The organism is Butyricimonas sp. BSD2780061689_150309_C8 (assembly GCF_015560935.1).
GTDB classification, from domain to species: Bacteria; Bacteroidota; Bacteroidia; order Bacteroidales; family Marinifilaceae; genus Butyricimonas; species Butyricimonas paravirosa.
This window is the reverse complement of the sequence record NZ_JADMSV010000017.1, coordinates 1-55,351: the sequence shown is the minus strand read 5'-3', so window position 1 is coordinate 55,351 and position 55,351 is coordinate 1. Positions and strand designations below refer to the sequence as shown.

Below are 55,351 nucleotides of genomic sequence, written 5' to 3'. Positions count from 1 at the left end.
CCGGGGCTTATCGTCTTCCGCCCACGAGGAAATTGGGATATAATTTCCAGTCATAACTTTTTCTTTATAACTGGCAATGTAGCTATTTTTTTGCAATAAAAAAATCTCGAGAAGTAATTTCTCAAGATCAACCGACACATAGAAATAAAGGTAACAAACAAATTGTTTGTTACCTCAATATCTTAAGATAGTAAAATTACAGTTTATTCACATGTAAAGCCAAGCTAGACTTCAAGTTAGCTGCTTTGTTCTTGTGGATAATATGTTTTTTTGCTAATTTATCCAACATAGCCGACACTTTCGGCAACAAGTCTGCTGCAGTCTCCTTTTCGGTCATTGCACGTAGCTTTCTAACGGCATTTCTAGCAGTCTTTGCGTAATAACGATTGTGTAATCTTCTTTTTTCAGTCTGCCTTATTCTTTTTTCTGATGATTGATGATTTGCCATCTCTACAAATTAATTTAATTCAACTTTGTAGTCCGTACGAGAATCGAACTCGTGTTACAAGAATGAAAATCTTGCGTCCTAACCCCTAGACGAACGGACCATAAAACCCACTAAAATCTCGGTAGTCCGTACGAGAATCGAACTCGTGTTACAAGAATGAAAATCTTGCGTCCTAACCCCTAGACGAACGGACCATCGTTAAATGTTTTGCTTTTTGCCCTAGTAGTCCGTACGGGAATCGAACCCGTGTTACAAGAATGAGAATCTTGCGTCCTAGCCCCTAGACGAACGGACCATCTTTTGCTTTAGCGGTTGCAAATATACGGCAAATTTCATTCCTACCAAAGAAAACGTGTGTTTTTTTTCACATTACTGATTATTTAACTACAAATACGTCTTCAAAGCATTGAAAATTAATAACATGAAAAACGATACTATATTAACAAAATAACCACCCATTCCCCCATACAGGCAAACACACGTAGCATAAAACCCCAAAAAACATACATTACAATGAAATTAATTCCCTACCTTTGCCTGCATTAACCGTTGAAAATAGAAATTCATTTTCAATTTTCAATTTTCAATTTTCAATCATTATGGCTAAATTATATCTGATCCCAACTCCTGTTGGCAATCTTGAAGACATCACGCTGAGAGCGCTTCGTATACTAAAAGAAGTACCTCTTGTACTTGCCGAAGACACCCGTACCTCTGCGAAACTATTAAAACATTACGAGATCAACACCCCCCTGCTCTCACATCATAAATTCAACGAACACCAGCAAGTGAGTCGTATTGCCGAGCGTATTGCACGAGGCGAAGACATAGCCTTAATCAGTGATGCCGGGACACCAGGAATCTCCGACCCGGGATTTCTACTTGTACGTACCTGTATCGAACAAGGAATAGAAACTGAATGTCTGCCTGGAGCCACGGCATTTGTTCCCGCTCTCGTCAATTCCGGTCTACCCTGCGACCGTTTTTGTTTTGAAGGATTCCTGCCACAAAAGAAAGGTCGTCAAAAAAAACTTATAGCTCTTGCTGAAGAGGAACGTACAATGATATTCTACGAATCACCATTCCGTCTGGTAAAGGCCCTCGAACAGATGGCTGAATTCTTCGGCGAAAACCGACATGCTTGTGTAGCCCGCGAGATCAGTAAACTTTTCGAAGATTTCCAGCGAGGTACGTTGAAAGAACTAATTGATCATTTTACCGAAAACGGGGTAAAAGGAGAAATCGTCATGATCGTGGAAGGTAAACCCAAAAAAGAAGAGGAAGAATCAGAATAAAAATGGGGACTCCACCAAGTCCCCATCTTCATATTTATTTACATTTCTGACATTCGAAATATTTCCAGACTCCGGCAGCAAGGATAGCACCTAAAAATGGAGCGATAATGAACAACCATAACTGACTTAAAGCATTACCACCTTCAAAAATAGCAGGAGCAATACTTCGAGCCGGATTAACAGAAGTTCCTGTCACAGGGATACATACAATATGGATCAAAACCAAAGATAGACCAATTGCTAATCCCGCAAATCCGGCAGGAGCGTTAGCACTCGTGGACCCCAGAACAACAAGGATAAAGATAAAGGTAAACACCAACTCCGCCACAAAAGCCGGAACCATATTTCCTTCCCCGTACATATTTGCACCCGTTCCTTCCAACCCCATCCCGGAAGAAATCACGTAAAGAATCGCCGAACCGATAAAAGCACCGATGACCTGAAATAACATATACATCCCAGCATCCTTTCCGCTCATTCGCCCCGTCAAGAAAACACCTAATGTAATAGCCGGATTAATATGACATCCGGAAATACCACCAATAGCATATGCCATTGCTACCACAGACAAACCAAAAGCGAAAGCAATCCCCAAAAAACCGATTTCTGCTCCGGCAATAACAGCACTACCGCATCCCATAAGCACGAGTACCATAGTACCAATCATTTCAGCTACATACTTTTTCATAAATTTGTTTTTAAGATTTTAGGATTACAAATATACTATAAAATTAGGATATGTTATCCTGCTCAAAAAAAGAAAAGACTCCTATAACAATTGTCATAAGAGTCTTTTCCCCTATAAAATAAATTTCAATTACTTGCTGAATTTCCGTCCATAGAACTGAGCACTATCACCTAATTCTTCCTCGATCCGAAGTAATTGATTGTATTTTGCCATACGATCAGAACGACTTAATGATCCCGTCTTAATTTGTCCGGAATTGGTTGCCACCGCAATATCCGCAATAGTCGCATCCTCCGTCTCCCCGGAACGATGAGAAGTGACCGACGTGTAGCCGGCACGGTGAGCCATATCAATCGCATCCAATGTTTCGGTTAATGTACCAATCTGGTTTACCTTGATCAAAATGGAATTAGCACATCCCATTTCAATGCCTTTCTTCAAATATTGCACGTTTGTCACGAACAAATCATCCCCCACTAACTGGCAACGGTCCCCGATACACTCTGTCAGTAATTTCCAGCCTTCCCAATCGTTCTCACTCATACCATCCTCGATAGAATCGATCGGGTAACGGGATATTAATTCCTCCAGATAAGCTACCTGCTCGGCTGAAGAACGCTTTGCGCCCGTTGCTCCTTCAAATTTAGAATAATCGTAAACTCCATCCTTATAGAATTCAGAAGAGGCACAATCCAACCCGATCATCACATCCTCACCCGCCTTATACCCGGCAGCCTCAATAGCTTTAATAATAGATTCCAAGGCATCTTCTGTTCCTTTCAATGCGGGAGCAAAACCACCCTCGTCACCCACGGCCGTACTCAACCCGCGATCGTGAAGAACTTTCTTCAAACTATGAAAAACCTCCGCACCCATGCGCAAAGCCTCACGGAAAGATTCAGCCCCAACCGGACGAATCATAAACTCCTGGAACGCAATAGGGGCATCAGAATGAGATCCTCCGTTAATAATATTCATCATCGGCACCGGTAACACTTTTGCGTTTACACCACCGATGTAACGATATAACGGCATTTCCAATGCGTTAGCAGCAGCTTTCGCACAAGCCAAAGACACTCCTAATAATGCATTGGCACCTAAATTACTTTTGGTCGGCGTACCGTCCAATTCCAATAAAACACGGTCAATCCCTACCTGATCGGTCACATTCATTCCTAATAAGGCATCAGCAATCACCGTATTTACATTATTCACGGCTTTGGTTACCCCTTTACCGCCATATCTTTTCTTGTCTCCATCACGCAATTCCAATGCTTCATGTTCTCCCGTGGACGCTCCGGACGGAACCGCAGCACGGCCCATCGCCCCACATTCCAGAATAACATCTACTTCTACGGTCGGATTTCCTCTTGAATCCAACACTTCTCTTCCAATAACTTCTGTAATATACATTCCTCTTAACTTTAAAAGTTCGTAAATAAATTGTTGTGACTAAGATACGTAAAACAATTGAAAAAGTCACATGATTTGGTTCATAAAGTTTATAAAGTTCCTTGTCATAAACTTTAGCCCCGCAATAAACTTTCCTCGGAAAGATTTGTCTTAATAGTGCGAAGATTTGGTTTGTAATTAAAAACACTCCATTCTTCGACGGAATGTTCAATTGTGTATAAAGTGTATATGAGTAAAGTAAAAGAAGCTGTTTTAGCTATCTTCTTCACGTTGTTTGCCCTATCTACCTTTGCCCAAACGGGAAGTGTCAGAGGACGAATTATAGATGCTAAAACGAAGAAACCCTTAGAGTTTGTCAACGTGAGTATCCGGGCCACGGGAACTCAAACCCCGTTAACCGGAACAGTCAGTGATTCAACCGGAGTTTTCCGTATCAACCGAGTGAAGAACGGGGCTTACACGCTCACCGCCTCGTTTATCGGTTACAAATCCGTGGAAAAAGAATTCACGATCTCACCGACCGCAAGAAATGTAAACGTGAAAAACATCCTTTTGGAAGAAGACAGTCAAGTGATTGACGAGATAAAGGTTGTCGGCCAACGAGCACAAATGAGATTCGAAATCGACAAAAAAGTCTTCGACGTGGAATCCAATATTTCTCAAGCCGGAGGATCAGCCAGCGAGCTACTTGAAAATATTCCCTCGGTGGAGGTAGACAACGAGGGTGAAATCTCTTTACGGGGAAACTCAAGTGTTACGATCTGGATCAATGGCAAGGCATCAGGCCTGTCCGCAGATAATCAAGCCCAAATACTGGAACAAATTCCTGCTGAAAGCATTGAGCGCATAGAATTGATCACGAACCCCTCGGCCAAATTCAGCCCGGAAGGGACTTCCGGAATCATCAACATTATTTTGAAGAAAAACCGGAAAGCCGGATATTACGGTAGTTTCCAAGTCGGGGCCGATATTTTAGGCGGGTATAATGCCAGCGGTAGTATCAATTACAGTAGTGGTAAGATTGAATCTTACCTTAACGTCGGGTACCGCCAAAGGAAATCGGAAGGTAAGGATAATACAGATCGTATTAATCTGGATGACCAAGGTAATCCGGTTTCCTACTTGAACCAGAAAGGCTGGAACGATCGGGATGGCGGTTCACTCTTCACTCGGGCAGGTCTAACACTACACCTCTCCCAGACCGACCATATCGGAATTGAAGGATTCGGACATTTCGGGAACAGGAATTCCAACAACACCATTCGTTACGAAAGCGATGTCCCCGGCTCGTTCACCAGTAGCGAACGTATCAGCGATTCTGACAACTCCTCCAAAGGGGGCAACATCAACCTCGACTACAAGCATGAATTCAGCGAAAGCAGTAATCTCGTGGCTCGTGCTTCGTGGGATTTATGGGTTTCTGACGGGACCAGTACATACAAACAACATTCCCTCTACCCAGAAAATAAAGAAACCTCTTCCTGGCAAAAACAGGAAAGTGACAACCGTTCACAAAGCTGGGAATTTCAAGCAGACTACGTGAACCAATTCACGGAAGAAAGTAAGTTGGAGGCAGGTTATAAAGGTACGCTCAGCAGCCAAAAAAGTCCCGTGGAAACCTATTCCGGTGAAACGGAAACGACAGCCGATTTTGACGAGTTATTATATAACAAATACTCTTACGACCGAAATATCCAAGCCTTATACGCCACGTTCTCCACGAAAGTGAATAACTTCGGGTTGCAACTAGGCTTACGGGGAGAATACACGGACACGGAGACCAAATCACTGGGGTACGGAGAAACCGAGGCCACGGCCATTCCTTATAAAGACGACTATTTCAGTTTATTCCCCAGCCTGTTCCTCTCGTACAGTCTTCCGAAAAATCATGAAATACAGGTCAACTACACCCGACGAATTTCACGTCCCAGAGGCTGGCAATTGAACCCGTTTATGAACATGACCGATTCACTCAATATCTCGTTCGGAAATCCTTACCTTTCTCCGGAATATTCCAATTCCTTCGAGTTGAATTACATCAAGACTTGGGAAAAACACACGCTATCCGTCTCCACCTACTACCGGAACACGGACGACGTGATCCAACGTATTCGTTACCGGGAAGGAGATGTCATGAAAAGCACATCGGCTAACATTACACAATCTTCTTCTGCCGGAGCCGAAATTGTGGCAAAAAACAAACTACTGAAATTCCTAGACTTTACAACAACCCTGAATTTCTATTATAACGAACTGGAAGGCTTTTCTTACCTCCCGGCAGGTGCAGACACCCCGGTTACGGGAGAACGGGACGATAACTTCTCCTGGACAGGTAAAATCATTGCCAATGCCATGCTACCGTACGCCATCTCGTTACAGGCTACCGGAAGCTACAACTCCAAACAGATTATTGCTCAAGGGCACCGGGAGGCAAGTTACCGCTTAGATCTGGGAGCCCGGAAGTTTTTCTTTGACCGGAAAATAAACCTTAGTATAAGCGTGCAGGACATTTTGAATTCCCGTAGTTGGCACAGCATCACTTCCGGTAACGGGTTTAAACAAGATAGTGATAGTTGGAGAAAAGGCGGGGTTTTCCGTTTCACGTTAAGCTATAACTTCGGAAACATGAAAGCTTCCAAGCAAAAGCAACAGCGCCCTTCGGAAGAGATGAACATGATGGAAGAAGAGTTTTAATTTTTAATTATCACTTCCCAACGTCCACCTTTGTCCGGCCCGATTCTGCGGAGTATTCCGTCAGCTTTGAGCCGGGCAAAATGTTTTTCTACCGCTTTCGACGAAATCCCGATCCGTGTCGCAACAGCCGTGGCACTCAACATCGGATATTCCAATAACAAGGAAATAATTTTCTCCCTACCTTTTGGTGTTTTCTCCCTACCTTTTTTTATTTTTCTCCCTACGGCCAAAACAATCGTTCCCCTAAAAAATAACCCCGGACGTATTGCCCGGGGTTATTTTTTATCTGGAATAATACTTTATTCAGCTTTCGGAGCTTCTTCCGTAGCAGGAGCCTCAGCCACCTGAGTTTCCTCGGTAGCGGCAGGAGCAGCCTCTTTCTTAGCAGAAGGTCTTCTACGACGAGTAGTTTTCTTAGCCTCTTCTTTCTTCACTTCAGTATAAGTCGTGTTATAATCCACCAACTCAATCATACACATTTCAGCGTTATCCCCCAAACGGTTACCCAATTTCAAAATACGGGTATATCCTCCCGGACGATTAGCAATTTTCTGTGCAACGTCACCGAACATTTCAGCAACAACTTCTTTGCGACGAAGGTAAGAGAAGACGGTTCTTCTAGAGTGAGTCGTGTCGTTTTTGGCTTTCGTCAAAAGCGGCTCAACATAGACCTTTAGGGCCTTAGCTTTAGCTAGTGTCGTTTGGATTCTCTTGTGAAGAATCAAAGAACAAGCCATATTAGAAAGTAGAGCATGTCTGTGAGAACTAGTTCTACCTAAATGGTTAATTTTCTTATTATGTCTCATTTTACTTATTCTTTGTCTAATTTATACTTGGCAACATCCATACCGAATTCAAGGTTATTGTTCTCCAGAAGGGCTTCCAACTCAGTCAAAGACTTCTTACCGAAATTTCTAAACTTCAACAAGTCGTTCTTATTAAATTGAACAAGCTCACCCAAAGTTTCAACCTCAGCTGACTTCAAACAATTCAATGCACGCACGGAAAGATCCATGTCCACAAGTTTCGTCTTCAACAGCTGACGCATATGCAATACCTCTTCATCAAACTCTTCGTTTCCATATTTATCCTCTGTTTCAAGAGTAATTTTCTCGTCAGAGAACAACATGAAGTGATGGATCAAGATTTTAGCAGCCTCTTTCAACGCATCCGTGGGATTGATAGAACCATCAGTTTCGATGTCGAAAACCAAACGTTCATAGTCAGTTTTTCCTTCTACACGGTAGTTCTCAATCTCGTATTTCACGTTTTTAATCGGCGTGTAAATAGCATCGATAGGAATTACACCAATCTCGGCATCTGCAGGCATATTCTCTGAAGCAGGAACATAACCGCGTCCTTTTTGAATGGTCAACTCCATGTCTAGGCTCGTGGAAGTATCCATGTTGCAGATTACCAATTCCGGGTTCAAAACCTCAAACCCTTTCAGGAATTGATTCATATCACCGGCAGTAAACGTCTCCTGTCCAGAAACGGTAACGGTCAACTTTTCATTCTCCACGTCCTCCACTTTTCTTTTTAACCGAACCTGTTTCAAGTTCAAGATAATCTCGGTTACATCTTCAATGACACCAGGGATTGTCGCAAACTCATGATCTACACCTTGAATTTTAATACCGGTAATCGCAAAGCCTTCCAAAGAAGACAACAAGATTCTGCGTAGTGGATTACCAATAGTGATGCCGTAACCTGGCTCCAACGGGCGGAATTCGAATTTACCGAATCTATCCGTTGATTCAAGCATGATTACTTTGTCCGGTTTCTGGAAAGCTAATATTGCCATATATATTTTTATTTTACTACTTAGAATACAACTCTACGATTAACTGCTCTTTAATGTTCTCTGGAATATCTGCTCTTTCCGGAACATTAAGTAGTTTACCACTCATAGCTGCAGCATCCCACTCTAACCAAGAGTATCTGCTACTTCTATTTCCTCTCAATGATTCGTTAATCACTTCCAGTGCCTTAGATTTCTCTCTTACAGCAACAACATCTCCCGGACGAACGTGACATGAAGGAATGTTACATACGTGACCGTTAATAGTGATGTGTCTGTGAGAAACAAACTGACGGGCAGCCGCACGGGTAGGAGCGATTCCTAAACGATAAACCACGTTATCCAAACGACATTCCAACAATTGAAGTAATACCTCACCGGTTACTCCCTTACTACTTTCAGCTCTCTCGAATAAGATACGGAATTGTCTTTCCAACAAACCGTAAGTATATTTTGCTTTTTGTTTTTCTTTCAACTGAGTACCGTACTCAGAGATTTTCTTTCTACGATGAGCAATACCGTGTTGTCCGGGAGGGTAATTACGATGTTCTAACGCTTTATCCGGTCCAAAAATGGGCTCACCAAATTTTCTTGCTATCTTAGACTTAGGTCCTGTATATCTAGCCATTTTATTATGATTTTAAATTTTAGATTTTAAATTTTAAATTGTCGCGATTCTTCAAATCGTTCGAACCTCAAATTTTACAATTTACAATTTACAATTTAAAATTACATTAGACTCTTCTCCGTTTGGGAGGACGACATCCATTGTGCGGAAGTGGCGTAACATCAATGATCTCGGCAACTTCGATTCCGCAAGCGTGGATAGCACGAATTGCTGATTCTCTACCGTTACCCGGTCCTTTGACATATACCTTAACTTTTCTCATTCCCAAATCGAAAGCAACTTTACCACAATCGGTAGCTGCTGTCTGGGCTGCATAAGGGGTGTTTTTCTTTGATCCTCTAAATCCCATCTTACCTGCTGATGACCAAGAGATGACTTGTCCACTTGAATTAGTCAACGAGATAATGATGTTATTAAAAGAGGAGTGAACGTGTGCTTGTCCCACGGCTTCAACTTTAACTAGCCGTTTCTTGTTTGATGTAGACTTCTTTGCCATAATTCAATCTCTAATCAATTATTTAGTTGCTTTCTTCTTGTTAGCAACAGTTTTCTTTTTACCCTTTCTCGTACGGGCATTGTTCTTCGTACTTTGTCCTCTTACCGGAAGACCGATACGATGTCTGATTCCTCTGTAACAACCGATATCCATCAGTCGTTTGATGTTCATTTGGACTGAAGTTCTCAACTCTCCTTCTACTTTGTACCCACCATTGATGACATTACGTACAGCAGCTAGTTGATCGTCATTCCAATCCTTCACTTTAGTGTCAAAATCGATGCCGGCCTTTTCTAATATGGTCCTGGCACTACTTCTACCTATACCAAAGATATAGGTCAGAGCTATCTCCCCTCTCTTGTTTGAGGGCAAATCTACACCAACGATTCTTGCCATAAATCTCTTTTACTCTTTTTACTAAATTAATAATCAACCCTGACGTTGTTTGAACTTCGGGTTCTTTTTGCAAATGACGTACAAAACGCCTTTTCTTCTTACAATCTTGCAATCAGCACTACGCTTCTTAACAGATGCTCTTACCTTCATTGCTCAACAATTTAATTTTTATATCTAAATGTTATCCTACCTTTCGTGAGATCGTAAGGGGACATATCCACTCTCACTCTATCTCCCGGAAGTATCTTTATATAGTGCATTCGCATCTTTCCCGAAATGTGGGCTGTTATAATATGCCCGTTTTCCAGTTCAACACGAAACATAGCATTTGACAATGCTTCCGTTATTACTCCATCTTGCTCTATCGAAGGCTGTTTCGCCATAATTCAATTTTTACAATTTCCTGTCTCTATATATTCAAATGTTGACAAAATATCAGCTTCACCTTTTCTGATAGCCAACGTATGCTCGAAATGTGCGGCGGGCAGATGATCTCTTGTCTTTATTGTCCATCCGTCTGCCATCTGGAAAACGTTACGGGCTCCCATATTAATCATGGGCTCAATAGCGATCACCATTCCGATCTTCAATTTGCATCCCTGTCCTCTTCGTCCGTAGTTCGGCACCTGAGGCTCTTCATGCAAGTTCTTTCCCACGCCATGACCGACCAGTTCCCTGACAACAGAGAATCCATTCGCTTCGGCATACGACTGCACGGCATAACCAATATCTCCTATCCTCATTCCCGCAACAGCCTGTTCTATCCCTTTGTACAAGCTATCTTTTGTCACTTGTAAAAGCTTTTTCACTTCATCACTAATCTCCCCGACAGCAAAAGTATAGGCGCTATCCCCATAAAAACCATTCTTCACAACCCCGCAATCAACGGATACGACATCACCTTCCTCTAAACGACGAGAGGACGGAATCCCATGAACCACTTCGTCATTCACTGAAATACAAAGCGTGTTTGGGAACCCTCCATACCCGAGAAATCCGGGAATGCCACCATTCGAACGAATAAAATCCTCAGCGATCTTATCCAACTCTAAAGTCGAAATACCCGGGCGAATGTGTTTGGACACCTCACCCAGAGCCTTTCCTACTAATTGGTTGCTTTCCCGCAATAACTCAATCTCCTCCTGTGTCTTTAAAAAAATCATGCCGCAAAAGTACAATTTATTTTCTTAATATGCAGCAGGTCCTCCAGGATTTTTACCTTTAATACGTCCCGATTTCATCAACCCGTCATAGTGACGCATCAACAAGTGTGATTCGATTTGTTGTAATGTATCCAACACTACACCAACCAAAATCAACAAAGACGTACCTCCATAGAACTGAGCAAACTGGTGGTTAACACCCGAGATCTGGGCGAAAGCCGGAAGAATTGCTACAATTCCCAGGAATATAGATCCAGGAAGTGTGATTCTAGACATAATGGTATCGAGAAACTCCATCGTTTTTCTTCCCGGTTTTACTCCCGGAATAAATCCACCGTTCTTCTTCATATCCTCAGACATTTGCATCGGATTCACCGTGATAGCCGTGTAGAAATAAGTAAACGCGACAATCATGATAAAGAACGTGAAGTTATACCAGAATCCAGTGAAGTTTGAAAACGCTGCAGCAAAACCGGATAATGATTCCGAATTTGCATAGTTTATCAAAGAAATAGGCAATAACATGATAGCCTGAGCGAAGATGATAGGCATAACTCCGGCTGCGTTGATCTTCAACGGAATGTATTGACGAACGCCACCGTATTGTTTGTTACCCACGATTCTCTTGGCATACTGTACAGGCACTTTACGTGTTCCCTGTACAAGCAGGATTGATCCGCAGAATACCAGGAATAATATAATCAACTCGATCAAGAACGCTACCAAACCTCCTCCTTGTTGAGAAACTCTGGAAGTTAACTCTGCAATGAAAGCGAATGGTAAACGAGCGATGATACCGATCATGATGATAATGGACACACCGTTACCGATTCCCTTATCAGTAATTCTCTCTCCCAACCACAGGACAAACATTGAACCTGCAGCCATGATCACGATGGAAGGGAGCTGGAATTGCCAAAAACCAGTAGATACAAAAGCCTCTGCCGGTACCTGAGCTTTCAAGTTTGTAAGATACGCCGAACCTTGTAATACCAGGATAACTAATGTGAGGTACCGCGTAATCTGGTTAATCTTACGTCTACCGCTCTCGCCTTCCTTCTGTAAGCGCTGGAAATAAGGAACCGCAATTCCCAATAACTGCACAACGATGGACGCGGAGATGTAGGGCATAATACCTAACGCAAATACCGACGCGTTCGAGAATGCACCTCCTGAGAACATATCCAACAAGCCTAATACTCCGCTGGATGTCTGATCTTTCAGAGCCTGCAAACCATGAGGGTCGATACCCGGCAGTACGATCTCTGTTCCTAACCTGTAAACGAGAATAAGCCCAAGCGTAGTAAGAATCCTAGTCTTGAGCTCTTCTATTTTCCAAATGTTCTTTAATGTATCAAATAACTTCATAAGTTCTTTCTTTTAAGGCATTGATTTGGGATTTTGTTAAAGTTGCTTCAAAAATAGTAATTCTATTTTAAAAACAACTTTAAACTCCCAAATTTTTAATCTTACAATTTAACTACTGTTCCGCCAACAGCCTCGATAGCGGCTACCGCTTTAGCGGAGAAAGCATCAGCTTTCACCTCAAGCTTAGCAGTTAACGCTCCGTCACCTAATACCTTAAGAAGATCGTTCTTAGACATTAACCCGGCTTGAATCAATACATCCCGGTCGATCACGGTAAGATTATCTCTTTCAGCCAGAGCCTGAAGCATCCCTACATTGATAGCTTTATATTCTACTCTGTTTATATTTTTAAAGCCAAATTTCGGTACACGTCTCTGCAAAGGCATCTGCCCACCTTCAAAACCAATCTTAGATTTATAACCTGATCTTGATTTGGCTCCCTTGTGCCCTCTTGTAGAAGTACCTCCTTTTCCGGAACCTTGACCACGACCAATTCTCTTTTCTCTGTGAGTTGATCCGGCAGCCGGTTTTAAGCTACTTAAATCCATTGTATACTCTTTAAAATAGGTTTAACAATTACTTTACTTCCTCCACGCGCACGAGATGTTGCACTTTAGCAACCATTCCCATGATTTGCGGTGAAGTTTCGTGTTCAACACTGCTGTTCACTTTTCCGAGGCCCAGTGCGTTCAAAGTAGCAATTTGACGTTTATCACTACCAATTCTACTTCTTACCAATGTAATTTTAATCTTTGCCATCGTTACTTCCAGTTTATCCGTTAAACACTTTGTCAAGACTAATTCCTCTCTGTTGTGCAATCATACGAGGATCTCTCAATAACTTCAAAGCAGCGAAAGTTGCTTTTACCAAGTTGTGAGGGTTGGATGATCCTTTAGATTTTGCCAACACGTCTTTCACTCCTGCACTTTCCAACACGGCACGCATAGCACCTCCGGCAACCAGCCCGGTACCGGAAGAAGCGGGACGCATGAATACAGTTGCACCACTATATTTAGCCTCTTGCTCGTGAGGAAGAGTTCCTTTCAATACAGGTACTTTAATCAAATTTTTCTTCGCAGCCTCAACGCCTTTTGCAATAGCAGTAGTTACCTCGTTAGCTTTACCTAACCCGTAACCCACGGTACCGTTTTCGTCGCCTACAACCACAATAGCAGAGAAACTGAATGTTCTACCTCCCTTGGTAACTTTCGTTACACGGTTGATAGCCACCAATCTGTCTTTCAATTCCAAGTCTGCACTATTAATCTTCTGTTCCATTCTTGCCTACTTTTAAAAATTAAGACCACCGTTACGAGCAGCATCTGCTAATGCTTTCACTCTTCCGTGATATAAATACCCGTTTCTGTCAAACACAACAGCGGTAATCCCGGCTGCTTTTGCCTTTTCAGCAAGCATAGCCCCCAACAATTGGGCCTGTTCTGTCTTGTTACCTTTCTTTTCAGCGATCTCCTTGCATAAAGAAGATGCTGATACCAGAGTTTTTCCGGCGTTATCATCAATCAACTGAGCAGAAATTTGCGTGTTTGAACGGTATACGGACAAACGGGGTCTCTCAGCTGTTCCGAAGATTACTTTACGTATTCTTCTCTTTATTCTTATTCTTCTTTCTACCTTAGTTAAAGCCATAACATTACTTTTTTACAGGTGATTAAACTTTAGCTGATTTACCAGCCTTACGACGAAGAACTTCACCCACAAATTTAATACCTTTACCTTTATACGGCTCCGGTTTACGGAATGAACGAATCTTAGCCGCTACCTGACCGATCAATTGTTTATCGCAACTTTCCAGCGTGATAATCGGGTTAGCACGTTTTTCATTAAGTACACTTACTTTCACTTCGTTCGGTAACACCATGAAGATCCCGTGTGAATAACCTAATCCCAATTCAAGAACCTGACCTTCAGCATTTGCTCTGTAACCTACTCCGACCAACTCTTGTTTGATCGTGTAACCTTCAGAAACACCTACAACCATGTTGTGAATCAAGGAACGATATAAACCGTGCATGGCTTTATGAGCTTTATCTTCTGACGGACGCTCTACAACAACGTGAGCTCCTTCCACTTTCACGATCATATCTGCGTGTACGTCCTGAGAAAGTTCTCCCTTAGGACCTTTAACTACGACCGTGTTATCAGGATTTACAGTAACTGTAACCCCTTGTGGTATATCTATTGGTAATTTTCCTATTCGTGACATTTTCCGCCCTTTTTATTAATAAACATAACACAATACTTCTCCACCAACATTCTTTTGGCGAGCTTCTTTATCAGACATTACGCCTAATGACGTTGACAAAATCGCGATACCTAATCCGTTTAACACGCGAGGCATATCCTCTACGTTCGTGTAACGTCTCAGACCCGGTTTTGAAACACGTGTCAATGTCCTAATGGCGGGAGCCTTCGTTTCAGGATGATATTTCAAAGCAATTTTAATGTTGCTTCTAACACCATCTTGCTCGAATTTATAATTCAGGATATATCCTTTTTCTTTTAAGATTTTGGTCATTTCCCGTTTCATTTTTGATCCGGGGATATCCACAACTTTATGACCTGCTTTTACTGCGTTCCTAATACGAGTCAGGAAATCTGCTATTGGATCTGTCATCTCTTCAAATTTTAAATATTACCAACTAGCCTTTTTAACTCCAGGTATAAGTCCGGCAGATGCCATTTCGCGGAATTGAATTCTGCTTATACCAAATTGTCTCATGTACCCTCTCGGTCTTCCCGTCAATTTGCATCTATTGTGCAAACGAACGCGACTTGAATTCTTAGGCAGAAGGCTTAATCCAATATAGTCTCCTTCCTCTTTTAATTTAGCTCGTTTCGCGGCGTACTTTTCTACCAATTTTGCACGCTTTACCTCACGGGCCTTCATTGATTCTTTTGCCATTTCGCTTTTTTTTAGTTCTTTTTAAATGGTAATCCAAATTCTCTTAGAAGAGCAAAAGCCTCTTCGTCGGTATTAGCCGAAGTTACAAACGTTACATTCATACCCATGATCTTGTGAACACTGTCCAACACGATTTCCGGGAAAATGATCTGCTCTTCTATTCCTAATGTGTAATTTCCTCTTCCATCAAGCTTATTGTTGATTCCTTTGAAGTCGCGGATACGCGGAAGTGCGGAAACAATAAGTCTTTCTAAAAATTCATACATACGTTCTTTACGCAAGGTTACTCTAACGCCAATCGGCATTCCTTTACGTAATTTAAAGTTAGAAACGTCCTTGGTAGATTTACAAGCAACAGGCTTCTGGCCGGTAATGGTTGCAATCTCGTTCATTGAAAACTCAAGGATTTTCTTATCCTGGATGGATGATCCCACGCCCTGATTGATTACTATCTTCTCCAATCTGGGTGCCTGCATAACTGACTTGTATCCGAACTCCTTCATCAAAGTCGGTACAATTTCTTCGTTATACTTTGTTTTGTAATTTGGTACGTATTTCATTTATAATTATTTAGTTATCATGCCTCACGGCATATTACATTAAATTTGCGGCTGCAAAGCTACAAATTTAAATTAATAATTGCAAGTTGCTCTGGGACAACCTGCAATTATTTATTTTACTATTTCAATTCCTGTCCGGATTTCTTAGCGTATCTTACTAATTTTCCTTCGGCATTCCGTCTACGTCCTACCTTTGTCGGTTTTCCCGTAACCGGATCAACTACGTTCAAGTTGGAAATGTGAATAGGAGCTTCCTTCTTGATAATTCCTCCTTGCGGGTGAGTTGCGTTGGGTTTGGTATGTTTGCTTACCAGGTTGATACCCTCAACAATAGCTCTTTGCTTGTCCGGAATCATTTCAAGTACTTTTCCCTGCTTTCCTCTGTCTTCTCCTGCATTTACCTGAACTAAGTCACCTTTCTTTATATGAAACTTCTTGCTCATCGTATAAATTATTTATGATTTATGATTTACGACTTATGATTCAAGAAATTCGATTATGCAATCTAAAATCCAAAATCATAAATCTAAAATCTTAAAGTACTTCGGGGGCTAATGACACAATCTTGGTATAACCCTCACGAACTTCTCTGGCAACAGGTCCGAAGATACGAGTTCCTCTCATTTCACCCGCGTTGTTCAATAACACGCAAGCATTGTCATCAAAGCGGATATAAGATCCGTCCGGACGTCTGTACTCTTTACTTACACGAACTACCACTGCCTTACTAACTGAACCTTTTTTTACGTCACCGTTCGGGATGGCATTCTTCACGGCAACAACGATTTTATCGCCCACGCGTGCATATCTTTTCTTGGTACCACCAAGAACACGGATACAAAGCACTTCTCTAGCGCCGCTGTTGTCGGCTACGGTCAATCTACTCTCTTGTTGTATCATGATTACTTAGCTCTTTCAATGATTTCAACTAATCTCCATCTCTTGGTTTTACTCAAAGGACGGGTCTCCATAATTCTCACTGTATCCCCGATGTTACATTCGTTTTTCTCATCGTGAGCAGTGAACTTCTTGGTCTTGTTGACGAACTTCCCGTAAATCGGGTGTTTCTCCTTAAAATGAACGGCAACCGTGATAGATTTGTCCATCTTGTTGCTTACCACAAGACCGGTACGCTCTTTTCTAAGATTTCTTTCCATTTTTCTACTACTTATTTAATTCACGTTTGCGTAACTCCGTCATCAATCTAGCGATGTTTCTTCTTGTCGTCCGGATTAACATCGGGTTCTCAAGTGGAGAAACAGCATGGTTCATCTTCATCTTGGTCAAGGCAGCTTTTTCTGTCTCGATCTTTTCTTTTATCTCTTCAGTGGTTAAATCTTTAATCTCTGATGTCTTCATTTCTCTTACAATTTTTCGTTTCGAAATTCAAAATAGTCTCACGACTACTCAGTGTAATCACGTCTAACCACGAACTTAGTAGCGATGGGTAGCTTTTGTGCTGCCAGGCGCAATGCCTCCTTAGCAATTGCATACGGTACTCCATCTGCTTCGAAAAGAATACGACCCGGAGTAACAGGAGCAACGAATCCTTCTGGAGATCCCTTACCCTTACCCATACGAACCTCAGCGGGTTTCTTAGTAATAGGTTTATCTGGAAATATACGAATCCATATCTGACCCTGTCTTTGCATGTAACGGGTTACTGCAACACGGGCTGCCTCAATCTGGCGTTGTTCGATCCACATGTTCTCCAACGCCTTGATCCCGAAAGATCCAAATGCAAGTTCATGTCCTCTTTGGGCATTCCCTCTCATTCTCCCTTTCTGCGATCTTCTGTATTTAGTCCTTTTTGGCTGTAACATAGCTCTTGATCTATTTAAAAGTTAAAAGACTATTTTTTTCTCTTTTTGAAACCGCCTTTTTTGCCGGCATTGTTCGGACGGTTGTTATTCTCTTTCTGAGCGCCAACCAATGCATTCGGAACCAGCTCACGTTTTCCGTAAACTTCTCCCTTGCAAATCCAAACTTTAATACCCAACTGACCATAGGTCGTCAATGCCTCGGCCTGAGCGTAATCAATATCAGCACGGAACGTGTGCAATGGAATTCTACCTTCTTTGTAGATCTCGGCTCTTGCCATTTCAGCACCGTTCAAACGACCGGAAATCAAGATCTTGATACCTTCTGCACCCATTCTCATGGTAGAAGCGATAGCCATCTTGATTGCTCTACGGTAAGCCACACGACCTTCCAGCTGACGAGCTATATTATTACCCACGATCACGGCATCCAATTCAGGACGTTTGATCTCGAAGATATTAATTTGAACTTCCTTATCGGTGATCTTCTTCAGCTCCTCTTTCAACTTATCAACTTCCTGTCCGCCTTTACCGATAATAATACCCGGACGAGCGGTGTTGATCGTGATCGTGATTAGCTTCAGGGTTCTCTCGATAACAATCTTAGCGATTCCTGCTTTAGCGAGACGGGCGTTCAGATACTTTCTGATCTTGTAATCTTCCACCAATTTATCGCCATAGTTCTTACCGCCAAACCAGTTAGAATCCCATCCTCTGATGATTCCTAATCTATTGCTTATTGGATTAACTTTCTGTCCCATGCTAACTATTCTTTTGTAATGTTTTCAACAGCTGTCTTGCTTCCCAACACGATCGTCACGTGATTTGAACGTTTACGAATCCGGTGAGCTCTTCCTTGCGGGGCCGGTCTAAGTCTTTTCAACATACCTGCACCGTCAACGAAAATTTCCTGCACGAACAAGGAGGCTTCGTCAACACGTTTACCCTCGTTCTTTTGTTCCCAGTTAGCAATTGCTGAAAGCAACAACTTTTCAACTCTACGAGCAGCTTCTTTAGGACAAAATTTAAGCATATCCAAAGCTTTCTGTACATCTACTCCGCGGATCAAGTCTGCCACCAATCTCATTTTTTGAGGAGATGTAGGACAATCGCGAAGAATTGCAAAAGCCTTCTCTTTTTTGGCTTCTTTATTCTGATTTGCTCTTAATCTTTTTCTTGCACCCATTTTAATACATCTTCTTTAGTTCAACTTTACCATGCATTATTTTTTCTTTTTATCAGCATGGCCTCTAAATGTACGTGTCGGCGCGAATTCCCCCAATTTATGACCTACCATATTTTCAGTCACGAATACCGGGATAAATTTATTACCGTTGTGTACAGCGATAGTGTGCCCTACGAAGTCCGGAGAGATCATGGAACGACGAGCCCAGGTTTTAACAACCGATTTCTTATTGGACTCATTCATTACCAATACTTTTCTCTCTAACTTGAAATCAATAAAAGGGCCTTTTTTTAACGAACGACTCATAACATCAATAATTAATCAGTTATTTTTTCCTTCTTTCTATGATATACTTGCTAGAGTGTTTCTTAGGAGCTCTAGTCTTGTAACCCTTAGCCAACAAGCCTTTTCTTGAACGAGGATGTCCTCCTGAAGCGCGGCCTTCACCACCACCCATCGGGTGATCAACCGGGTTCATTACGACACCTCTCACGCGAGGTCTGCGGCCTAACCAGCGAGTACGACCTGCTTTACCTGAACGTTCCAGCGCGTGGTCGGAGTTTGACACCGTACCAACAGTTGCACGACAGGTTAACAGCACCATACGGACTTCACCAGAAGGTAACTTGATTGAAGCGTATTTCCCTTCTCTTGCTACTAACTGAGCGTAAGAACCGGCGCTACGAGCCATCACGGCTCCTTGTTGCGGTCTTAACTCGATGTTATGAATGATTGTACCTAATGGGATTTCAGATAAGAACAATGCATTTCCAACTTCCGGAGCAACACCTGCACCACTCATCACGGTTTGACCAACTTCCAAACCGTTCGGTGCCACGATGTAACGTTTTTCTCCATCTGCATACACTAATAGAGCAATTCTCGCCGTACGATTGGGATCGTACTCGATCGTTGCAACACGAGCCGGAACATTATCCTTGTCGCGTTTGAAATCTATTATTCTGTATCTTTGTTTATGACCACCACCTATATATCTCATTGTCATTTTACCGGTGTTGTTACGTCCACCAGTTTTACTCTTTGGTCCTAACAATGATTTCTCAGGTCTATCTGTAGTCAACTGATCAAAGGTAATCGCTACCTTATGTCTCTGACCAGGAGTTACAGGGTTTAATTTTCTTACAGCCATCTTAATTAAATATTGCTAAAAAAATCAATACTATCACCTTCTGCTAAGGTCACAATTGCTTTCTTGAAGGAAGCGGTTCTTCCGGAAATAACACCTGCTTTCGTGTAACGAGATTTAGCATCTCCTTGGTACACCATCGTGTTCACAGATTTCACGGTCACGCTATACATCGTTTCAACTGCTCTCTTAATCTCAAATTTATTCGCTGCTTTGCTAACAACGAATGCTACTCTGTTCTGCTTGTCAGTCAATGCAGTCATTTTCTCTGACAAAATGGGCTTCACAATTACTTGCATGTCTTACTCTTCATTAAGATTGAACATTTCATTTAGGCCCTGCATTGAACTTTCAACGAACACGAGACTCTTAGCTCTCATGATATTGTAAGTTGCAAGATCGCTAACTCTCATCACATCCACATATTGCAAGTTACGAGCTGACAATAAAACATTCTCGTTCATGTCATTTGTAACCAACAGGATGTTACGGTTATCTAATTTCAGGTTGTTAAACAGCTGAATCATCTGTTTTGTTTTCGGTGCCTCAAAGTTGAGATCCTCAACAATAGTTACCGCGTTAGAAGCGGCTTTTACAGATAATGCTGATTTACGGGCCAATCTTTTCAGCTTCTTGTTCAATTTGAAGCTATAATCTCTTGGTACGGGTCCAAACACTCTACCCCCTCCTCTAAACAGAGGGTTCTTGATACCACCTGCACGGGCGCCACCGGTACCTTTTTGCTTTTTCAGCTTGCGGGTACTACCGGAAATTTCATTTCTTTGTTTTGACTTGTGGGTCCCTTGGCGGTTGTTCGCTAAAAACTGCTTTACATCAAGATAAATAGCGTGCTCGTTAGGCTGAATCCCGAAGATAGCGTCGTTTAACTCTACCTTCCTGCCTGTCTCTTGTCCGGCAATGTTTAATACACTTAACTCCATTACTTCTCGATAATTACGTATGAACCTTTAGCTCCGGGGATAGAACCCTTCACCAATAACAAATTATTTTCAGGTATCACTTTCAGCACTTCCAAGTTCTGAACCGTTATTCTGTCACCACCTGTTTGTCCACCCATACGCATTCCTTTGAACACGCGTGACGGTGTAGAACAAGCACCGATAGATCCCGGTTTTCTTTGACGGTTGTGCTGACCGTGAGTAGCCTCTCCTACTCCGGCAAATCCATGGCGTTTCACAACACCTTGGAAACCTTTTCCTTTACTAGTCCCGACTACATCAACGTACTCTGTTCCTTCGAACAAGTTCACGTCAATTACATCACCTAACTTGTACTCGACATCATACCCTGAAAATTCCACGAGTTTTCTTTTCGGAGTTGTGCCTGCCTTTTTAAAGTGTCCACTTAGCGGTTTCGTTGTGTTTTTCTCTTTTTTGTCATCAAAACCCAACTGAATTGCTGTGTAACCATCTTTCTCAATAGTCTTTACTTGGGTTACAACACATGGACCGGCCTCAATCACAGTGCATGGAATACTTTTTCCCTCGGCACTGAATACGGAAGTCATTCCGACTTTTTTTCCAATTAAACCTGGCATCTCTTTTTTTCTCTTTTTAAAAATAGGTTTTCAATCTCTTAATAACGACATAGGTTTTCGCCGTTATCAAACTTTAATCTCTACTTCAACACCACTCGGTAATTCAAGTTTCATCAAGGCGTCAATCGTACCTGCAGTTGAACTGTAGATGTCGATTAATCTTTTGAACGTGCATACCAAGAATTGCTCGCGGCTCTTTTTGTTCACGAACGTAGAGCGGTTTACAGTAAAAATTCCCTTGTGAGTAGGAAGTGGAATCGGACCACTAACCACTGCTCCGGTAGCCTTCACTGTCTTTACAATCTTCTCTGCAGACTTGTCAACCAAGTTGTGATCGTAAGATTTCAACTTAATTCTGATTTTTTGGCTCATGTTTTTAATTATGATTTATGATTTAAGATTTACGATTCTCGATCACTCTCGAATCGTAAATCAGCAATCTAAAATTCTTATAATAGTTCTACTCTACCGTTATTTTTCTCTACCACTTCTTTGGCAATTCCCTTCGGAACTTCAGCGTAGTGAGAGAATTCCATGGATGAACTTGCACGACCGGAAGACAAAGTTCTCAAAACGGTCACGTAACCGAATTGCTCTGCTAGCGGCACTTTAGCCTCGATCACGCGAGCCCCGGCTCTTGATTCCATTCCTTCAACCTGTCCGCGACGACGGTTCAAGTCACCGATAATATCTCCCATGTACTCTTCCGGGGTTACCACCTCAAGTTTCATGATCGGCTCCAACAATACGGGTTTAGCCTTTTGAGCTGCCTCCTTGTAACCGATCTTAGCGGCCATTTCGAAAGACAACGCATCAGAGTCAACCGGGTGGAATGAACCGTCGAGCAAAGTAATCTTCAAGCTAACAAGTTCATAACCGGCCAAAACACCATTAGCCATCGCATCTTTGAATCCTTTCTCTACAGAAGGGATAAACTCCTTCGGAATATTACCACCTTTCACCTCGTTCACGAAAGTCAAACCTTCTTTGCCTTCTTCAGCCGGCTCCATTCTAAAGATGATGTCAGCGAATTTACCACGACCTCCGGTTTGTTTCTTGAACACGTGACGGTGTTCAACGGTTCCGTTGATAGCCTCTTTGTAAGCCACCTGAGGAGCACCTTGGTTACATTCAACCTTGAATTCACGTCTCAGACGGTCAAGGATAATATCCAAGTGAAGCTCACCCATACCGCTAATGACAGTCTGGCCTGAATCTTCATCCGTTTTTACGCGGAAAGTCGGGTCTTCTTCAGCCAATTTAGCCAAAGCCATACCTAACTTATCAGTATCTTTCTGTGTAAGCGGCTCAACAGCGATACCGATCACCGGCTCGGGGAAAGTCATACTCTCCAACACGATCTGGTTTTCCTCGGTACACAGAGTATCTCCGGTACGAATATCTTTAAATCCAACGCAAGCACAAATATCACCAGCCTCGATCACGTCTTTCGGCTGTTGTTTGTTAGAGTGCATTTGGAACAAACGAGAAATACGTTCTTTTTTCTCGGTACGCGGGTTGTACACGTATGAACCGGCCTCGATCTTACCAGAGTAAATACGAGTGTAGCACAAACGTCCCACGAACGGGTCAGTAGCGATCTTGAATGCCAATGCAGAAAGCGGGGCTTCCGGATCAATCTCGAAAGTCACAGCCTCTTCCGTACGCGGTCTTTTACCAGCAGCAGCCGGAATATCCAGCGGGTGCGGCAAGTAAGCGATAACAGCATCCAACAAGTTCTGAACACCTTTGTTCTTGAATGAAGAACCGCACATCACCGGACAGAAGTCCATAGCGATAACGGCCTTACGAACCACTGCTTTCAATTCTTCAACAGTGATTGATTCAGGATCTTCGAAGAAACGCTCCATCAAAGCCTCATCCTGAACGGCAGCGGCCTCAACTAATTTTTCTCTCCATTCCTGAGCTTCTGCCAACAAATTCTCCGGAATTTCCTTGATCGTAGCTTCCAATTCACCATTCTCCCACACGTAAGCTTTCATCTCGATCAAATCGATAACTCCCTGAAATCCATCCTCAGCACCGATCGGTAACTGTAATGGAATAGGATTCGCGTGTAATTTTTCGCGGATCTCACGTACTGCTTTGAAGAAGTCAGCACCTGAACGGTCCATTTTATTCACGAAAGCAATTCTCGGAACACCATATTTATTCGCTTGACGCCAAACCGTTTCCGATTGCGCCTCAACTCCACCCACGGCACAGAACAATGCAACAGCACCGTCCAACACACGCAACGAACGCTCCACCTCAACGGTAAAGTCAACGTGTCCCGGAGTGTCAATAATATTTACTTTATATTGTTGACCTTGATAATTCCAGAAACAGGTAGTAGCGGCAGAAGTAATGGTAATACCTCTCTCCTGCTCTTGTACCATCCAGTCCATGGTAGCCGTACCGTCATGCGTTTCACCGATTTTGTGATTCACTCCGGTGAAATACAGGATACGCTCAGTTGTTGTCGTTTTACCGGCATCAATGTGAGCCATGATACCGATGTTTCTTGTTAAATGTAAATCTCTCTTTGCCATTTATCTTATCCCTTCAATTAAAATCTGAAATGTGCAAAAGCTCTGTTGGCTTCAGCCATACGATGAATATCCTCTTTCTTCTTGAAAGCCGCTCCTTCTTCCTTGTATGCAGCCATGATTTCAGCAGCTAGTTTTTCTGCCATGTTTCTTCCGCTTCTTTTGCGAGAGAACAATATCATATTTTTCACGGAGATAGCTCTTTTTCTCATCGGGTTGATTTCCATCGGTACTTGGAATGTTGCACCACCTACACGACGACTCTTTACCTCTACTTGCGGAGTGATATTCTCCAAAGCTTGCTTCCAGATGTCCAATGCGGGTTTCTCTTCCTTCTTGGCCATTTTCTCGTCTACGATGTCAATTGCATCATAGAAAATTCTAAACGCGATAGACTTCTTTCCGTCTACCATTAAATCATTAACGAACCGGGTAACCAACACGTCGTTGAACTTCGGGTCCGGTAACAGGATTCTTTTTTTTGGTTTACTCTTTCTCATCTCTTCTAGTTTACGAATTTGTTCGTTCGCTGCCCTTACCGGTCTTCAACGGTCTCACGACCATTTACTCAACTTTTCGGGAACAACCCATAAACAACTCCTGTCAATTAATTTTTTTTACTTCTTACCTTTTGCCGGAGCTGCAGCAGCACCTTTTTTCGGTCTCTTAGCACCATACTTGGAACGACTTTGTAAACGACCGTTTACACCAGCAGCATCCAATGTACCGCGAACCAAGTGATAACGAACTCCCGGAAGGTCTTTCACACGACCGCCTCTAATCAACACGATAGAGTGCTCTTGCAAGTTGTGTCCTTCTCCCGGAATGTAGGCATTCACCTCTTTTCCGTTGGTTAATCTAACTCTGGCAACCTTTCTCATCGCTGAGTTCGGTTTCTTCGGGGTTGTCGTGTACACACGAACACAAACCCCGCGTCTTTGCGGGCAAGCATCCAAAGCCGGAGCCTTGCTCTTGTCCTGGATTTTTGTTCTTCCTTTTCTTACTAACTGTTGAATAGTTGGCATACAAGTACTTTTAAATTAGTTACTTTTATTCAATTTGGCTCGCAAAGGTAGTAACTTTATGCATCACCACCAAACATTTCTATCTTTTTTTTCGAAAAAAGCATAAGACTGTGAGAATGTTAGCCGACAATAAACCGATGAAATTCTATGAAAGAACTATTTCTCCTACCCTGCTTTTTCGAATCAAAGACGAATCAAAGACGTTCACGAGTGTCTTTGATTCGTCTTTGATTCGAAATTGATACGTCTTTAATTCCCGTATACATCGAATATACATTAGCTATTCATTGGGTTTCCCCCTATTCCCCCAGAAACAATTCACTTACAAATTAAGAGTAAATCCACGGCAGGATAAAACGTTTATTCCACAATCAAACATATGAAGAAAATACCTATTTTTGCCTTAAATTTTACATCAAAAATAAAATTATGGGGAAGGCTGTTTTGAAATATATTTTTGCTTTTTGCTCCTTGCTTTTAGTTATCTCCTGCGGGAAAATTTCTTCGGATTCCACGAATGACGAGGTGGATTACTCGGATAGCAAGTGTTGGTTCGAGGCCAATCAAGAGGGCATGAACAAGAAGGTCGATATTTTTTACGTGGTACCTACTTGCATTTGGGATTATACCGACAGCCTCGGGCAAATACAACATAACATGGACATATTCAACACGAAACAGCGTCAAATGGTAGACCCGTCTATTCGATTGGCCAAAAATATCTTGTCAGACAGTTGTAATTTTTTCTCTCCCTATTACCGTCAGATTTCGATGGACAGCTGGTTGTCTTTGGACACGGCTCTTATCGAAAAACGTTTTCAATTGGCTTACAAAGACGTGGTAGCCGCCTTTCGTTACTATTGGAACAATTACAATCAAGGACGTCCTTTCATTCTTGCCGGCCACAGCCAAGGTGCAAAAGCCGTGATCGAATTATTGAAGCACGAGATAACACCGGAGATCTACCAGCACTTGGTCGCATCTTACGCCATCGGGTATACAATCACGCAAGAGGAACTAGACAGTTATCCTTATCTACGAATGGCTAAAGACTCCACGGACGTGGGGGTGATCATCGGATTCAATAGCGTGACAAAACCGGAAGCAATTTCTCCATTGTTCAAAAATAACATCGTGTGTATTAATCCCCTGAACTGGAAAACGGATGCTAGCCCCGGAGTTTCTTATCAAGGTTTTACCGCATCTATCGACCCTTCCATCCATACAATCGTGGTAACAGGAATTGATGAAGATAAATATTATATTCCCAGCGTGGAAGTACTTTTACCTAAAGGAAATCTACACGTGGAAGAATTTAATCTTTACAATCAGAATTTGAGAAAAAATGTTTTACAGCGCATACGTGCATTCCATGAACGTTCTTTTCAATCAAATTAACGCCGCGGGATATTCACGCACCAGATGCAAAGCTCCGAGGAATAAAATCTAATCTTCCTTATCCTCATCGTGTGTTTTTATTCGCCTTGTCCCTACCGGGCTCCCGAATATTCTTCGTATCCCTGCCTCCGCAACCTGACCGGGGCGAAACAGGCTATCATACCATCCTGATAGGTGTAACCCTGACGTCCGTACATGATATTCCCGCAATAGGTATCCTTCAGACAAAGAGCATATACACCGTAGTTGATCTTAAAGTGTCGGCCACCGTGTGCCATCGATAATTCATTTGATTTAAACTACATACAGCTCTATTGCAGAATCGAGGATTCGGGTATAAATATCCGTAAATCATATACAAGCCGACTCATTCAATCGCAATAAATTTGCAATCAGAAACTGAACAACGAAAAAAATACAAAGATTATGGATCGCAGAAACTTTTTGAAAACGGCATCGAGTTTTGCACTACTCGCGGCCGGAGCTACAACGGGTGTTTCCCGTGTGTTTGCCGAAACCCCTTCATCTTCTCTATCGGGAAATCTATTGGATGCAAATACACCGAATACGGACAACACGATGGAGTATCGTAAGCTCGGAGAATTGGATGTATCGGCTATCGGTCTGGGCTGCCTGCCGATGGTGGGCTATTACGGCGGGAAGTACGACAAAAAGGATATGATAGCTCTGATTCGCCGAGCATACGATAAAGGCATCACCTTTTTCGATACGGCGGAGGTCTACGGCCCTTATACCAGCGAAGAGTGGGTTGGCGAGGCTCTCGCCCCGTTCAGGGATAAGGTAAAGATCGGAACCAAATTCGGATTTGGTGTTGAGGAAAAACAACCGACCGCAATCAACAGCCGTCCCGACCATATCCGCCGGGCGGTGGAAGGTTCTTTGAAACGCCTGCATACCGATCATATCGACCTGCTGTATCAGCACCGTGTCGATCCGAACGTACCGATGGAAGAGGTGGCCGGAACCGTCAAGGATTTGATGCGGGAGGGCAAAGTACTGCATTGGGGATTGTCGGAAGCAAGTGCCCGTTCCATCCGTCGGGCGCACGCCGTTTGTCCGCTTTCGGCCGTACAGAGCGAGTACGCAATTTGGTGGCGGGAGCCTGAAACCAAGATTTTCCCGACATTGGAAGAACTCGGCATCGGCTTCGTGCCTTATTGTCCGCTAGGGCGAGCGTTCCTCACGGGAACAATCAACGAGAAGAGCCGTTTCTACGAGGGCGACCGTCGTTGGAACCTGCCGCAGTTCACGCCCGAAGCCTTGAAGCACAATATGCCGCTTGTCACCTTGGTACGCAAATGGGCGCAACGCAAGGGTGTGACACCCGCACAATTCGCCCTCGTGTGGATGTTGTCGCGCAAATCGTGGATAGCGCCGATACCGGGAACAACCCATCCGGCGCACTTGGATGACTTGCTCGGTGCGGGAACGATTCGGCTCTCGGCTTGGGAGATGGAGGAGTTCGATAAGGAATATGCCAAAATCGACTTGATGGGGCATCGGGCAGATCCGTTTACCGAAAGCCAAATAGATAAATAAGGAAATAAAACTGACAGGACGCTCCGGAATCGCAGACGAGGTTGCCAATGTCGCCGAACTACTGATGAGCGACAGAGGAGCATTTATCACGGGAACGGATTTTCTGATTGACGGAGATACCACAGTACCTTATTTTTACGACCCGTTGAAATTGTAATATGTTGCATGTAAATTGTAAGAATGCTTTTGTCACGTAACGTCAGGAGTACAAAAACATTCTTCCCATTCTGTAAATTTGAGCCTTACAACAAACATCTCTCGATTGGAATGCGCTATACTTACGAAAATTAAAGACAAACTATATGGAACAATTAGATGTATTCGATTGCTCGAACGTGCTTATAGCGAGCTATTTCACCGATGACCGGGGTTGTGCCCACGAAAACAGGGAACATACGCTTATTTATTTATGTTCTGGCGAACTGGAAATAAAGGAGCGCGGAAAGAAAACCGTGTTGCATCCGGGGGATTGTGCTTTCATGCGGCGTGATAACCGGATGTGGTTACAGAAAAAGGTCGAGGACGGTAAACCCTATCGTTCTGTCGTGTTGAAATTCTCAAGACCGTTTTTGAGAGAATTTTACCAAACACTTAACCGACAACAAATTCCGGCAGACTCTAAACGTGAGAAGGAAAGTTTACATGTATTACCAAGTAACCGACCGGACATCCGTTCGTTGTTCGAATCAGTCATTCCCTATTTCGATGCAGGTGAAAAGCCGTCCGAAGATATACTGAAACTGAAAATGATCGAGGGGGTATATGTACTGCTCAACACTGATATCAACCTTTATGCCTCGTTGTTTGACTTCGTGGAGCCGTGGAAAATCGATATTCTCGACTATTTGAACGAGAACTACATGTGTGATCTCTCTTTGGAGGAAATTGCGAGTTACACGGGACGCAGCCTAGCAACCTTCAAACGGGATTTTGCAAAAGTCAGCAACCTAACTCCGCAAAAGTGGATTATCAAACGCCGTTTGGAAGCCGCGCACGGTCTGATAAAATCAGGCAAGAAGAAAGTGACAGAAGCCTGCTTCGATGTCGGTTTCAAGAATCTGTCGCACTTCTCTAAAATATACAAGGAAGCGTATGGGGTTGCCCCGTCATGGTAAGATGAATTCAGTACAAAAATGAAAGGTATTATCGGGAGCCTACCCGAAGTGATGCGAGAAATCCCGTCAAGTTAATCAGGCGAATATAGATTATACATTTTTCGTGAACCATCACTTTAACAAAGTGAACTTCCCAACAAAGGATATTGAGCCTCGCAGCAAAGTTGTTGCGGGGCTCTCTTCGTAAATTTGCATCAGAACATTAACACAAAAGAATCATGAAAGAGAACAATAAAATGAATGTCAGCCGTCGCCGATTTCTCAAGACGGCAGCATTGGCAGGAGCCGCAATGGCCATGCCTTCGGGATTGAACAAGGTCTTTGCTTCGGAAACGGGGCAAGCAGAAATATCAGGTGTAGATACCGATACAGCCCGCATCAAGGGGCATCGTATATTGGGTACGGGCAAGGCGGCCTTTGAAGTGTCGGCACTCGGTTTCGGCGTAATGGGAATGACTTACAATCGTAGCCAACACCCGGGTAAGAAAGAGTGTATCCGATTGTTGCATGAAGCGGTGGATCGCGGAGTAACGCTCTTCGACACGGCTATCATTTATGGACCGCTGACTAACGAGAATTTGGCAGGAGAAGCACTATCCGAATTCAAGGGACGGATCAACGTGACAACTAAATTTGGACATGAAGTGATCGACGGTAAAGGAACCGGCCGGCAAGACAGCCGCCCGGCAACCATCCGTCGCTATTGCGAGGAGTCGCTTCGCCGATTAAAGCTTGATTCACTGCCGATGTTCTACCAGCATCGTGCTGATCCGAACACTCCGGCCGAAGAAGTGGCGGCTACCATTGCCGACTTGATCAAGGAAGGCAAAGTACAACGCTGGGGTATGTGCGAGGTCAGTACCGAAACAATCCGTAAAGCCCATGCCATCTGCCCGCTAACGGCTATCCAAAGCGAGTACCATCTGATGCACCGCTTGGTGGAAGAAAATGGTGTTCTCGATGTATGCCGGGAGTTGGGTATCGGTTTTGTACCGTACAGCCCAATCAACCGTGGCTTTTTGGGAGGCTGCATCAACGAATATACGATTTTCGATGTAAACAACGACAACCGTCAGACCCTACCGCGCTTCCAGCCGGAAGCGATACGTGCGAATACCCGCATTGTAAATGCACTGCAAGCTTTTGGCCGCACACGGGGCATGACCTCGGCACAAGTGGCTCTTGGCTGGTTACTCCAAAAAGCACCGTGGATCGTACCGATTCCGGGAACAACAAAACTGTCACATCTGGAGGAGAACCTGCGTACACTCAATTTTGATATCCCGAGCGAAGAATGGAAAGAACTGGAGGACGCCGTAGCTGCTATTCCCGTTATGGGAGACCGATATAATGCCGAACAGCAGAAGCAGGTAGGCCGATAAAGACAGTATCTCATGCTTACCATCTTTTTTCCAACCATACGCTGGTATATCTATATAGCGGGCAGTTGTACTTGCGAAATCAGTGCTGCGAGACGCTGAATATCGAAAGAGGTGACAGCGCTTTCATCGGGCGAAACAGTTATTCGCACATCTACGCCGAGCCGGAATTGCACGAGCCTTGTCGGGTTCTGTTCTTCTCTCTTCCGCGAGAATTTTTGTGCGAGTTTTACCAGACACTCTCGTTATCCGACCGCAAATCGTCGACCACGGGACTCTCGGCCTTGCACCGTCTGCCATCCACAACAGAAACGGAAAGCCTTTTTATTTACTCAACAAACCGATGACAAAGGAGATTAAATGGCAGAAATTGCAAATAGAATAAACGGAGTTCAATTACCTTCCCAAGCTGAGAACAAAGGTGGAGAATATGGGCGAGTACGACACGCTGATTGTCGGGACGCTTATCCGGGAAGGACACCTTACACCGGTGATGATATGAACAATCGTCTTGAATTTACATTTGTTAATTAAAAACAACAAATTATGATGACACCATTATTTATTGGCGGTATCGGTATGCAGGAAGTGCTGCTGATCGCATTGGTCGTACTGCTGTTTTTCGGCGGTAAAAAGATTCCCGAATTAATGAAGGGAATCGGCAAAGGCGTTCGTTCTTTCAAAGAGGGAATGAACAACGTGGAAAAGGAGATTGAGGAAATCAAGGAACCTGAACGAAAGGAGTAACCGATGGCGGCCGTGACGAACACACAATCTTTTTGGGAACATTTGGACGTGCTGCGGGCGGCAATCGTGAAAATTGTCGCCGTAGCCGTCGTGTTCGGCATCGCAGCATTCTTTTTCAAGGAAGAGCTGTTCGCCGTAGTACTTGCACCGAAGGATGACGGGTTTATTACTTATCGGCTGCTCGACCGCATGGCGGTATGGGCAGGAGGTGCGGTAGAGCCGTTTTCCGTCCGGCTTATCAATACGGGATTAGCACAACAGTTTATGATTCACATGAAAACAGCGCTGTGTGCCGGAGTATTATGCACTTCACCTTATATTCTTTATCAGTTGTTTCGGTTTGTTTCTCCGGCATTATACGATAATGAACGGCGATATGTCAGACGGATAGTCGGAGGCGGTTACGCAATGTTCGGATTGGGGGTACTGATCAGCTACTTCTTGATTTTTCCGCTGACATTTCGCTTTTTGGGAACTTATCAGGTGAACGGCGAGGTAGATAATCTGATCACGCTCGATTCGTATATCTCGACACTTGTGATGATGTGCCTTGCGATGGGTATTGTTTTCGAAATCCCGATACTCTCGTGGTTGTTCGCTAAATTGGGTTTTCTCTCCGCGGATTTCATGCGCCGCTATCGGAAACACGCTGTCGTGATTATCCTTGTAGTAGCCGCAATTATTACGCCAACATCAGATGTATTCACGCTTTCGCTCGTCGCATTACCCATGTGGATGTTGTATGAAGTAAGTATTTTGATTGTGAAACGATCTAAATGTCACAAAGTTTAAAAAACGTTTTGGATAACAAAACCCGTCTTTTCCCGATAATCGGGGAAATTTTGTCCGATTCTGCCGTTTCTTACGCAAAATCCTGCTACATTTGTATCTATTTGACTGGTTTTTACCGGATATTATACAATCCAAACCAACTAAAATGACATACAAATCATGAATTCATTTATCCAATTTTTACTCGTCATCAGTTTCATTTGTTATGATGGAATTGATCCATCTCCTCAAAAAAAATTAACGGAAAAACAAAAAGGTATCATTGAATCATTAGTTTCTTTCGCGGACTCTCTCAATGGCAAAACCAAATCCTCCAGCATAATACTTACAAAAATTGCCACCCTAAAAAATGACAATGTAGAATTTATGCCTTTTTATCATTTAGACATAGACAAATTTTACAAAGATCCTACTCCCGAAAACCTTCTCTTATCCTTGTATCAACCGGACACTCTTGCCATGCTTTTAGTACGAGAAAAAGCCGACACATCATACCTGTTAATTGTCCAAAAACAAAATTCCCATTGGATACCTAATATCCTAATGCAAGACTTCGGAAAAAACATTCAGCATGTAAAAGACAAAATTCCCGATATTAAAAACGCTGACTTTAAAATTTTCCAATTCGAACATCTCTATTTTTATAGCTATATCAACAAGAAAGAACAAATTTATGAAGATATGCGAGGGAATATCCTCACCCCAAAAATGATGTGTAATAAATTATTTACAATTATCGATGCCATAAAAGAAGCAGCCGAGAAAGGTGAAGTACTCTACCTCTAAATTTGTATTATTTCGTGCTTTTAATTTTTTTGTTAAAATAAATATTACAACATTGCACTCTGATAAATCACAAAACAAAAAAATCATATTGCACATGAAAACCTTTTTTTTACTTCTAGCAGCAGCCTTCCTCTTTTTACAGACAGGAAAAGCCTGTACGATCATCGTGGCCGGCAAAAAAGCCACGGTCGACGGTAGTGTTTTAAATTCACACACGGATGCCGGTGCGGATTGTCGCATCCGGGTCGTGGCGGGCCAGAAATTCCCCAAAGGAAGTATGGTTCCCGTGTATTACGGCATACAGCGAGTTGACCTTCCTTTGGATGACAACGGGGAAATATTAGGCTACATCCCGCAAGTTGAGCAAACCTACACGTATTTCCAATCCGCTTACTCTCACATCAACGAGTACCAGCTATGTATCGGGGAAAGCACCACGAGCCAACGTCCCGAATTACAAGTAAACAAAGGAGAAGGGCAACAGATCATGACCGTGGAGCAAGCCATGATTTTTGCCTTGCAACGTTGCAAAACGGCAGAAGAGGCCCTAACCCTCATCACCTCGCTCATGGAAAAATACGGGTTCCTTCCCTCTTGCGGGCCGGAATCAGAATGTCTCACGATCGCGGACCCGGAAGGAGTATGGGTTCTCGAACTTTTCAGTGTCGGTAAAAACTGGACACCGGAAAGTGGTAAGCCGGGAGTGATCTGGGCCGCTCAACGGGTGCCGGACGATGAAATCGCCATGATTCCCAACTGGAGCATCATTAAAGAAATAGATCTTTCAAAACCGGAACAATTCCGTGCCTCTTCCAACTACCAGCAGGTAGCCATTGAAAACGGCTGGTATTCCCCGGCAAGCGGAAAACCTTTCGTTTGGCAAGATGTTTATGCCCCGACTCCCAGAGAATGGGCCACAAACCGTTTCTGGTTATTCGTCAACACGTTCGCACCCTCTCTCGACCCGATCCCCTCCAGACGTACCAATAACCCGTTTGATAACTTAAACCAGTATATCCAATACGTGGAACCGCTTAGCGTGTACCCGTTCTCCTTTAAACCGGAGCAAAAAGTTTCCGTGAAAGACTTCATGGACTTTCAACGTTCCACGTTCTCGGGAACCATCTATGACAAAGAGAATGACGCCGTTTGGTATTACCCGGACAAGAACGGGAACATGGTGAAAAGTAAACTGGCCACCCCTTTCCCATCCAGTGAAACGCAAAAATTAATGAAGACTACACGCAGACGCCTAGTAGCACGGGTTGACGGGGAATACGGTATGGTCGCCCAGCTCCGCTCGGATCTTCCCCGGGAAATCGGTGGAATATACTGGGTTTTCCAAGATAACGCCTACACGTCACCTTACCTGCCCATCTTCACGGGCGTGACCCGCATCCCGGAAGTCTATTCCACGTATAACCCCAAAGAATACTCCGACAATTCCGCTCGCTGGGCCATTGATTTTGTCGATAACTTACTCTACCTGAACTGGCAGGATGGGAAAAAGGATTTGGAAGCCGCACGGGCCCCCATGGAACAATCCTTCTTCGAACGCAATGTTGAAATCGAAAAAGAGTTTATCGCCTTGCAAAAGAAAAATCCCAAGAAAGCGACAGAATTACTCAATAAATACACGCAGGAATGTGCAGACACGATCATGCAAACCTACGTACAACTTCGGAACACGCTGATCACGAAGTACACGAACAATAGAATGAGATAAAAGTTATAACGAGAAGGGGCTGTCCAAAAAATCCTACTTGTATTTGCCACTACCCCCTCCAGCTCCCCCTTACACAGGGGGAGAGCTGATTACCAAGCGGTTTCTCCCCCTGTGTAAGGGGGAGTTAGTGGGGGTAGTTGTTTGAACATGACTTTAGGACAGCCCCTTTTCTGTTGTTTGATGATTCTTTTATGTTAATAATTATAAAGGTGTTAACAGGCTGTCTCTCAATACGTGTACACAGGTGAAGAAGTGGTTATGAACAGGTGGAGAAGTGGTGGAGAAGGAAAACTGTTAAGGAGACGGTTTGCGGGGGAAGGGCAACACGGGGTTGTTTGCTCGATGTCTAAAGTGATGGCAGGGCGATAATCGGGAAATAAGATTGTTTTTCCGGTAAATTGTGTTATCTTTGTTTCAATTAGAATTTCGAATATTATTGATCGGAACGTTTTTACAAGTTAATCAGGTTTCTCCTTTAATTCTCCCTATCTCTAATTTGTCATTTTAAAACGAATGAATTGAATTTCTGTGTCCCGTTTTTTTAATCATGGCCGGAAGTTTGACTATTTATACCCATCCTATCTGTAAGGACACTAGAAGTAAATGATATTATTAATTAAAATAAATTGCATGGCAAAACCTACTACATTTGGTAAAAAAGAAAACGAGAAGAAAAAACAAGCCCGAAGACAGGCAAAACAAAACCGGAAGGAAGAGAGAAAACAATCCGGTAAAGCGACCAGTTTCGATGACATGATCGCTTACGTTGATGAACATGGCATGATTACCTCGACACCGCCCGAAGAGCGGCATGATGAGGAAAAAATCGTGCAAGAGGATATACAAATTTCAATCCCCAGGCAGGAAGCTCCCGCCATTTTGAAAGGTCGGGTGGAGTATTTTGACACGCAGAAAGGGTATGGCTTTATCAAGAATCTGGTAGGGACGGATAAATACTTTTTTCATGTCAATAATGTCCTTGTTGATATCGTGGAGAATGATATAGTGACGTTTGATTTGGAACGAGGGAAACGGGGAATGAATGCCGTAAATATTTGTACAATAAATAATCAATTGGCAGTATAAATCAATTCACATGAAAAAGAACACGAACCATTTTGAAAGATTATCGCAGGCTCAACAGGCGGAGAACGCGTTGAAAGAACATAGAAAAAGAGTTGGTGAGGTTGAGTATGTCACTATTAGCGGGCGCACGACTTTCGAATTCCCGGTCAGTTTATCTGAAGAAGAAAGAGAGATCCGCATCGAAAATTATAAAAAACGGCACAAGCCGTTAGTCTAAAGGGCCGTTTGTTCATCGGCCGTGCCGTTCGTTTCTTTTCTTTTTCGCTGGAATATTGTCGTGACGTAAGCGGTGAATATCGGGAAGAAAATCATACCCGCGGCGGCGAGAATGACGGCAAGGATTTGCCCGATCTTCGTGACCCCGAAAATATTCGACCCGACCGTGGTGACGTTCATCAGCGCCCAGTCGAAAGCGTCCCAGTATGTTTTCACGGGAGGGTTAACACCGTGTTCCATGTAGTAGAAAATGATGCTACAAAAATAGATCGTCGTGAAAAGAATCGTCAGGTACGTGGCGAACAAATTGGTGATCCGGCTGCGTGTCATCCAACTCACGATGAGTGATACCCCGTAGATGCCTCGTGCCAGAGGGATTAACCGCAGGATTAGCCACGTGGAATGAGATATGGTGGTTGATAAACCGTACACGATATTAAGGTAAGGAATCGAGACCAGCAAGAAAAACAAGTTATGATTGAAAAAACGCCCGGTCCATCCATCCGTGTACCACCGAACGAAAAAGTCTGCCAGAAAAAGCCCGCACACCCAGAGATGGAATTTCAATATGAAAGCCTCGCTGAGAGCGTTATTCCCGTCCAGTAACTCGATAGAGGCAACAATAATAATTGCCAAACTACCCAACAATACAAGCCCGTTGAGTATTTGCTCGAAAACTTTACTTCTTTTCATAGAAAATGGGTTTATAAGTTTATAAAGTTCATAAGGTTTATAAGGTTCATAAAGTGACGGGTGTCCTTCGGACAGTGTTTTAACGGCAGCACAAGCTGCCGTTGACAAAACGCCCCGCAGGGATCCACTACTTTATAAACTTTATGAACCTTATGAACTTTATGAACTAATTGATTACTTCCACGTGATCTCCTCCGAAGACATTCACGTTTAATTTCTGTGCGATATACTTGATGGCAGCTTGTGCTTTCACCGAGTTTCCGGCCTCGTCCAGTGGGGGGGCGAAAGCGGCGATACCGAACAGTCCGGGAACAACTCCGAGTACACCGCCACCAACTCCCGATTTAGCGGGAACGCCACTGGTGTATAACCAATCTCCCGTGTGTTCGTAGAATCCCACGGTTGCGATCAGAGAGGTGATTTTAGGAGATAACGACGGGTCGAATACCTGTTGTTTGGTCACGGGATTCAAACCGTTATTGGCAATCGTGCAGGCGGCGATGGATAATTGTTTTGCCGTGACACCCATCGAGCATTGCCGGGTGTACAGGTCCAGCGACATATCCGGGTCGTCGTAAATCCGGTTGAAATTCTTCAATAACCATGCGATAGAACGGTTATTGAAGTTCGTTTCGGATTCCGATTTATAGAGTTCATCCAGTAACTTCAGATCGCTACCGCTTAATTCCCGCATGTTGTCGGTGATTGCCTTCCATTTGGCCTCTCTGTTACCCACGGGTTTCACCATACTGTCGGCACTGATGGCCCCGGCGTTCACGAGCGGGGTACTCGGGTGATCGTTTTCCAGTAGAATTGCCATGATCGAGTTAAACGGCAACCCAGTGGCATCCGCCCCAATTTTGTCCAATACGGCTTGCGCCCCGTACTGGCGTAAGACTAGAATTGCGGTGTACACTTTGGAGACGGATTCGATACCGAAAACGTAATTCGTGTCTCCGGCCTCGATAACTTCTCCCGACGGGAGACAAACGGATATACCGAATAAATTAGAATCAATTTTGTCCAGGAATGGAATATAATTCGCGTTTTTCCCTCCCTTCAAATCCTTCACTTGTGCATGAGCCTCGTTCACTAAATTCTTGAGGTCATTGCTTGTAATTGTTTTTTTCATACCTGTGATTATAGTTTGGAATTTAAAATTTAGAGTTTAGAATGGAAGGGGCTGTTCAAAAAGTCATTTCTCAAACTCCCTCCCCCCTTCGGGGTACTCCCTCTATAAACAGAGGGAGAGTTGAAATACTCCCTTTTTTCGGGAAGAGTCACCAGCTCCTCCTCTGTTTATAGAGGAGGTGGCACGAAGTGACGGAGGGGTTTTTTGAAATAAAATGACTTTTTGGACACCCTCTTTACGTTTTTATTTTTTAGCATCCGGAGTGGCCGGGCTAGTTGAAGTCGTAGAAGTAGCCGGGGCGACCGGTTGTTCTTCCCAGTGGAATGGGGCGATTTCAGCTTTCGGGTCTTTCCATGACGGTTTACGCAAGGAGTAGATGATGAACGGAGTGGCAACAACCACGACGCACCCGATAATCAGCACGGCAAACCAGACGGTATTACTACCCACGTTGATCTGTGAAGGCGGGATGAAACTCAACACGAAAGCCAGCAAGGCTCCGCAGAATCCCAATCCGGCGATGATCCATATCCCGACGTTACTTTTTCGGCCGATAGCGAACGGTCGATTTGCTTTCTTCATCTTGTAGCGCAACACGATAGCTCCGGAGAACATCAACAGGTACATAATCAAGTACAACAAGACGGTCAACTGCGACAAGATCTGGTAGAACGACTGCACGGAAGGCATAACCACGAACAATAATGCCAGGATCGTAACAACTCCTCCTTGTACGAACAGGATGTTCTTCTGAACACCGATCTTGTTTGTTTTCTGGAAGAATGGAGGCAAGTAACCGGCTTTACCCACGGTGAAAATACCTTTTGACGGACCCGCAACCCAAGTAAGCACTCCGGCAAGCACACCGAACATCAAGGCGATAGCTATTACTGGGGATGCCCAGCTGATATGCAGGTATTTGAGATACCCGTCGAACCCGACAAGCAAACTTTGTGTCAGGTTAATGTCTTTTGCAGGAATAATCAAACCCAGCGCAAACGTACCCAGCACGAAGATAACCACGGTAATCCCGGCACCGATAAAGATCGCTTTCGGGTAGTTCTTCGATGCAGGTTCCTTCACGTCCATCACGTGAATACCCATCATCTCCATTCCGGCGTAGAAAAGGAAGATTCCCGAGGCTAGCACGAGGTTGTCAAACTTGGTCAAGTCGGGGAAGAAACCTTGGCTCATGTCCATGTTATTATGCCCGCCCGTGGAAATGTAAATAATACCGAAAACGATCAGAAGCCCGGCGGGAATAATCGTCCCGACCATGGCCCCGATCTTGGAAACTTTACCTACCCATCCCAGTCCTTTCAGCGAGATAAAGGTTGCTACCCAGTAAATAGCCAGCACGGTAACCAGCGTGAAGATTTTGTTGGATGCCAGCAGGGCATCTTCGGAGGTGTTCAAGCCGATGTACGCGATAGATACGGCCCCGAATGTCAGAACCGTCGGGTACCAGATCGTACTCTCGATCCATTGCAGGAATATTGCTAGGAAACCGAAACGTTTTCCGTATGCCTCACCTACCCAACGGAAAACTCCACCCTCTTTCTGGGCGAACATGGCGGCTAATTCGGCTGCCACGAGAGCCGTGGGAACCAGGAATACAATGGCCGCGAATAAATAGTAGAATGCAGAACTCAACCCATAAACGGCTTCTGCCGGTAGGCCACGAAGACTCACAACCGCCGCGACATTCATAATCGCGAGGGTCATCACGCCGAGTTTCATCGCGGTCCCTTTTGTGTTTGAATTTGTTGTCATCTTGAATTAATTTAGTTTAGAATTTATAATCTAGAAATTTTGGTTAGTTATATCTGTCTTGTTTGCATGGGGTAAATACGGGAGAAAAGGCGAGAAGGTTCTTTCTCGCGCCATATTTAACGTTGAATTTGTATTCCCAAAGTACTCGTATTTCGTTTAAAATAGGTGAACACGGCAAATATCACGGCCAGTATCGTGCTGAGTAAAAACGGGAAATAGGAGGCATCCGTGGAGAATATTCCCTGTAAAATTTCGAGAATAAAAGGGTAGGTGATAATTGCCATATAATTCATGGCCATTACCAGTGCCAGTGCGAATGTCGCGTGTGATTCGGCCGTACTCGTGGATGTTTTGTCGTATATGATGGGTTGCATACACCCGTACCCCAACCCGATAAGGATGACACCGATGGTTAGCAGTACCGGCCCGCCTTTCACGAGGAAAAGCACGAAACCGAGGGCGATGGCCGCGGAGGAACACACGTTCGTGTAACTGCGCAACCATCCGATGATGTTGTTGATAAAAAGTCCGGGAATTGTCATGGCGAGGAAAAAGACGGAAATATACGTGCCAGAAATGTCTGGGTCCTTGAATTTCAACGTTTCCATGTAGATCGACAGGTTAAAGGGGACTGTCAGCACGATAAACGTGATAAAGTAATAGAGAAACATGAGCGCTACCGGCCAGTTGTGGCTTGCCGATACGGGAGTATCATTTGTAGGTTGGGCTTTTTGCGGTGTTGCCGGAGGGGCAGAGTTCAGTTTAAAAGCGAACAACAGCGAGATCCCTGACAGGCAGTATACGAGGAATGCGTAATGCCAGTTGATGTCGGCGAGAACGCCAGCAAGAAAGGTGGCGAGAACCAGCGTGATGTTGGTGATCGACGAGGCGATACCTAATTGGCGGGTCCTGTAACGTTTCGTGAAGTTGTCAGCGATAAGTCCCGTGGAAAACGGGATGATCATCCCGGCCCCGACGCCCAAGAGGGCGCTGACTACCAGTAGCAGCCACAGGGAATTACTGAAAGGGTAAATCACGCTGCACCCGAAGAATATTGATAACCCGATGATAAGGATTCTTTTTTTGTTAATCCTTAAAGATAATCGTCCTGCCAGCAAGATGAAGGGGACAATGATAAACGACGGGAGCGATTCGAGCATTTGCAGTTCCAAGTCGCTAGCATCCTTGAAAATGTTCTTGAGATCACCGAGAATCGGCGAGATGGCCAAGCCGGGTAATGAAGTTACCATCGATATGGAATAGATGGCAAGGAGTGCCGTGAGCGTGATCATGCCATGGCCGGTTTGTATTTTCATGTTGGTCCTGTTTAGTTTTCTGCACTATACGGGAGAAACAAGCGAAAAGATTCATACTAACTTCATTTTTCTGTCCTCACGATTACGGCTCGCCCGTCATTGAGGGTGGTGGCAAAAAGGTAGGTGGTACCGCCGTCTTTTATCTTGCTTCGGGTGCGGAGTTCGTTGACAGATAGTTTAAAGTTGCGGGTAGTGATGTTTGCTTTGGGGATAGTGCGGGAAATCTGTTTAAGCAGTTTGCTTGAAAAGTCCAGTATTTCTTTAACTTGAAATGCACGACCGGGGAAGTCTGCAACAAGATGATCCGAGGTGTAGAGGTGGCTGTGAGGGTGGAGTTTCTCCAACCCGTAACGGTTGGCAACGAGTTTAAAGGCCCCGCTTTTGAGGACGGAACTGTTCGGTTCGTAAAGGTAGGAGCCGATATAACTCGTGTAGCGAGGTTGTGCGTCCTTCTCCTCTTCCAAGAGAAAGGAAAAGTATTGCTCCGTGTCGGTAGCAAAATTCACGGTGTGAATGTTCACCGCTTGATTTATCGGGGTTTTACCCAGCACGAATAAAAGTTCCTTGCACTCGTTGCGGACGGAAACCACATGTACGTCGGTGGTTTCGGGTAGGAGTTGCAGGACCGCGGAAAGGTCGGCCATGGGGGAGATTTTGATGATCAGGCGTTGACCTTGTTGTAAAAGAGTTGCCTTGATTTCCAGTATGTTCGGGGCATAATCGGTCAGGGCGAACACCCGCTTGTTATCAGTCGTCCGGCGGGCGGGATCAACGTAGTACGTGTCGGCAATAACTTGGTTGACCACGGTTGTCGCGTCGGCGTGAATGACCTCGATGTTGGTCGCTCCCAGTGCTAGAAAGTTGGAACGAGCAGCCTCGCAGTACGATTCATTGCGCTCCACGTATGTCACGTTATCTACTTGCCGGGAAAAGAAGTACGTGTCGACGCCTAAGCCACCCGTGAGGTCGCAGAGGGAGTTACCCGTGGCGAGTCGAGCCTTGTAGGGAGCAGTTGTCTCGGATGAGCATTGTTCGGTGGATAGTCTGGACGGGTAGAAGATGTCCCGGCAGGCATACCACGAGGGGAGTTTCTCCTTGATATTCTCCCGGGCCTGAATTTGTTCCACGGCCAACACGACACGATCATCCGGGTACTCGTTTTTCTTCCATAGTAATTGATCTGGATTGTCGTCCAGATGTTCCCGGATGAAACGGGATATTTCGGGATTTAGTGGCATGTTCGATCGTGTTAAGCAAATTATCAATGGCCGGTAGTGCCTGACTTTGCTTTATACAAGGGATCGTAGGGGAGCGAGAACCAGAACGTGGAGCCGCATCCCAGTGTGGATTTAACCCCGATTTCCCCGCCCAGTTTTTCAACGATACTCTTGCAGATGGACAAACCCAAGCCTGTACCTCTCGCGAAGGTATTTAATTTTATAAAACGATCGAAGATTTGTTCCTGATTCTTTGTCGAGATCCCGATACCCGAGTCTTGCACGTGGAATCGGATGTACTTTTCCGAGAGAGTATAACCCACGTGAATGTAACCGGATTCCGTGAATTTAATCGCGTTGTTGATGAAGTTTGAAAGAATCTGCGTGATGCGGTTTCTGTCACTACAAATGAAACAATGAGGCTCGTGTTCCTCGAATGATAACGTCACGCCTTGAGGGACTTTCATGGCATGAGAACAGATGATTTCTTCGCATAAGTCATTCACGTCCACTTCGGCAAACGTGACCTCGTAGGTTCCCGCCTCGATTTTGGAGAGGTCAAGTATATCAGAGATGAGTTGCAATAAAAGTTCGTTGTTTTTCTGTATCACGGAGATGTATTGTTCCCTTTCCTCGATGTCGCTCGTGTCAGCCAACAAGTTGGAGAAACCTACTATCGCGTTGAGAGGGGTACGGATTTCATGGCTCATGTTAGCCAAGAAGGCCGATTTCAAGCGATCAGCCTCTTCGGCTTTCAGCTTGGCGGCAATGAGTTTACTTTCTGTTTCTTTTAGTTCCGTGATGTCAAGATTTAGCCCGATGAGTTCAATAATGCCTTTCTGCGGATTGTATTCTTTCACTTTGAAACGTATGCGCATCCAGCGCCAGCTATCCTCGAATTGGATACGTACTTGCCCGGAGAATGACTGTTCTTCCCCGTCCATGACGTTTTGGAAAAACGTGGAGAGACATTGGAGATCATCCGGGTGAGCATACTCGTAGGCTTCCATGATATTGTTGATTTGGCGGGGTGTCTGGTTGAGATTATGAAACCAAACGTCCGAACCCAGAAAGTTGTTACTTAGCGGGTTCCAGCGGCAAATACCTACTTTGGAGAATTCCGCGATGTCATTGAACAGGGTTTCAAAGTCTTCAATTTTGCGGTAAGCCTTGATGGCTTCCGTGTTGTCAATGACGATGAGCAGGTAATTTTCTATGTTATTGTCGGTATCATAGAGACAATTTCCTTTTACCGTCAAGTTTCTTGTCCCCTCGTATTTCGTGTTGTAGTAAGTTTTATTCACGTTTGTGAATTTGTACGTCAGCGGGAACATGATTTCCTCGCCCTGCCGTAACATTTCGAGGTGTTGCTGGGGGAGATTCGGATTTTTAAATAGATTAACTCCCAGTACGTCTTCTTTGTGTTCGAATCCAAAGATTTCGCTTTCAACGTCATTTAGAGCGATTAAGGTTCCATCTTTATCATAGATTTCGATACCGACAGGTATGTTTTTGTAAATGTTGTGTAAGGTTTCTTCACTACGGCGAAGGGCCTCGATCGTTTTCATCCGTTCCGAGATGTCTGTGAACAAAGCGACGACTTCTTGTTGACCTTGTAAGTAGATCAAGATATGATACTGGCGTCCTGTATTTGCTATTAGCCGATTGGTTTCAAGGACTTTGCCGCTTGAAACGACTTGCTGCAACACTTCCAGTTCTTCGGGTTTGTTCGCGTTGAAGTCTTTAGCAGTATGACCGATATACGAACCGATTGGCGATGCTGTTATATTGTAAAAGGCGGGATTCGCATCCAGATATTTGTAATCGGTTACTTTGCCGGAATGATCACATAAGATTTGCATCCGTAGGTAACCGATCGGCATATGGTCGTAAAGGCTCTTGAAATACTCTCTTTCCTGTTGGGCTTTTTTCTCGGATGCCCGTAATTCGATACAGATGTTGATGATGTTGGAGATGGCTGAAAACCATTCCTTGTCGATCATACTCCAAAGGCGGGGTGTGTTTACAATGTCTATCCCCATATATCCCCAAATACCTTGTGCGGATAGAAGTGGGAATACCATGAGGGAGGCAATATTCTGGCGGGCCAAAGTTTGCTTGTCGTTTACGGCTTCCGGTGGCATCTCATCGAGGTTGTTGATGATGATAGGCACGTTGTTGAACATTTGTTTACTCCACCACTGGTTATAGTTGATATCCATATCCTGCAACGTGTCGATCTCCGGGGAAACTCCTTCCCGAGTAGCTTCGTAGATACAACTTTGTGTACCTTTGGTCTTGTCGTATTGGAATATGTAGGTGCGGTCCCCGTTAAACTGCCGTAATAGATCTTTCAGCGTGTCCGTGATGACTTTTTGGGTGTCTGCGCTTTTCAAAAAGTTTGATAGGGATTGAGAGAGGGCGAATTGCCGGACCAGTAATTCCTTTAAACGGGAGTCTTCCTTGTTTTTATAAAGGGATGTATTCGTTTCTTCATCAAGTATCTGGGAAAATCCGATGGCGATAACCGTGTTGTCTTCCCGCACGATTTTGTTGCCCAGCTTGGAATGAATCCATAATTCTCCATACTTTGTTTGGATCGGGAATATTTCGTCGTAGAAATTCTGTGTCCGGATGTGGATGAACGAGGAGGAGATACGTTGCCTGTGTTCCACGTTGATGATGTTTAGGAACTCTTCCACGGTCATGGTGTTTTTAGATAGATCGAGTATATCCATGATGTAGTCTGAACAAATGATTTCGTGAGTGTTGAAGTTTACCTTCCACCAGCCGATTTTTGCTGATTTTTGTAGCTCGTGGAGTATAAACTCTTTCTCTTGTAAATCTTCTAATTCATTTACCGGAATTGCGGTATTCTTATTTTCCGACATGATCGAATCTATTTAGTAGTGATAGTTACGCTTTTGTGGCGTTTTCCTGTTCCACGGGCAAAAGTAGGCAAATTTTGCATAATAGCCATGATTTAGGGATAAAAACGAAAGATTATAACTGGTATTTTACAAGTTTTGACAAAAGGGGGATCTTCTGTTTTTTTATTTGGATTATTAGCGAATTCAATGTTCCTTTGCGATGGAAAAATAATGAAGACGTGTTAGAGCGATTAAAAACATGGATGTTGCCTTTGGCGATGTTAAGCGGGGGTATATTTTACTCTTTTTTCAGCTTGTTTTCTTTCTTGACTCCTTACTTGATTTCTGTGATGCTATTAATCACGTGTTGTCGTTTGTCGATCAAGGAAATGCGTTTTACCCGGTTACACGCGTGGATGCTTGTGGTTCAGGTCGTGGGTAGCGTGTGCGTGTACGCCGTGTTATGCCCTTTTGATGCCTTGTTGGGAGAGGCTATGATGATTTGTGTGCTGGCCCCGACGGCCGTGGCCGCGACGGTTGTCACGGGGATGCTGGGCGGGAGTGTGTCATGTTTGGCCGCTTACACGTTAGCGAGTAATTTGTGCGTGGCAATCGTGTCACCCGTGATTTTCTCCCTCGTGGGGACCCAAGGGGAAATGTCTTTCGGTGCGTCTTTATGGTACGTTTGCCGGCAAGTTGGGCCGTTGTTACTTTTGCCGCTGGCCGGGGCATGGATCTTGGAATATTTTATTCCTTCAGCACATAAGGTGTTGAAAAGTCATCAAAGTATTTCTTTCTATTTGTGGGCGTTCAGCCTGACAATCGTGGTCGGGAAAACGGTGTCTTTCATCATGCAGCAGGATAGTAAAAACTACGGGGAAGAGTTTTTAATCGCTTTTGCCGCGTTGTTATTGTGTATCGGACAATTTGCGATCGGGCGTTGGGTCGGTCGCCGACATGGTGAGACCATTGCAGGAGGCCAAGGATTGGGACAGAAAAACACGATTTTGGCTATATGGATGGCGCAAGTGTATCTTTCGCCTCTTTCTTCGATAGGACCTGCCGCTTATGTCCTGTGGCAGAATAGTATCAATAGTTGGCAGTTGTGGAAGAAGAGAAAGAGGGAGGGAAAAGTGTGACAATATTGCATTGATTGCTCTTGTTATTGGAATAAAATGGAATGTTATTGCAGCATATTTGGAAATATAGCGAAAATATGCTAACTTGTGTCCGGGTATTTGTTGGGAAAGTGAGAATACAAATATTCCGGTCGGCAAACAAGTGTTTTGATTGTGGTAAGATCTGGAAATTTAAAAAGATAAGACAATGATGAGTGAGGTTAAATTGGCGAATATTGATGGTGAGGAATTACGGAGAGAGCTCGAAATTTTGTTCGAGGATAAGGAGAAAAGAGTGTTTTTCATGCAGATGTTGGCAACAAGTGTCAAGGAGACAAACGAGTTGCTGAACGTGGTGACTTTGATGCTGGAATCCCCAGAAATATTACAGAATCCCGAGTCCAAGATGAAGATATGTGAATTTCTGAAGAAACATAAGGGTATTATTGCCGATTTATCAGAGAGTATGAAAGTGTTTTTATAGTTTGATTTCAAGATTTGTTTATAACAGTTTTCACTTTTTTCTTTTTGTTTATCAATGCGAATCCAGCAATGATTAATACGAGGGCGATCGGGTCGTGCCATGAGAATTTCTGGAGACCGAGCGATATTGACACGATGGCTCCGGTGATAGGGAGGAGGTAAATATACACGCTTTCCACAAAGGGCGAAATGTATAGCAGGGCTTTCAAGTTTAGGAAGTAAGCTATCATCGTGGCGAAAATAAGCACGAAACCGAGTTCCAACCAGATATGTACGGGAGCCTCTGACGTGAATAGCGGGGCTTCGAGGGTTTGATGCAAGCCGAAAGGAAGTACGAGGATAAAGGCTGCCAAGCTCATCCAGCGCATCACGATAACCGAATTGAATTTCTGGGTGTAGGGTTTGATTAATATGAGATAGAGCGCGTTGAAAACCGAGGCGACGAAGATCAGAACGTCTCCTGTGAATGAGTCTTTCACCGCTTCGGCGTGCGGGGTGATTGAAACGTAAAGAGTTCCCGCGAGTCCCAAAACGATACCGATGGCTTTGTAGCGATTGAAGTCCGCGTGAAGAATCAGTACGGCGAGTGCAATTACGATAATAGGTTGTACGGTACGGATAACAAAAGCATCCACGGGACCCGTGATGTTCAAGCCGTTGATGTATAGTAGTAAGTTACCCCCGATGCCGAGCAGACCGCCCAGCATCATCATGAAAATGTCTTTTCTTTTGGGTTTTGCCTGTTGTTTATTTGCCGGGATGAAGAGGGAGATGATCCAGAAACCGAAAGCCATGACCGTGCAACGAATTAACACGAGGCCATGAGGACCAATCCATTCCGGCATGAGGATCTTCATGAAATTCGTGTTAAAGCTATATATGACAATTGTTGACAAGACCATGAGATGCCCGATGATCTCTTTTGGCTTTTGAGTTGTTTCCATTCGTGTCGTTTTTTCGTGATAAACGGAAACTTCCCGGATAAGGTTTGAGTCGGTCTTGTAAATTATATTAAAAACTCAAACACTCGGTCGTGGTGGCGGATAATGTATCACTTGTGCATATCCAGAGCAACATCACCTGCCGGAATCGGTTCTTTTCTTATCGAAAAATGGAAACGAGTTCCACGTCCTTCAGAAGAGGTAAATTGAATGGTTCCGCCCATCGCCTCAATGTATGCCTTACAAATAGATAGGCCTAGTCCGGGGCCGTCGGTAAAGGTGTTTGCCTTATAGAATCTCTCGAAGAGGTACGTGTGTATTCTGGGCGGCATTCCTAAGCCCGTGTCTTCCACGATGAAGTTAATCATATTTTGTTCTTCATCCACGGAATAAGCGAGTTTGATGTGTCCTTTGTTCGTGAATTTCTGGGCGTTGGACAGGAGATTGAGAATTACCTGATATAATTTTTGTTGATCCGTGTACACCAAGAGATTCGGGGAGTCTCCTTCCAAATACAATTCTACGTTCGGGTGGGTGTTGTTCATTCGAAGAAGGATAATATCCTGGCAAAACTCGTGCAGACAGAAGGTTGCCATCTGTAAGTCGATCTTGTGCGCATCGATCCGGGCCAGCCGCAACACGTCATTCGCCAGATGGGAGAGTTGGTCGGAGTGTTCGTATATAAGATTCATGTACTCGTTTTGCTGGTTAGGTGTCAGCGTTTTATCCGTGCTTACCAGGTTGGTCCAGCCTAAAATGCAGTTTAGCTGGTCGTTAATTTCGTTACTCAGTTTTTCGAGAAACGTGAATTTTGACTTTTCAATCCGTTCAGTTTTGGACAAAGCATCTTGTAAACGAATTTGAGCCTGTTTGAGTTCCGTGATGTCATGAATGGTAATTAACATTTCCGGACGGTTGTGAATGTTCATGTATGAACCGGAAACGGCAACATTGCATTTGAAGGTTTTCTTGTCTGATAGACGCAGGCTTACAGTGGTTTCCAAGTTAGAAAAGTCCTTTTTCGTTTTAAAGGCTTCCGTTATTGCCTGTCTGATGGGACAAGCCTTGCAAAGTTCTCCGTTGCCGCAACCTTTATTCAGGGAATTGACACAATTAAGTAATTCCCCGACTCTTTTAGGTTGTCCGGAGTCCTCTGTGTCTGTAATTGCGTAATAGTTCGTTTTCTCCACGATAAAGTTCCTGTCAATGACAAGGATATAGGACTTTATGTGTTGTAAAATAAAATTGAATAGAGCCTCAGAAGTTTTGATTTCTCCTTTTTTGTCGCTAATAATTTGTTTCGCCTGTATATACTTGTATAAAATAAACAGGATTACACATATTAGTATCGCGATAATGATGTTATATTTCATGCTACACACTTCTTGTAATTCACCACAAAGTTGTTAAATTTTACCGATGTTCCAAAGGATAGAATTATAAATTTCTATATTTTTGGGAAAATTGTTTTGTCGCAAACACTCCTTTTTTGTAATATTTTTGTTTTTCGTTCTGATGTGCAGGTGTTTGCCAGTAGGGAAGATGGCATTAAAGTAGATCTTCGTATTCTTTATGACGGGCCACGTATACGCGGGCAAAAGGACAGGTGATGATAACCTTCAAGTGATTTTCCCGTGCATAATCCAACGTTTCTTTCACAAGTTTGGCCCCGTAGCCTTTATTTTGCAAAGGTTTGGGAACGAATGTGTGTAAGATGTTGATTCCCCCGTCAAAGGGTTTGTATTCTACGACGGCCGAATTCCCGTTTTCGGAGAATTCGAACATATGTCTGGTTTTATCATGTGTAATTTCCATGTTTTGAGTGTTTTTGAGTTTATAAATTTCTTATATATACGATAAAAGAGCGGGTGCAGTTTCAAACTTTTTATTAAAAATTATTTGTTGGGGGAAAGGAGGTTGGTCGGGGCATGGTGTATACTGGCGGTGTGGCCTTGATTGCTTATGATAAATTATATGTTTTGAGATGCTGATTATGAGAAATTTGATGATTATTTTTTGGTTTATAACCTATTTTCACGAACCGAGGGGTGGATTTCTCGGATAATTGTATAATTTTATAGCGCTCCCGTGTGGATGTGGCACGAGTGAGCGCGTGAATCATAATTATTTATTTAATACATTATAAGTCATGAAACAAACATTGACATTTAACCTTTCCACGATCGTTTCTACGGAAAGTAAAATTAAGGTCGATTATTTCGATACGAGTGTAGAGGCGTTCGATAATGGAGAATATTTGCAGTCGTTCTATGCTTTATTGGACTATGTGAACGACGAATTCCGTGAGAAATATGGGAACGCGAAAGGAACGGAATTTAATATTCCTCATGGTTCGATCGTGGTGAATATAAAGATCGAGGATGATCGGTTGTTGATTCACGCACCGTTTCTCTCTTTGCCGGAGAAGAATCGTATTCCCTTGTTACGGCAGGTTGCAGGCTTGAATTTTAATGCTATGGACTTGGCTCAAGTTGAGTTGAAAAAGGATCGATTGGCATTCGAGTACACTTGCCCGCTGGCACTGGCAAATCCTTACAAGATTTATTATATTCTTCAGGAGATTTGTAACACGGGAGACAAGTATGATGACGAGTTCGAGACTAAGTTCGGGGCTCAACGGATATATGAACCGAAAGTAACTCCTTTTGATGATGAAACGCTGAACACGGTTTACGAGGTGGTACAATTGAGTTGTAAGGAGTGTATGGATGCCGTGAAGGATTTCGAGGCGGACCGGAAATACGGGTTCGCGTGGAACGTGCTGGACACGACGATATTGAAGATATTGTATTACGCTCACCCGCAGGGACAGTTGTTGAACGACTTGAATAAGGCCGTTTCCGAGATGGATCGGGAAGATATTCCGTTGCCGGAAGTGGTGAATTACGGGAAGTCTGTCATTGCCCGCTTGCAGGGAATGACAAAAGAGCAATGGGCTGAGGATTTGTACTACGTGGAGACCTTTATTTCGGATAAACGTCGTTCTAATTTGAAGAATATTCAGGAGAATTTCGAGAATTCATACAATCGTGCCACCCAAGCGTTTGAAACGGGTGATTACATGACGTGTTGCTTGATGATTGTTTACAAGTTCTACGAGATGTACTATTATAATAACGTGCAGGATGACGTGAATGCGGTTGTGGTTCGTGCCTTGGAAAAAGCTTCCGCTAAACCTTGGGATGAGGCTGCCCCGATCTTACATGCTGCCATGGATAATATCATGGAGGGAGAGTTGGAACCGGATGATGACGACGACGAGGAAGGTGAATTTGATATGTCCCAAATGATGCAGGGTATGCAGCAAATGATGCAGCAAGGAATGCAACAAGCGGCACAAGCCATGCAACAGGGCGGTGGAATGATGGAGTACGTGCAGAAGGTGCAAGAGTTGCAGCAACAGCTAGCTGCCGGACAGGTGAGTATGGAAGATTATATGTTGAAGGTACAACAGTTAGCCGCCACTTATATGGGAAACGGTCAGCAACAATAATGAAATTTAATGATTATGGAACAGAATATTTTTAACGCTGTATATAAGGTCAATCATGCCGGTGGGTCAGGCAGTTGTTTTTACTTGAAAAATTATGACCTGTTCGTGACGAATTACCACGTGGTGGACGGTTTCCGCGAGGTTGCCCTGCAAGATAACGACAAAAATCGTTTTTACGCTAGAGTCGTGTTGGTGAACCCGGCAAAGGATATAGCCTTTTTAAAGGCTGAGGGGGATTTCTCCGCCCTACCGGAAATCGCTTTGTCCGCGTTAGATAGCGTGTCTATCGGACAGAAGATCAACGTGGCAGGTTACCCGTTCGGGATGCCGTTCACGGTAACCGAGGGAACCGTGTCATCCCCAAGGCAGTTGATTAACGATAGTTATTATATCCAGACGGATGCCGCTGTGAATCCGGGAAACAGTGGGGGACCGATGTTCAATGACCGGGATGAACTGGTCGCAATCACGGCAAGCAAGATTACGGATGCGGATAACATGGGATTCGGTATTCCGGTGACGGCTTTACGTGAGTTATTGGAACAGATCGGTGATCTGGATACAAGTGTATATAACGTGCAATGTAACAGTTGTGACGAGTTTATTTCCGATGAAGAGGAATATTGTCCGTCATGCGGGGATAAGTTGCCATCGAATGTTTTCCAGGAACGTTCATTGACCGACTTGGCAGTTTTCTGCGAGGAAGCTATTCAGGCTATGGGAATTAATCCCGTGTTGGCCCGTGTCGGTTACGAAAGTTGGGTGTTCCACAAAGGGAGTTCAGAGATCCGTATGTTCGTGTACCAGCGTTCTTACCTGTTCTGTACTTCACCGATCAACGTGTTACCGAAGAAGAATCTCGAACCCGTGTTGACCTACTTGTTGAATGCAGAGGTGAAACCCTATCAATTGGGATTGGACGGTAATCAGATTTATCTGTCTTACCGGATTCATATCTCCGACATCTTCTCTGATTTTGCAGACGAGGTACAGAAAAATATCACGAATATGGCGTTCAAGGCAGATGAGCTGGATAATTACCTGATGGATACTTTCGGGTGTGAATTGTCCGAGTATGCCAAGAAAGACGCTTGATAGAGGAAAATATATTGAGTCAAAGGGGCTGTTTGAAAAGTCATTTAATTTCCAAAAACTCCTCCGTCACTTCGTGCCACCTCCTCTATAAACAGAGGAGGTGCTGGTGACTCTTCCCGAAGACAGGAAGTATTTCAGCTCTCCCTCTGTTTATAGAGGGAGTACCCCGAAGGGGGGAGGGAGTTTGAGATGTGACTTTCCGAACAGCCTCTCTGTATAAAGTAAAAAAATGATGAAGACAGAGAAAGAGAAGATGCTTGACGGGGAGCTGTATAACGCCATGGACCCCGTATTATACGCGGAGAGGATTCGGGCTAAAGAGTTGTTGTACGATTATAATCATACCCGGCCTTCCGAGAAAGAGATCAGGGAACGTATCTTGCGGGAATTATTAGGAAGTACAGGGGATGATTTTCTGATTGAACAGCCGTTTAATTGTGATTACGGGTATAATATCCGCATCGGGGAGAATTTCTATGCGAACGTGGGGTGTACGATTCTCGACGTGGCTCCCGTGACGATTGGTGATAACGTAATGCTTGCCCCGAACGTGAACATATACACGGCAGGTCACCCGTTGGATGCGGAGATTCGTAATTCGGGGTTGGAGTACGCTTATCCGGTAAATATCGGGAACAATGTCTGGATTGGGGGAAACGTGACGATTGTACCGGGAGTAACTATTGGTGCTAATACGGTGATCGGTGCGGGGAGTGTTGTGACAAAGGATATTCCGGCTAACGTGGTTGCCGTGGGAAATCCTTGTCGGGTTGTCCGGGAAATTCCGAAATAGAGATGATTGTGTATATAATTGTTGTATCTTTATCTGCAAAATGAGAATATGGATAAAGTGATTTTAACCCAAGAGAATATAGGACAGGAACATATTTGTTGTGCCATGTCCGACAAGAAAAGTGCTGAGGGGGTGAAGGCCAAGAAAGAGTGGTTGGCGTGTCGTATGGAGGAGGGATTGAAGTTTGTCAAACTGAATGTCCGGGGAAAAGTTTTCATCGAGTATTTACCGGCTGAATATGCTTGGGTGCCTATCGAGGCGGACGGCTACACCTTCATCAATTGTCTGTGGGTGGCCGGATCGTTTAAAGGACACGGATACGGTCGGGAGTTGTTGAAAACGTGTGAGGAAGATGTTGCGGGTACAAACGGTGTGGTCGTGATGGTAGGGAAGAAGAAGTTACCGTATCTTTCGGACAAGGCTTTTTTCATCAGGCACGGGTACGAGGTGTGTGATTCGTGTGTTCCGAACATCGAATTATTGGTAAAACGGTTCAGACCGGATGCTCCGTTTCCTCGTTTTAAATCGTGTGCCTCTGCCGGTTTGGGCGATGATGTCAAGGGAATAGATATATTTTACACGGCACAATGTCCTTTTACGGTGCCCTATATCAAACTACTAGATCCGGTTATTCAATCTTCAAGTGTTCCCGTGCGGGTACACCCGATAATGACTCGTGAAATGGCACGGGATCATCGGGCGCCGCTCACCACGTATAGCGTGTTCGTGGATGGGAAATTTTATACCCGAGAAGTTCTTACTCCGGCAAAGTTACAGAAACTACTGGAGGAACAGTAAGTTTCGGTTTGGAGGCGTGGTAAATTACAGGTCTGTTTCTACCGTGTCTTTTTTGTCAATGTAATTGGAGAAACGGAATTCTGGCATACCGAGGGCCATGGCGGCATGAATCGTGCCGTTTATTCCTAGCATATTAGCGAGAGTTCCCTTGTTTTCCTGGTGGATGGCGGTGCAGACGAATCCCATGTAGAATTGGTTTACCCCGAGACATTCCGCCATGAGTGACCCGTTCTGATAAGCCAGATTTGCGTCTGCACTTCCGAAACGACTGGTTTTTGGCGTGTGGATAAACAGGGCGGCCGTGGCTCCCCGCAGAATCATGTCGTGTCCGTTGTCATACTCCCGGTTCAGGCGGTCAAACACGGGCAGGTAACGGTAGGCGTCCGGCATAATTCGTTTTAAGATGAGTTTTAGTATCGGGTTTTTCAATTTCTTGGCGGCCGAGTTAAATACGTCTAGCGTGAAACGACTGATTGCGTTTAGTTGTTTGGGATCGGTTATCAGCGTGAAGTGTACTTGTTGCATATTACTTGCCGTTGGGGCACGATGGGCGGCCTCGATGATTTGTTCCAGCATCTCTCTGGGAATCGGTCGGGTTGAAAATGCCCTGTTCGAACGGCGGGCTTTGCACACGAGCATCATTTGTTCGGGAGTGGGGTAGTCACTGTATTTGAATGCGTGTACCTTTTCAGGCGGGAATTCGGAATGAAGTACCGAGCTGGTAGGACATACTGCCACGCAATGCCCGCACACGATGCAATTTTCTACGTTTTGTACTTTTACCGCGGAGCCTTTTGTTTCCTGTGTGATGATCTGTGAAGGGCATACTCGTGCGCACTTGCCGCATTTAATGCAGGTACCCGTGTTGATACTTAATTTTCCGTCCATGATTCTGTCATTTTGCCTGTGTTAATAATACGCTGTATTGTTTACAAAAATAATGAATATTCTTTAACTTTGGAATCGTAAATTTGAACTAACCGGGGTATTATATGAAACAGATCGTTTTAACATTGGGGGCACCGAATGATGAACAGGGAAATTTAAGCCCGATGGCGGTGGATCGGCTAGAGTGTACATTAGGGCTTTATCTTCATAATGATGGTGTGAAGATTCTTTGTACCGGGGGATTTGGTGAATCCTTCAACACGACCAATCATCCTCATGCTTATTATTCAAAACGTTTTTTGATCGAGCGAGGGGTAAGGGAAAGTGATTTCTTGGAATTTGCGCTGACCACGAATACAGTGGAGGACTTCCGGATGTCAAAGCCGATAATCGAGCGGGAGAGGCCGGATTTGTTGTTCATTGTTACTTCTGATTTTCACATGGAGCGGGTGAAATTACTACATGGTCTTATTTTGAACTATCCTCATGTGGTTTTTATCCCGGCAAAATCAAGTCTGTCGGGAGCAGAGTTAGCTCCTTTGGTTTTACACGAGAAACTTGCCGTCAAGAGTTTACGGGATCGGGATTTTAAACTGTATTAATTGGGATGGATATTTTTAAGAAAAAACAAATTCTTTCTTTTGTGGATTTAAATTTTCCTTTATCTTTGCATCCGCATTTGGAGAGGTGGCAGAGTGGTCGATTGCGGCGGTCTTGAAAACCGTTGTACTGCGAGGTACCGGGGGTTCGAATCCC

Annotated in this window: 69 protein-coding genes, 3 tRNA genes and 2 pseudogenes (1 of these 74 cut by a window edge); 22 read left to right on the top strand and 52 right to left on the bottom strand. The window is 44.0% G+C overall.

Annotation, left to right across the window (positions count from 1 at the left end):
* The 5 genes from radC to I2I33_RS13210 all read right to left on the bottom strand — a co-directional run.
* A protein-coding gene (gene radC / locus I2I33_RS13230) for a RadC family protein (RefSeq protein ID WP_087421869.1) crosses the window boundary here: on the bottom strand, positions 1-54 show its beginning. The gene continues 642 nt to the left of window position 1, outside the view; the window shows 54 of its 696 coding nt (coding positions 1-54); its start codon is at positions 52-54; the stop codon falls past the left edge of the window.
* A gap of 142 nt (positions 55-196) precedes the next feature.
* Complete coding sequence (gene rpsT / locus I2I33_RS13225) at positions 197-448, bottom strand: 30S ribosomal protein S20 (protein WP_027201645.1); 252 nt, start codon at positions 446-448, stop codon at positions 197-199.
* Between the two features lie 28 nt (positions 449-476).
* Positions 477-548 (bottom strand) — tRNA-Glu (locus I2I33_RS13220).
* Positions 549-570: 22 nt separating this feature from the next.
* Positions 571-642, bottom strand: a tRNA-Glu gene (locus tag I2I33_RS13215).
* 29 nt (positions 643-671) lie between these two features.
* Positions 672-743: transfer RNA gene (locus I2I33_RS13210), tRNA-Glu, on the bottom strand.
* Positions 744-1,047: 304 nt separating this feature from the next.
* Between I2I33_RS13210 and rsmI the strand changes: the two genes are divergently transcribed.
* Positions 1,048-1,743, top strand: a complete 696-nt coding sequence (gene rsmI, locus I2I33_RS13205; protein ID WP_027201646.1) for a 16S rRNA (cytidine(1402)-2'-O)-methyltransferase — start codon at positions 1,048-1,050, stop codon at positions 1,741-1,743.
* Between the two features lie 34 nt (positions 1,744-1,777).
* On the opposite strand, the gene I2I33_RS13200 is transcribed toward rsmI, so the two are convergent.
* Positions 1,778-2,431 (bottom strand): MIP family channel protein, encoded by a 654-nt coding sequence (locus tag I2I33_RS13200; protein ID WP_027201647.1) that lies wholly within the window; start codon positions 2,429-2,431, stop codon positions 1,778-1,780.
* Between the two features lie 129 nt (positions 2,432-2,560).
* Positions 2,561-3,844 carry a phosphopyruvate hydratase gene (eno, locus tag I2I33_RS13195; RefSeq protein ID WP_087421407.1) on the bottom strand — a complete coding sequence of 428 codons (1,284 nt, stop codon included), beginning with the start codon at positions 3,842-3,844 and terminating at the stop codon, positions 2,561-2,563.
* Between the two features lie 228 nt (positions 3,845-4,072).
* Between eno and I2I33_RS13190 the strand changes: the two genes are divergently transcribed.
* Entirely contained in the window at positions 4,073-6,538 is a 2,466-nt protein-coding gene (locus tag I2I33_RS13190) for an outer membrane beta-barrel family protein (protein ID WP_087421868.1), read from the top strand.
* On the opposite strand, the gene I2I33_RS20320 is transcribed toward I2I33_RS13190, so the two are convergent.
* The 34 genes from I2I33_RS20320 to rpsL form a co-directional block, all read right to left on the bottom strand.
* On the bottom strand, positions 6,535-6,768 hold the full coding sequence (locus I2I33_RS20320; protein WP_255378867.1) for a winged helix-turn-helix transcriptional regulator: 234 nt from the start codon (positions 6,766-6,768) through the stop codon (positions 6,535-6,537). The two genes, I2I33_RS13190 and I2I33_RS20320, sit on opposite strands and share 4 nt — an antisense overlap.
* A gap of 69 nt (positions 6,769-6,837) precedes the next feature.
* Complete coding sequence (gene rplQ, locus I2I33_RS13180; RefSeq protein WP_087421406.1) at positions 6,838-7,344, bottom strand: 50S ribosomal protein L17; 507 nt, start codon at positions 7,342-7,344, stop codon at positions 6,838-6,840.
* Between the two features lie 5 nt (positions 7,345-7,349).
* The gene (locus tag I2I33_RS13175) at positions 7,350-8,342 is read right to left on the bottom strand and encodes a DNA-directed RNA polymerase subunit alpha (protein WP_027201651.1); all 993 of its coding nucleotides are present in this window, start codon (positions 8,340-8,342) and stop codon (positions 7,350-7,352) included.
* Between the two features lie 16 nt (positions 8,343-8,358).
* Positions 8,359-8,967, bottom strand: a complete 609-nt coding sequence (rpsD, locus tag I2I33_RS13170; protein ID WP_087421405.1) for a 30S ribosomal protein S4 — start codon at positions 8,965-8,967, stop codon at positions 8,359-8,361.
* A 106-nt stretch (positions 8,968-9,073) separates the two neighbouring features.
* Positions 9,074-9,463, bottom strand: coding sequence for a 30S ribosomal protein S11 (rpsK, locus tag I2I33_RS13165; RefSeq protein WP_027201653.1), 390 nt, complete (start codon positions 9,461-9,463; stop codon positions 9,074-9,076).
* Between the two features lie 18 nt (positions 9,464-9,481).
* Positions 9,482-9,859 carry a 30S ribosomal protein S13 gene (rpsM, locus tag I2I33_RS13160; RefSeq protein ID WP_027201654.1) on the bottom strand — a complete coding sequence of 126 codons (378 nt, stop codon included), beginning with the start codon at positions 9,857-9,859 and terminating at the stop codon, positions 9,482-9,484.
* A gap of 33 nt (positions 9,860-9,892) precedes the next feature.
* Positions 9,893-10,009, bottom strand: a complete 117-nt coding sequence (ykgO, locus tag I2I33_RS13155) for a type B 50S ribosomal protein L36 (RefSeq protein ID WP_072025884.1) — start codon at positions 10,007-10,009, stop codon at positions 9,893-9,895.
* Between the two features lie 11 nt (positions 10,010-10,020).
* Positions 10,021-10,242 (bottom strand): translation initiation factor IF-1, encoded by a 222-nt coding sequence (gene infA / locus I2I33_RS13150; RefSeq protein WP_009137817.1) that lies wholly within the window; start codon positions 10,240-10,242, stop codon positions 10,021-10,023.
* 3 nt (positions 10,243-10,245) lie between these two features.
* Entirely contained in the window at positions 10,246-11,022 is a 777-nt protein-coding gene (gene map, locus I2I33_RS13145; RefSeq protein ID WP_087421404.1) for a type I methionyl aminopeptidase, read from the bottom strand.
* A 24-nt stretch (positions 11,023-11,046) separates the two neighbouring features.
* Entirely contained in the window at positions 11,047-12,390 is a 1,344-nt protein-coding gene (secY, locus tag I2I33_RS13140; RefSeq protein ID WP_027201656.1) for a preprotein translocase subunit SecY, read from the bottom strand.
* Between the two features lie 101 nt (positions 12,391-12,491).
* Positions 12,492-12,938, bottom strand: coding sequence for a 50S ribosomal protein L15 (rplO, locus tag I2I33_RS13135; protein WP_087421403.1), 447 nt, complete (start codon positions 12,936-12,938; stop codon positions 12,492-12,494).
* A gap of 28 nt (positions 12,939-12,966) precedes the next feature.
* On the bottom strand, positions 12,967-13,149 hold the full coding sequence (rpmD, locus tag I2I33_RS13130; protein ID WP_087421402.1) for a 50S ribosomal protein L30: 183 nt from the start codon (positions 13,147-13,149) through the stop codon (positions 12,967-12,969).
* Between the two features lie 13 nt (positions 13,150-13,162).
* Positions 13,163-13,669, bottom strand: a complete 507-nt coding sequence (gene rpsE / locus I2I33_RS13125; RefSeq protein ID WP_027201659.1) for a 30S ribosomal protein S5 — start codon at positions 13,667-13,669, stop codon at positions 13,163-13,165.
* A 12-nt stretch (positions 13,670-13,681) separates the two neighbouring features.
* On the bottom strand, positions 13,682-14,038 hold the full coding sequence (gene rplR, locus I2I33_RS13120; RefSeq protein WP_027201660.1) for a 50S ribosomal protein L18: 357 nt from the start codon (positions 14,036-14,038) through the stop codon (positions 13,682-13,684).
* A 22-nt stretch (positions 14,039-14,060) separates the two neighbouring features.
* The gene (gene rplF, locus I2I33_RS13115; RefSeq protein ID WP_087421401.1) at positions 14,061-14,615 is read right to left on the bottom strand and encodes a 50S ribosomal protein L6; all 555 of its coding nucleotides are present in this window, start codon (positions 14,613-14,615) and stop codon (positions 14,061-14,063) included.
* 15 nt (positions 14,616-14,630) lie between these two features.
* Entirely contained in the window at positions 14,631-15,026 is a 396-nt protein-coding gene (rpsH, locus tag I2I33_RS13110; protein ID WP_018337672.1) for a 30S ribosomal protein S8, read from the bottom strand.
* An 18-nt stretch (positions 15,027-15,044) separates the two neighbouring features.
* Positions 15,045-15,314, bottom strand: coding sequence for a 30S ribosomal protein S14 (rpsN, locus tag I2I33_RS13105; protein ID WP_027201662.1), 270 nt, complete (start codon positions 15,312-15,314; stop codon positions 15,045-15,047).
* Between the two features lie 11 nt (positions 15,315-15,325).
* Positions 15,326-15,874, bottom strand: a complete 549-nt coding sequence (gene rplE, locus I2I33_RS13100; protein ID WP_087421400.1) for a 50S ribosomal protein L5 — start codon at positions 15,872-15,874, stop codon at positions 15,326-15,328.
* A 119-nt stretch (positions 15,875-15,993) separates the two neighbouring features.
* On the bottom strand, positions 15,994-16,317 hold the full coding sequence (gene rplX, locus I2I33_RS13095; RefSeq protein ID WP_027201664.1) for a 50S ribosomal protein L24: 324 nt from the start codon (positions 16,315-16,317) through the stop codon (positions 15,994-15,996).
* Positions 16,318-16,408: 91 nt separating this feature from the next.
* Positions 16,409-16,774 carry a 50S ribosomal protein L14 gene (gene rplN / locus I2I33_RS13090; RefSeq protein ID WP_087421399.1) on the bottom strand — a complete coding sequence of 122 codons (366 nt, stop codon included), beginning with the start codon at positions 16,772-16,774 and terminating at the stop codon, positions 16,409-16,411.
* Between the two features lie 2 nt (positions 16,775-16,776).
* The gene (gene rpsQ, locus I2I33_RS13085) at positions 16,777-17,031 is read right to left on the bottom strand and encodes a 30S ribosomal protein S17 (protein ID WP_027201666.1); all 255 of its coding nucleotides are present in this window, start codon (positions 17,029-17,031) and stop codon (positions 16,777-16,779) included.
* A 7-nt stretch (positions 17,032-17,038) separates the two neighbouring features.
* Positions 17,039-17,233, bottom strand: a complete 195-nt coding sequence (gene rpmC, locus I2I33_RS13080; protein ID WP_087421398.1) for a 50S ribosomal protein L29 — start codon at positions 17,231-17,233, stop codon at positions 17,039-17,041.
* A gap of 44 nt (positions 17,234-17,277) precedes the next feature.
* A complete protein-coding gene (gene rplP / locus I2I33_RS13075) occupies positions 17,278-17,697 on the bottom strand; it encodes a 50S ribosomal protein L16 (protein ID WP_027201668.1) in 420 nt (139 codons plus the stop codon).
* Between the two features lie 29 nt (positions 17,698-17,726).
* Positions 17,727-18,455 (bottom strand): 30S ribosomal protein S3, encoded by a 729-nt coding sequence (gene rpsC, locus I2I33_RS13070; protein WP_027201669.1) that lies wholly within the window; start codon positions 18,453-18,455, stop codon positions 17,727-17,729.
* Between the two features lie 5 nt (positions 18,456-18,460).
* A complete protein-coding gene (rplV, locus tag I2I33_RS13065) occupies positions 18,461-18,880 on the bottom strand; it encodes a 50S ribosomal protein L22 (RefSeq protein ID WP_027201670.1) in 420 nt (139 codons plus the stop codon).
* A 36-nt stretch (positions 18,881-18,916) separates the two neighbouring features.
* Positions 18,917-19,186: a 30S ribosomal protein S19 gene (gene rpsS / locus I2I33_RS13060; protein ID WP_027201671.1), complete on the bottom strand. Its 270-nt coding sequence runs from the start codon at positions 19,184-19,186 to the stop codon at positions 18,917-18,919.
* A 19-nt stretch (positions 19,187-19,205) separates the two neighbouring features.
* Complete coding sequence (rplB, locus tag I2I33_RS13055) at positions 19,206-20,030, bottom strand: 50S ribosomal protein L2 (RefSeq protein ID WP_087421397.1); 825 nt, start codon at positions 20,028-20,030, stop codon at positions 19,206-19,208.
* A gap of 5 nt (positions 20,031-20,035) precedes the next feature.
* Positions 20,036-20,326 (bottom strand): 50S ribosomal protein L23, encoded by a 291-nt coding sequence (gene rplW / locus I2I33_RS13050; protein WP_087421396.1) that lies wholly within the window; start codon positions 20,324-20,326, stop codon positions 20,036-20,038.
* A 3-nt stretch (positions 20,327-20,329) separates the two neighbouring features.
* Positions 20,330-20,968 carry a 50S ribosomal protein L4 gene (rplD, locus tag I2I33_RS13045; protein ID WP_087421395.1) on the bottom strand — a complete coding sequence of 213 codons (639 nt, stop codon included), beginning with the start codon at positions 20,966-20,968 and terminating at the stop codon, positions 20,330-20,332.
* Complete coding sequence (gene rplC, locus I2I33_RS13040) at positions 20,968-21,585, bottom strand: 50S ribosomal protein L3 (protein WP_027201675.1); 618 nt, start codon at positions 21,583-21,585, stop codon at positions 20,968-20,970. The genes rplD and rplC overlap by 1 nt, the downstream gene beginning before the upstream one ends.
* A 66-nt stretch (positions 21,586-21,651) precedes the next feature.
* Positions 21,652-21,957 (bottom strand): 30S ribosomal protein S10, encoded by a 306-nt coding sequence (gene rpsJ, locus I2I33_RS13035; protein ID WP_009137840.1) that lies wholly within the window; start codon positions 21,955-21,957, stop codon positions 21,652-21,654.
* Between the two features lie 77 nt (positions 21,958-22,034).
* Positions 22,035-24,137: an elongation factor G gene (gene fusA / locus I2I33_RS13030; RefSeq protein ID WP_087421394.1), complete on the bottom strand. Its 2,103-nt coding sequence runs from the start codon at positions 24,135-24,137 to the stop codon at positions 22,035-22,037.
* A 17-nt stretch (positions 24,138-24,154) separates the two neighbouring features.
* Positions 24,155-24,634, bottom strand: coding sequence for a 30S ribosomal protein S7 (gene rpsG, locus I2I33_RS13025; RefSeq protein ID WP_027201677.1), 480 nt, complete (start codon positions 24,632-24,634; stop codon positions 24,155-24,157).
* Between the two features lie 117 nt (positions 24,635-24,751).
* Positions 24,752-25,159, bottom strand: a complete 408-nt coding sequence (rpsL, locus tag I2I33_RS13020) for a 30S ribosomal protein S12 (RefSeq protein ID WP_087421393.1) — start codon at positions 25,157-25,159, stop codon at positions 24,752-24,754.
* A 429-nt stretch (positions 25,160-25,588) separates the two neighbouring features.
* Between rpsL and I2I33_RS13015 the strand changes: the two genes are divergently transcribed.
* Positions 25,589-26,557, top strand: a complete 969-nt coding sequence (locus I2I33_RS13015) for a DUF3089 domain-containing protein (RefSeq protein WP_087421392.1) — start codon at positions 25,589-25,591, stop codon at positions 26,555-26,557.
* A 140-nt stretch (positions 26,558-26,697) separates the two neighbouring features.
* Here I2I33_RS13015 and I2I33_RS13010 read toward each other — a convergent pair.
* Positions 26,698-26,830: pseudogene (locus tag I2I33_RS13010) on the bottom strand (AraC family transcriptional regulator); the annotation flags it as partial.
* Positions 26,831-26,983: 153 nt separating this feature from the next.
* On the opposite strand from I2I33_RS13010, the gene I2I33_RS13005 reads away from it, so the two are divergent.
* From I2I33_RS13005 to I2I33_RS12950, 12 genes and pseudogenes are all read left to right on the top strand, one after another.
* Entirely contained in the window at positions 26,984-28,117 is a 1,134-nt protein-coding gene (locus tag I2I33_RS13005) for an aldo/keto reductase (protein WP_087421390.1), read from the top strand.
* 16 nt (positions 28,118-28,133) lie between these two features.
* Positions 28,134-28,274, top strand: a pseudogene (locus tag I2I33_RS13000) (short-chain dehydrogenase); the annotation flags it as partial.
* 145 nt (positions 28,275-28,419) lie between these two features.
* Positions 28,420-29,232: a helix-turn-helix transcriptional regulator gene (locus I2I33_RS12995; RefSeq protein WP_087421388.1), complete on the top strand. Its 813-nt coding sequence runs from the start codon at positions 28,420-28,422 to the stop codon at positions 29,230-29,232.
* A 218-nt stretch (positions 29,233-29,450) separates the two neighbouring features.
* On the top strand, positions 29,451-30,614 hold the full coding sequence (locus tag I2I33_RS12990) for an aldo/keto reductase (RefSeq protein WP_087421387.1): 1,164 nt from the start codon (positions 29,451-29,453) through the stop codon (positions 30,612-30,614).
* A complete protein-coding gene (locus I2I33_RS12985; RefSeq protein WP_410492002.1) occupies positions 30,611-30,958 on the top strand; it encodes a hypothetical protein in 348 nt (115 codons plus the stop codon). Before I2I33_RS12990 ends, I2I33_RS12985 begins: the two co-directional genes overlap by 4 nt.
* Positions 30,959-30,971: 13 nt before the next feature.
* The gene (locus I2I33_RS12980; RefSeq protein ID WP_162613802.1) at positions 30,972-31,145 is read left to right on the top strand and encodes a hypothetical protein; all 174 of its coding nucleotides are present in this window, start codon (positions 30,972-30,974) and stop codon (positions 31,143-31,145) included.
* A 12-nt stretch (positions 31,146-31,157) separates the two neighbouring features.
* Positions 31,158-31,358, top strand: a complete 201-nt coding sequence (locus I2I33_RS12975) for a twin-arginine translocase TatA/TatE family subunit (protein ID WP_195666818.1) — start codon at positions 31,158-31,160, stop codon at positions 31,356-31,358.
* 3 nt (positions 31,359-31,361) lie between these two features.
* Positions 31,362-32,150, top strand: coding sequence for a twin-arginine translocase subunit TatC (tatC, locus tag I2I33_RS12970; RefSeq protein ID WP_087421386.1), 789 nt, complete (start codon positions 31,362-31,364; stop codon positions 32,148-32,150).
* Between the two features lie 159 nt (positions 32,151-32,309).
* Positions 32,310-32,936, top strand: coding sequence for a hypothetical protein (locus I2I33_RS12965; RefSeq protein ID WP_087421385.1), 627 nt, complete (start codon positions 32,310-32,312; stop codon positions 32,934-32,936).
* Positions 32,937-33,030: 94 nt separating this feature from the next.
* Positions 33,031-34,662 carry a dipeptidase gene (locus I2I33_RS12960; protein ID WP_087421384.1) on the top strand — a complete coding sequence of 544 codons (1,632 nt, stop codon included), beginning with the start codon at positions 33,031-33,033 and terminating at the stop codon, positions 34,660-34,662.
* A gap of 630 nt (positions 34,663-35,292) precedes the next feature.
* The gene (locus I2I33_RS12955; protein ID WP_087422054.1) at positions 35,293-35,748 is read left to right on the top strand and encodes a cold-shock protein; all 456 of its coding nucleotides are present in this window, start codon (positions 35,293-35,295) and stop codon (positions 35,746-35,748) included.
* Positions 35,749-35,758: 10 nt separating this feature from the next.
* Complete coding sequence (locus I2I33_RS12950; protein ID WP_087422055.1) at positions 35,759-35,965, top strand: hypothetical protein; 207 nt, start codon at positions 35,759-35,761, stop codon at positions 35,963-35,965.
* Here the strand turns inward: I2I33_RS12950 and I2I33_RS12945 are convergent.
* From I2I33_RS12945 to I2I33_RS12920, 6 genes are all read right to left on the bottom strand, one after another.
* Positions 35,962-36,657, bottom strand: coding sequence for an ion transporter (locus tag I2I33_RS12945; protein ID WP_087422056.1), 696 nt, complete (start codon positions 36,655-36,657; stop codon positions 35,962-35,964). The genes I2I33_RS12950 and I2I33_RS12945 overlap by 4 nt on opposite strands.
* A 166-nt stretch (positions 36,658-36,823) precedes the next feature.
* Positions 36,824-37,789, bottom strand: coding sequence for a glutaminase A (glsA, locus tag I2I33_RS12940; RefSeq protein WP_087422057.1), 966 nt, complete (start codon positions 37,787-37,789; stop codon positions 36,824-36,826).
* Between the two features lie 243 nt (positions 37,790-38,032).
* Positions 38,033-39,562, bottom strand: coding sequence for a putative glutamine/gamma-aminobutyrate antiporter GadC (gadC, locus tag I2I33_RS12935; RefSeq protein WP_087422058.1), 1,530 nt, complete (start codon positions 39,560-39,562; stop codon positions 38,033-38,035).
* Positions 39,563-39,678: 116 nt separating this feature from the next.
* Positions 39,679-40,878, bottom strand: a complete 1,200-nt coding sequence (locus tag I2I33_RS12930) for an MFS transporter (RefSeq protein ID WP_087422059.1) — start codon at positions 40,876-40,878, stop codon at positions 39,679-39,681.
* A gap of 62 nt (positions 40,879-40,940) precedes the next feature.
* Positions 40,941-42,116, bottom strand: a complete 1,176-nt coding sequence (locus I2I33_RS12925; RefSeq protein WP_087422060.1) for a THUMP-like domain-containing protein — start codon at positions 42,114-42,116, stop codon at positions 40,941-40,943.
* A gap of 23 nt (positions 42,117-42,139) precedes the next feature.
* Entirely contained in the window at positions 42,140-44,986 is a 2,847-nt protein-coding gene (locus I2I33_RS12920; protein WP_087422061.1) for an ATP-binding protein, read from the bottom strand.
* A 218-nt stretch (positions 44,987-45,204) separates the two neighbouring features.
* Here I2I33_RS12920 and I2I33_RS12915 point away from each other — a divergent pair, with 218 nt between their 5' ends.
* Positions 45,205-46,104: a transporter gene (locus tag I2I33_RS12915; protein WP_087422238.1), complete on the top strand. Its 900-nt coding sequence runs from the start codon at positions 45,205-45,207 to the stop codon at positions 46,102-46,104.
* A 187-nt stretch (positions 46,105-46,291) separates the two neighbouring features.
* Entirely contained in the window at positions 46,292-46,567 is a 276-nt protein-coding gene (locus tag I2I33_RS12910) for a hypothetical protein (protein WP_087422062.1), read from the top strand.
* Positions 46,568-46,574: 7 nt separating this feature from the next.
* On the opposite strand, the gene I2I33_RS12905 is transcribed toward I2I33_RS12910, so the two are convergent.
* The 3 genes from I2I33_RS12905 to I2I33_RS12895 form a co-directional block, all read right to left on the bottom strand.
* Entirely contained in the window at positions 46,575-47,510 is a 936-nt protein-coding gene (locus I2I33_RS12905) for a DMT family transporter (protein WP_087422063.1), read from the bottom strand.
* A 107-nt stretch (positions 47,511-47,617) separates the two neighbouring features.
* Positions 47,618-48,880, bottom strand: a complete 1,263-nt coding sequence (locus I2I33_RS12900; RefSeq protein ID WP_087422064.1) for a sensor histidine kinase — start codon at positions 48,878-48,880, stop codon at positions 47,618-47,620.
* A gap of 175 nt (positions 48,881-49,055) precedes the next feature.
* Positions 49,056-49,322: a GNAT family N-acetyltransferase gene (locus I2I33_RS12895; protein WP_087422065.1), complete on the bottom strand. Its 267-nt coding sequence runs from the start codon at positions 49,320-49,322 to the stop codon at positions 49,056-49,058.
* 334 nt (positions 49,323-49,656) lie between these two features.
* Here I2I33_RS12895 and I2I33_RS12890 point away from each other — a divergent pair, with 334 nt between their 5' ends.
* The 4 genes from I2I33_RS12890 (at position 49,657) to I2I33_RS12875 (ending at position 53,707) form a co-directional block, all read left to right on the top strand.
* Positions 49,657-51,021, top strand: coding sequence for a hypothetical protein (locus tag I2I33_RS12890; protein ID WP_087422066.1), 1,365 nt, complete (start codon positions 49,657-49,659; stop codon positions 51,019-51,021).
* Positions 51,022-51,036: 15 nt separating this feature from the next.
* Entirely contained in the window at positions 51,037-52,116 is a 1,080-nt protein-coding gene (locus tag I2I33_RS12885; protein ID WP_087422067.1) for a trypsin-like peptidase domain-containing protein, read from the top strand.
* 232 nt (positions 52,117-52,348) lie between these two features.
* Entirely contained in the window at positions 52,349-52,909 is a 561-nt protein-coding gene (locus I2I33_RS12880; protein WP_087422239.1) for a sugar O-acetyltransferase, read from the top strand.
* A gap of 48 nt (positions 52,910-52,957) precedes the next feature.
* Positions 52,958-53,707 (top strand): GNAT family N-acetyltransferase, encoded by a 750-nt coding sequence (locus I2I33_RS12875; protein ID WP_087422068.1) that lies wholly within the window; start codon positions 52,958-52,960, stop codon positions 53,705-53,707.
* Between the two features lie 24 nt (positions 53,708-53,731).
* On the opposite strand, the gene I2I33_RS12870 is transcribed toward I2I33_RS12875, so the two are convergent.
* Positions 53,732-54,595: a nitroreductase family protein gene (locus tag I2I33_RS12870; RefSeq protein ID WP_087422069.1), complete on the bottom strand. Its 864-nt coding sequence runs from the start codon at positions 54,593-54,595 to the stop codon at positions 53,732-53,734.
* A gap of 104 nt (positions 54,596-54,699) precedes the next feature.
* Between I2I33_RS12870 and I2I33_RS12865 the strand changes: the two genes are divergently transcribed.
* Positions 54,700-55,197, top strand: coding sequence for a YdcF family protein (locus I2I33_RS12865; RefSeq protein WP_087422070.1), 498 nt, complete (start codon positions 54,700-54,702; stop codon positions 55,195-55,197).
* Positions 55,198-55,351: the final 154 nt, after the last annotated feature.

Bases quoted from the DNA above. Each gene is read 5' to 3' on its own strand.
- rpsJ (WP_009137840.1), bottom strand. From the start codon at position 21,957: ATGAGCCAAAAAATCAGAATTAAGTTGAAATCTTACGATCACAACTTG.
- I2I33_RS12965 (WP_087421385.1), top strand. From the start codon at position 32,310: ATGAATTCATTTATCCAATTTTTACTCGTCATCAGTTTCATTTGTTAT.
- gadC (WP_087422058.1), bottom strand. From the start codon at position 39,562: ATGACAACAAATTCAAACACAAAAGGGACCGCGATGAAACTCGGCGTG.
- rplV (WP_027201670.1), bottom strand. From the start codon at position 18,880: ATGGGTGCAAGAAAAAGATTAAGAGCAAATCAGAATAAAGAAGCCAAA.
- I2I33_RS12990 (WP_087421387.1), top strand. From the start codon at position 29,451: ATGAAAGAGAACAATAAAATGAATGTCAGCCGTCGCCGATTTCTCAAG.
- rpsE (WP_027201659.1), bottom strand. From the start codon at position 13,669: ATGGAACAGAAGATTAATAGTGCAGACTTGGAATTGAAAGACAGATTG.
- I2I33_RS12980 (WP_162613802.1), top strand. From the start codon at position 30,972: ATGGCAGAAATTGCAAATAGAATAAACGGAGTTCAATTACCTTCCCAA.
- rplX (WP_027201664.1), bottom strand. From the start codon at position 16,317: ATGAGCAAGAAGTTTCATATAAAGAAAGGTGACTTAGTTCAGGTAAAT.
- rplP (WP_027201668.1), bottom strand. From the start codon at position 17,697: ATGTTACAGCCAAAAAGGACTAAATACAGAAGATCGCAGAAAGGGAGA.
- rplO (WP_087421403.1), bottom strand. From the start codon at position 12,938: ATGGATTTAAGTAGCTTAAAACCGGCTGCCGGATCAACTCACAGAGAA.
- I2I33_RS13200 (WP_027201647.1), bottom strand. From the start codon at position 2,431: ATGAAAAAGTATGTAGCTGAAATGATTGGTACTATGGTACTCGTGCTT.
- I2I33_RS12950 (WP_087422055.1), top strand. From the start codon at position 35,759: ATGAAAAAGAACACGAACCATTTTGAAAGATTATCGCAGGCTCAACAG.
- rplF (WP_087421401.1), bottom strand. From the start codon at position 14,615: ATGTCACGAATAGGAAAATTACCAATAGATATACCACAAGGGGTTACA.
- I2I33_RS13015 (WP_087421392.1), top strand. From the start codon at position 25,589: ATGGGGAAGGCTGTTTTGAAATATATTTTTGCTTTTTGCTCCTTGCTT.
- rpsL (WP_087421393.1), bottom strand. From the start codon at position 25,159: ATGCCAACTATTCAACAGTTAGTAAGAAAAGGAAGAACAAAAATCCAG.
- rpsC (WP_027201669.1), bottom strand. From the start codon at position 18,455: ATGGGACAGAAAGTTAATCCAATAAGCAATAGATTAGGAATCATCAGA.
- rpsT (WP_027201645.1), bottom strand. From the start codon at position 448: ATGGCAAATCATCAATCATCAGAAAAAAGAATAAGGCAGACTGAAAAA.
- infA (WP_009137817.1), bottom strand. From the start codon at position 10,242: ATGGCGAAACAGCCTTCGATAGAGCAAGATGGAGTAATAACGGAAGCA.
- I2I33_RS12945 (WP_087422056.1), bottom strand. From the start codon at position 36,657: ATGAAAAGAAGTAAAGTTTTCGAGCAAATACTCAACGGGCTTGTATTG.
- secY (WP_027201656.1), bottom strand. From the start codon at position 12,390: ATGAAGTTATTTGATACATTAAAGAACATTTGGAAAATAGAAGAGCTC.
- rpsM (WP_027201654.1), bottom strand. From the start codon at position 9,859: ATGGCAAGAATCGTTGGTGTAGATTTGCCCTCAAACAAGAGAGGGGAG.
- rpsN (WP_027201662.1), bottom strand. From the start codon at position 15,314: ATGGCAAAAGAATCAATGAAGGCCCGTGAGGTAAAGCGTGCAAAATTG.
- rpsQ (WP_027201666.1), bottom strand. From the start codon at position 17,031: ATGGAAAGAAATCTTAGAAAAGAGCGTACCGGTCTTGTGGTAAGCAAC.
- I2I33_RS12880 (WP_087422239.1), top strand. From the start codon at position 52,349: ATGAAGACAGAGAAAGAGAAGATGCTTGACGGGGAGCTGTATAACGCC.
- I2I33_RS12930 (WP_087422059.1), bottom strand. From the start codon at position 40,878: ATGAAAATACAAACCGGCCATGGCATGATCACGCTCACGGCACTCCTT.
- rplC (WP_027201675.1), bottom strand. From the start codon at position 21,585: ATGCCAGGTTTAATTGGAAAAAAAGTCGGAATGACTTCCGTATTCAGT.
- eno (WP_087421407.1), bottom strand. From the start codon at position 3,844: ATGTATATTACAGAAGTTATTGGAAGAGAAGTGTTGGATTCAAGAGGA.
- rpsH (WP_018337672.1), bottom strand. From the start codon at position 15,026: ATGACAGATCCAATAGCAGATTTCCTGACTCGTATTAGGAACGCAGTA.
- rsmI (WP_027201646.1), top strand. From the start codon at position 1,048: ATGGCTAAATTATATCTGATCCCAACTCCTGTTGGCAATCTTGAAGAC.
- I2I33_RS12955 (WP_087422054.1), top strand. From the start codon at position 35,293: ATGGCAAAACCTACTACATTTGGTAAAAAAGAAAACGAGAAGAAAAAA.
- I2I33_RS13190 (WP_087421868.1), top strand. From the start codon at position 4,073: ATGAGTAAAGTAAAAGAAGCTGTTTTAGCTATCTTCTTCACGTTGTTT.
- ykgO (WP_072025884.1), bottom strand. From the start codon at position 10,009: ATGAAGGTAAGAGCATCTGTTAAGAAGCGTAGTGCTGATTGCAAGATT.
- I2I33_RS12905 (WP_087422063.1), bottom strand. From the start codon at position 47,510: ATGGAAACAACTCAAAAGCCAAAAGAGATCATCGGGCATCTCATGGTC.
- I2I33_RS13175 (WP_027201651.1), bottom strand. From the start codon at position 8,342: ATGGCAATATTAGCTTTCCAGAAACCGGACAAAGTAATCATGCTTGAA.
- I2I33_RS12895 (WP_087422065.1), bottom strand. From the start codon at position 49,322: ATGGAAATTACACATGATAAAACCAGACATATGTTCGAATTCTCCGAA.
- tatC (WP_087421386.1), top strand. From the start codon at position 31,362: ATGGCGGCCGTGACGAACACACAATCTTTTTGGGAACATTTGGACGTG.
- I2I33_RS12910 (WP_087422062.1), top strand. From the start codon at position 46,292: ATGATGAGTGAGGTTAAATTGGCGAATATTGATGGTGAGGAATTACGG.
- rplW (WP_087421396.1), bottom strand. From the start codon at position 20,326: ATGCAAGTAATTGTGAAGCCCATTTTGTCAGAGAAAATGACTGCATTG.
- I2I33_RS12975 (WP_195666818.1), top strand. From the start codon at position 31,158: ATGATGACACCATTATTTATTGGCGGTATCGGTATGCAGGAAGTGCTG.
- rplN (WP_087421399.1), bottom strand. From the start codon at position 16,774: ATGATACAACAAGAGAGTAGATTGACCGTAGCCGACAACAGCGGCGCT.
- I2I33_RS12925 (WP_087422060.1), bottom strand. From the start codon at position 42,116: ATGCCACTAAATCCCGAAATATCCCGTTTCATCCGGGAACATCTGGAC.
- fusA (WP_087421394.1), bottom strand. From the start codon at position 24,137: ATGGCAAAGAGAGATTTACATTTAACAAGAAACATCGGTATCATGGCT.
- rpsS (WP_027201671.1), bottom strand. From the start codon at position 19,186: ATGAGTCGTTCGTTAAAAAAAGGCCCTTTTATTGATTTCAAGTTAGAG.
- rplR (WP_027201660.1), bottom strand. From the start codon at position 14,038: ATGGCTTTAACTAAGGTAGAAAGAAGAATAAGAATAAAGAGAAGAATA.
- I2I33_RS12960 (WP_087421384.1), top strand. From the start codon at position 33,031: ATGAAAACCTTTTTTTTACTTCTAGCAGCAGCCTTCCTCTTTTTACAG.
- rplE (WP_087421400.1), bottom strand. From the start codon at position 15,874: ATGAAATACGTACCAAATTACAAAACAAAGTATAACGAAGAAATTGTA.
- I2I33_RS12885 (WP_087422067.1), top strand. From the start codon at position 51,037: ATGGAACAGAATATTTTTAACGCTGTATATAAGGTCAATCATGCCGGT.
- I2I33_RS12890 (WP_087422066.1), top strand. From the start codon at position 49,657: ATGAAACAAACATTGACATTTAACCTTTCCACGATCGTTTCTACGGAA.
- rplD (WP_087421395.1), bottom strand. From the start codon at position 20,968: ATGGAGTTAAGTGTATTAAACATTGCCGGACAAGAGACAGGCAGGAAG.
- I2I33_RS12865 (WP_087422070.1), top strand. From the start codon at position 54,700: ATGAAACAGATCGTTTTAACATTGGGGGCACCGAATGATGAACAGGGA.
- map (WP_087421404.1), bottom strand. From the start codon at position 11,022: ATGATTTTTTTAAAGACACAGGAGGAGATTGAGTTATTGCGGGAAAGC.
- I2I33_RS12875 (WP_087422068.1), top strand. From the start codon at position 52,958: ATGGATAAAGTGATTTTAACCCAAGAGAATATAGGACAGGAACATATT.
- I2I33_RS12900 (WP_087422064.1), bottom strand. From the start codon at position 48,880: ATGAAATATAACATCATTATCGCGATACTAATATGTGTAATCCTGTTT.
- I2I33_RS13005 (WP_087421390.1), top strand. From the start codon at position 26,984: ATGGATCGCAGAAACTTTTTGAAAACGGCATCGAGTTTTGCACTACTC.
- rplQ (WP_087421406.1), bottom strand. From the start codon at position 7,344: ATGAGACATAATAAGAAAATTAACCATTTAGGTAGAACTAGTTCTCAC.
- I2I33_RS12870 (WP_087422069.1), bottom strand. From the start codon at position 54,595: ATGGACGGAAAATTAAGTATCAACACGGGTACCTGCATTAAATGCGGC.
- rpmD (WP_087421402.1), bottom strand. From the start codon at position 13,149: ATGGCAAAGATTAAAATTACATTGGTAAGAAGTAGAATTGGTAGTGAT.
- rpmC (WP_087421398.1), bottom strand. From the start codon at position 17,233: ATGAAGACATCAGAGATTAAAGATTTAACCACTGAAGAGATAAAAGAA.
- glsA (WP_087422057.1), bottom strand. From the start codon at position 37,789: ATGAAAAAAACAATTACAAGCAATGACCTCAAGAATTTAGTGAACGAG.
- rplB (WP_087421397.1), bottom strand. From the start codon at position 20,030: ATGGCTGTAAGAAAATTAAACCCTGTAACTCCTGGTCAGAGACATAAG.
- I2I33_RS12995 (WP_087421388.1), top strand. From the start codon at position 28,420: ATGGAACAATTAGATGTATTCGATTGCTCGAACGTGCTTATAGCGAGC.
- rpsG (WP_027201677.1), bottom strand. From the start codon at position 24,634: ATGAGAAAGAGTAAACCAAAAAAAAGAATCCTGTTACCGGACCCGAAG.
- rpsD (WP_087421405.1), bottom strand. From the start codon at position 8,967: ATGGCTAGATATACAGGACCTAAGTCTAAGATAGCAAGAAAATTTGGT.
- I2I33_RS12920 (WP_087422061.1), bottom strand. From the start codon at position 44,986: ATGTCGGAAAATAAGAATACCGCAATTCCGGTAAATGAATTAGAAGAT.
- rpsK (WP_027201653.1), bottom strand. From the start codon at position 9,463: ATGGCAAAGAAGTCTACATCAAACAAGAAACGGCTAGTTAAAGTTGAA.